This is a genomic window from Granulicatella sp. zg-ZJ, assembly GCF_010892355.1.
Taxonomy (GTDB): domain Bacteria; phylum Bacillota; class Bacilli; order Lactobacillales; family Aerococcaceae; genus WM01.
Window position 1 is genome coordinate 1 of sequence record NZ_WNJY01000005.1, and the last position, 57,671, is coordinate 57,671.

61 protein-coding genes and 1 other annotated feature (1 of these 62 running past the window's edge) are annotated in these 57,671 nt (G+C 34.7%); of the genes, 51 read left to right on the top strand and 10 right to left on the bottom strand.

Features of this window, described 5'->3' with window-relative positions; translation table 11 throughout:
• The 6 genes from GMA11_RS02405 to polA form a co-directional block, all read left to right on the top strand.
• On the top strand, positions 1 to 576 hold a 576-nt coding region (locus tag GMA11_RS02405; RefSeq protein WP_205422862.1), incomplete at its 5' end, for a transposase.
• A gap of 120 nt (positions 577 to 696) precedes the next feature.
• Complete coding sequence (gene pepA, locus GMA11_RS02410) at positions 697 to 1,776, top strand: glutamyl aminopeptidase (RefSeq protein WP_370516569.1); 1,080 nt, start codon at positions 697 to 699, stop codon at positions 1,774 to 1,776.
• A gap of 10 nt (positions 1,777 to 1,786) precedes the next feature.
• The gene (gene ytpR / locus GMA11_RS02415) at positions 1,787 to 2,392 is read left to right on the top strand and encodes a YtpR family tRNA-binding protein (protein ID WP_370516566.1); all 606 of its coding nucleotides are present in this window, start codon (positions 1,787 to 1,789) and stop codon (positions 2,390 to 2,392) included.
• Between the two features lie 9 nt (positions 2,393 to 2,401).
• Positions 2,402 to 2,905, top strand: coding sequence for a hypothetical protein (locus GMA11_RS02420; protein WP_163545624.1), 504 nt, complete (start codon positions 2,402 to 2,404; stop codon positions 2,903 to 2,905).
• The gene (gene murC / locus GMA11_RS02425) at positions 2,898 to 4,229 is read left to right on the top strand and encodes a UDP-N-acetylmuramate--L-alanine ligase (RefSeq protein ID WP_163545625.1); all 1,332 of its coding nucleotides are present in this window, start codon (positions 2,898 to 2,900) and stop codon (positions 4,227 to 4,229) included. Before GMA11_RS02420 ends, murC begins: the two co-directional genes overlap by 8 nt.
• A gap of 65 nt (positions 4,230 to 4,294) precedes the next feature.
• The gene (polA, locus tag GMA11_RS02430) at positions 4,295 to 6,922 is read left to right on the top strand and encodes a DNA polymerase I (RefSeq protein WP_163545626.1); all 2,628 of its coding nucleotides are present in this window, start codon (positions 4,295 to 4,297) and stop codon (positions 6,920 to 6,922) included.
• A gap of 67 nt (positions 6,923 to 6,989) precedes the next feature.
• Positions 6,990 to 7,218: a binding site (T-box leader), on the top strand.
• Positions 7,219 to 7,360: 142 nt separating this feature from the next.
• On the opposite strand, the gene clpP is transcribed toward polA, so the two are convergent.
• Complete coding sequence (gene clpP / locus GMA11_RS02435; RefSeq protein ID WP_163545627.1) at positions 7,361 to 7,954, bottom strand: ATP-dependent Clp endopeptidase proteolytic subunit ClpP; 594 nt, start codon at positions 7,952 to 7,954, stop codon at positions 7,361 to 7,363.
• A gap of 105 nt (positions 7,955 to 8,059) precedes the next feature.
• Between clpP and GMA11_RS02440 the strand changes: the two genes are divergently transcribed.
• Together GMA11_RS02440 and GMA11_RS02445 are read left to right on the top strand one after the other, a co-directional pair.
• On the top strand, positions 8,060 to 8,911 hold the full coding sequence (locus GMA11_RS02440; protein ID WP_163545628.1) for a MetQ/NlpA family ABC transporter substrate-binding protein: 852 nt from the start codon (positions 8,060 to 8,062) through the stop codon (positions 8,909 to 8,911).
• Positions 8,912 to 9,018: 107 nt separating this feature from the next.
• Positions 9,019 to 9,633: an NUDIX hydrolase gene (locus GMA11_RS02445; RefSeq protein WP_163545629.1), complete on the top strand. Its 615-nt coding sequence runs from the start codon at positions 9,019 to 9,021 to the stop codon at positions 9,631 to 9,633.
• A 69-nt stretch (positions 9,634 to 9,702) separates the two neighbouring features.
• Here GMA11_RS02445 and GMA11_RS02450 read toward each other — a convergent pair whose 3' ends face one another.
• Both GMA11_RS02450 and GMA11_RS02455 read right to left on the bottom strand, forming a co-directional pair.
• Positions 9,703 to 11,325, bottom strand: coding sequence for an ABC-F family ATP-binding cassette domain-containing protein (locus GMA11_RS02450; protein ID WP_163545630.1), 1,623 nt, complete (start codon positions 11,323 to 11,325; stop codon positions 9,703 to 9,705).
• Positions 11,326 to 11,384: 59 nt separating this feature from the next.
• Positions 11,385 to 11,861, bottom strand: a complete 477-nt coding sequence (locus tag GMA11_RS02455; protein WP_163545631.1) for a nucleoside 2-deoxyribosyltransferase — start codon at positions 11,859 to 11,861, stop codon at positions 11,385 to 11,387.
• Between the two features lie 322 nt (positions 11,862 to 12,183).
• On the opposite strand from GMA11_RS02455, the gene GMA11_RS02460 reads away from it, so the two are divergent.
• From GMA11_RS02460 to pepT, 6 genes are all read left to right on the top strand, one after another.
• A complete protein-coding gene (locus tag GMA11_RS02460; protein ID WP_163545632.1) occupies positions 12,184 to 13,272 on the top strand; it encodes a 3D domain-containing protein in 1,089 nt (362 codons plus the stop codon).
• Between the two features lie 72 nt (positions 13,273 to 13,344).
• The gene (locus tag GMA11_RS02465; RefSeq protein ID WP_163545633.1) at positions 13,345 to 14,313 is read left to right on the top strand and encodes a competence protein CoiA; all 969 of its coding nucleotides are present in this window, start codon (positions 13,345 to 13,347) and stop codon (positions 14,311 to 14,313) included.
• An 86-nt stretch (positions 14,314 to 14,399) separates the two neighbouring features.
• On the top strand, positions 14,400 to 15,326 hold the full coding sequence (locus GMA11_RS02470; protein ID WP_163545634.1) for a manganese-dependent inorganic pyrophosphatase: 927 nt from the start codon (positions 14,400 to 14,402) through the stop codon (positions 15,324 to 15,326).
• A 117-nt stretch (positions 15,327 to 15,443) separates the two neighbouring features.
• On the top strand, positions 15,444 to 16,160 hold the full coding sequence (locus GMA11_RS02475; RefSeq protein ID WP_163545635.1) for a tRNA (adenine(22)-N(1))-methyltransferase TrmK: 717 nt from the start codon (positions 15,444 to 15,446) through the stop codon (positions 16,158 to 16,160).
• Positions 16,144 to 16,947 carry a Nif3-like dinuclear metal center hexameric protein gene (locus tag GMA11_RS02480; RefSeq protein ID WP_163545636.1) on the top strand — a complete coding sequence of 268 codons (804 nt, stop codon included), beginning with the start codon at positions 16,144 to 16,146 and terminating at the stop codon, positions 16,945 to 16,947. Before GMA11_RS02475 ends, GMA11_RS02480 begins: the two co-directional genes overlap by 17 nt.
• 15 nt (positions 16,948 to 16,962) lie before the next feature.
• Entirely contained in the window at positions 16,963 to 18,195 is a 1,233-nt protein-coding gene (gene pepT, locus GMA11_RS02485; RefSeq protein WP_163545637.1) for a peptidase T, read from the top strand.
• A gap of 248 nt (positions 18,196 to 18,443) precedes the next feature.
• Here pepT and cbpA read toward each other — a convergent pair whose 3' ends face one another.
• Positions 18,444 to 19,085 (bottom strand): cyclic di-AMP binding protein CbpA, encoded by a 642-nt coding sequence (cbpA, locus tag GMA11_RS02490; protein WP_163545638.1) that lies wholly within the window; start codon positions 19,083 to 19,085, stop codon positions 18,444 to 18,446.
• A gap of 139 nt (positions 19,086 to 19,224) precedes the next feature.
• Between cbpA and GMA11_RS02495 the strand changes: the two genes are divergently transcribed.
• The 3 genes from GMA11_RS02495 to GMA11_RS02505 are packed head-to-tail and all read left to right on the top strand — an operon-like array spanning position 19,225 to position 23,202.
• Positions 19,225 to 19,665, top strand: a complete 441-nt coding sequence (locus GMA11_RS02495) for a MarR family winged helix-turn-helix transcriptional regulator (protein ID WP_163545639.1) — start codon at positions 19,225 to 19,227, stop codon at positions 19,663 to 19,665.
• Between the two features lie 29 nt (positions 19,666 to 19,694).
• The gene (locus GMA11_RS02500) at positions 19,695 to 21,461 is read left to right on the top strand and encodes an ABC transporter ATP-binding protein (protein WP_163545640.1); all 1,767 of its coding nucleotides are present in this window, start codon (positions 19,695 to 19,697) and stop codon (positions 21,459 to 21,461) included.
• The gene (locus GMA11_RS02505; RefSeq protein WP_163545641.1) at positions 21,451 to 23,202 is read left to right on the top strand and encodes an ABC transporter ATP-binding protein; all 1,752 of its coding nucleotides are present in this window, start codon (positions 21,451 to 21,453) and stop codon (positions 23,200 to 23,202) included. The genes GMA11_RS02500 and GMA11_RS02505 overlap by 11 nt, the downstream gene beginning before the upstream one ends.
• A 129-nt stretch (positions 23,203 to 23,331) precedes the next feature.
• Here the strand turns inward: GMA11_RS02505 and GMA11_RS02510 are convergent, their stop codons facing one another.
• Positions 23,332 to 24,318, bottom strand: a complete 987-nt coding sequence (locus tag GMA11_RS02510) for an aspartate-semialdehyde dehydrogenase (RefSeq protein WP_163545642.1) — start codon at positions 24,316 to 24,318, stop codon at positions 23,332 to 23,334.
• A gap of 121 nt (positions 24,319 to 24,439) precedes the next feature.
• Here GMA11_RS02510 and GMA11_RS02515 point away from each other — a divergent pair, with 121 nt between their 5' ends.
• The 3 genes from GMA11_RS02515 to GMA11_RS02525 all read left to right on the top strand — a co-directional run bounded on the left by GMA11_RS02515 (position 24,440) and on the right by GMA11_RS02525 (position 28,690).
• Complete coding sequence (locus tag GMA11_RS02515; RefSeq protein WP_163545643.1) at positions 24,440 to 25,432, top strand: serine hydrolase; 993 nt, start codon at positions 24,440 to 24,442, stop codon at positions 25,430 to 25,432.
• Positions 25,425 to 27,170 (top strand): 23S rRNA (uracil(1939)-C(5))-methyltransferase RlmD, encoded by a 1,746-nt coding sequence (rlmD, locus tag GMA11_RS09280; protein ID WP_163545644.1) that lies wholly within the window; start codon positions 25,425 to 25,427, stop codon positions 27,168 to 27,170. Before GMA11_RS02515 ends, rlmD begins: the two co-directional genes overlap by 8 nt.
• A 464-nt stretch (positions 27,171 to 27,634) precedes the next feature.
• Entirely contained in the window at positions 27,635 to 28,690 is a 1,056-nt protein-coding gene (locus GMA11_RS02525) for a Dam family site-specific DNA-(adenine-N6)-methyltransferase (protein WP_240332453.1), read from the top strand.
• A 77-nt stretch (positions 28,691 to 28,767) separates the two neighbouring features.
• Here the strand turns inward: GMA11_RS02525 and GMA11_RS02530 are convergent, their stop codons facing one another.
• Genes GMA11_RS02530 through GMA11_RS02550 form a run of 5 tightly spaced genes read right to left on the bottom strand, consistent with a single transcriptional unit; the run spans position 28,768 to position 33,029 of the window.
• Positions 28,768 to 29,604 (bottom strand): type II restriction endonuclease, encoded by an 837-nt coding sequence (locus tag GMA11_RS02530; RefSeq protein ID WP_163545645.1) that lies wholly within the window; start codon positions 29,602 to 29,604, stop codon positions 28,768 to 28,770.
• Positions 29,601 to 29,810: a helix-turn-helix transcriptional regulator gene (locus tag GMA11_RS02535; protein ID WP_163545646.1), complete on the bottom strand. Its 210-nt coding sequence runs from the start codon at positions 29,808 to 29,810 to the stop codon at positions 29,601 to 29,603. Before GMA11_RS02535 ends, GMA11_RS02530 begins: the two co-directional genes overlap by 4 nt.
• Positions 29,811 to 29,824: 14 nt before the next feature.
• Positions 29,825 to 31,654, bottom strand: coding sequence for an AAA family ATPase (locus GMA11_RS02540; RefSeq protein ID WP_163545647.1), 1,830 nt, complete (start codon positions 31,652 to 31,654; stop codon positions 29,825 to 29,827).
• Between the two features lie 3 nt (positions 31,655 to 31,657).
• A complete protein-coding gene (locus GMA11_RS02545) occupies positions 31,658 to 32,110 on the bottom strand; it encodes an ABC-three component system middle component 2 (RefSeq protein ID WP_163545648.1) in 453 nt (150 codons plus the stop codon).
• A complete protein-coding gene (locus tag GMA11_RS02550) occupies positions 32,103 to 33,029 on the bottom strand; it encodes an ABC-three component system protein (protein ID WP_163545649.1) in 927 nt (308 codons plus the stop codon). The genes GMA11_RS02545 and GMA11_RS02550 overlap by 8 nt, the downstream gene beginning before the upstream one ends.
• Positions 33,030 to 33,485: 456 nt before the next feature.
• On the opposite strand from GMA11_RS02550, the gene GMA11_RS02555 reads away from it, so the two are divergent.
• From GMA11_RS02555 to GMA11_RS02705, 31 genes are all read left to right on the top strand, one after another.
• Positions 33,486 to 34,094 carry a hypothetical protein gene (locus tag GMA11_RS02555; RefSeq protein ID WP_163545650.1) on the top strand — a complete coding sequence of 203 codons (609 nt, stop codon included), beginning with the start codon at positions 33,486 to 33,488 and terminating at the stop codon, positions 34,092 to 34,094.
• Positions 34,095 to 34,106: 12 nt separating this feature from the next.
• Positions 34,107 to 34,775, top strand: a complete 669-nt coding sequence (locus GMA11_RS02560; RefSeq protein WP_163545651.1) for a Rha family transcriptional regulator — start codon at positions 34,107 to 34,109, stop codon at positions 34,773 to 34,775.
• Positions 34,768 to 35,145, top strand: a complete 378-nt coding sequence (locus tag GMA11_RS02565; RefSeq protein ID WP_163545652.1) for a DUF4406 domain-containing protein — start codon at positions 34,768 to 34,770, stop codon at positions 35,143 to 35,145. The genes GMA11_RS02560 and GMA11_RS02565 overlap by 8 nt, the downstream gene beginning before the upstream one ends.
• The gene (locus tag GMA11_RS02570) at positions 35,136 to 37,382 is read left to right on the top strand and encodes a phage/plasmid primase, P4 family (RefSeq protein WP_163545653.1); all 2,247 of its coding nucleotides are present in this window, start codon (positions 35,136 to 35,138) and stop codon (positions 37,380 to 37,382) included. The genes GMA11_RS02565 and GMA11_RS02570 overlap by 10 nt, the downstream gene beginning before the upstream one ends.
• 204 nt (positions 37,383 to 37,586) lie before the next feature.
• Positions 37,587 to 37,886, top strand: coding sequence for a VRR-NUC domain-containing protein (locus GMA11_RS02575; protein WP_163545654.1), 300 nt, complete (start codon positions 37,587 to 37,589; stop codon positions 37,884 to 37,886).
• Positions 37,867 to 39,210 (top strand): DEAD/DEAH box helicase, encoded by a 1,344-nt coding sequence (locus GMA11_RS02580; protein ID WP_163545655.1) that lies wholly within the window; start codon positions 37,867 to 37,869, stop codon positions 39,208 to 39,210. The genes GMA11_RS02575 and GMA11_RS02580 overlap by 20 nt, the downstream gene beginning before the upstream one ends.
• Before the next feature lie 43 nt (positions 39,211 to 39,253).
• Entirely contained in the window at positions 39,254 to 39,685 is a 432-nt protein-coding gene (locus tag GMA11_RS02585) for a sigma-70 family RNA polymerase sigma factor (RefSeq protein ID WP_163545656.1), read from the top strand.
• Positions 39,686 to 40,058: 373 nt separating this feature from the next.
• Complete coding sequence (locus GMA11_RS02595; protein WP_163545657.1) at positions 40,059 to 40,427, top strand: HNH endonuclease; 369 nt, start codon at positions 40,059 to 40,061, stop codon at positions 40,425 to 40,427.
• Between the two features lie 105 nt (positions 40,428 to 40,532).
• Positions 40,533 to 41,111 (top strand): terminase, encoded by a 579-nt coding sequence (locus tag GMA11_RS02600; protein ID WP_205422864.1) that lies wholly within the window; start codon positions 40,533 to 40,535, stop codon positions 41,109 to 41,111.
• Between the two features lie 2 nt (positions 41,112 to 41,113).
• Entirely contained in the window at positions 41,114 to 41,896 is a 783-nt protein-coding gene (locus GMA11_RS02605; protein ID WP_163545658.1) for an S-adenosylmethionine synthetase N-terminal domain-containing protein, read from the top strand.
• 9 nt (positions 41,897 to 41,905) lie between these two features.
• Positions 41,906 to 43,147 (top strand): site-specific DNA-methyltransferase, encoded by a 1,242-nt coding sequence (locus GMA11_RS02610; RefSeq protein WP_163545659.1) that lies wholly within the window; start codon positions 41,906 to 41,908, stop codon positions 43,145 to 43,147.
• Positions 43,140 to 44,579: a DNA (cytosine-5-)-methyltransferase gene (dcm, locus tag GMA11_RS02615; RefSeq protein WP_163545660.1), complete on the top strand. Its 1,440-nt coding sequence runs from the start codon at positions 43,140 to 43,142 to the stop codon at positions 44,577 to 44,579. Before GMA11_RS02610 ends, dcm begins: the two co-directional genes overlap by 8 nt.
• A gap of 62 nt (positions 44,580 to 44,641) precedes the next feature.
• Positions 44,642 to 44,833 carry a hypothetical protein gene (locus tag GMA11_RS02620; RefSeq protein WP_163545661.1) on the top strand — a complete coding sequence of 64 codons (192 nt, stop codon included), beginning with the start codon at positions 44,642 to 44,644 and terminating at the stop codon, positions 44,831 to 44,833.
• Entirely contained in the window at positions 44,814 to 45,035 is a 222-nt protein-coding gene (locus GMA11_RS02625) for a DUF4314 domain-containing protein (protein ID WP_163545662.1), read from the top strand. The genes GMA11_RS02620 and GMA11_RS02625 overlap by 20 nt, the downstream gene beginning before the upstream one ends.
• 97 nt (positions 45,036 to 45,132) lie before the next feature.
• Entirely contained in the window at positions 45,133 to 45,426 is a 294-nt protein-coding gene (locus tag GMA11_RS02630; protein WP_163545663.1) for a transcriptional regulator, read from the top strand.
• A gap of 160 nt (positions 45,427 to 45,586) precedes the next feature.
• Positions 45,587 to 45,787: a hypothetical protein gene (locus GMA11_RS02635; protein WP_163545664.1), complete on the top strand. Its 201-nt coding sequence runs from the start codon at positions 45,587 to 45,589 to the stop codon at positions 45,785 to 45,787.
• Between the two features lie 36 nt (positions 45,788 to 45,823).
• Positions 45,824 to 47,413, top strand: a complete 1,590-nt coding sequence (locus tag GMA11_RS02640) for a terminase large subunit (protein ID WP_163545665.1) — start codon at positions 45,824 to 45,826, stop codon at positions 47,411 to 47,413.
• 59 nt (positions 47,414 to 47,472) lie between these two features.
• Entirely contained in the window at positions 47,473 to 48,072 is a 600-nt protein-coding gene (locus GMA11_RS02645; protein WP_205422865.1) for a type IV toxin-antitoxin system AbiEi family antitoxin domain-containing protein, read from the top strand.
• Positions 48,065 to 48,898 carry a nucleotidyl transferase AbiEii/AbiGii toxin family protein gene (locus GMA11_RS02650; RefSeq protein ID WP_163545704.1) on the top strand — a complete coding sequence of 278 codons (834 nt, stop codon included), beginning with the start codon at positions 48,065 to 48,067 and terminating at the stop codon, positions 48,896 to 48,898. The genes GMA11_RS02645 and GMA11_RS02650 overlap by 8 nt, the downstream gene beginning before the upstream one ends.
• A 105-nt stretch (positions 48,899 to 49,003) precedes the next feature.
• Positions 49,004 to 50,257: a phage portal protein gene (locus GMA11_RS02655; RefSeq protein ID WP_163545666.1), complete on the top strand. Its 1,254-nt coding sequence runs from the start codon at positions 49,004 to 49,006 to the stop codon at positions 50,255 to 50,257.
• On the top strand, positions 50,220 to 50,936 hold the full coding sequence (locus tag GMA11_RS02660; RefSeq protein ID WP_163545667.1) for a head maturation protease, ClpP-related: 717 nt from the start codon (positions 50,220 to 50,222) through the stop codon (positions 50,934 to 50,936). Before GMA11_RS02655 ends, GMA11_RS02660 begins: the two co-directional genes overlap by 38 nt.
• 5 nt (positions 50,937 to 50,941) lie before the next feature.
• Positions 50,942 to 52,108: a phage major capsid protein gene (locus GMA11_RS02665; RefSeq protein ID WP_163545668.1), complete on the top strand. Its 1,167-nt coding sequence runs from the start codon at positions 50,942 to 50,944 to the stop codon at positions 52,106 to 52,108.
• A 15-nt stretch (positions 52,109 to 52,123) separates the two neighbouring features.
• Positions 52,124 to 52,402 (top strand): head-tail connector protein, encoded by a 279-nt coding sequence (locus tag GMA11_RS02670; protein ID WP_163545669.1) that lies wholly within the window; start codon positions 52,124 to 52,126, stop codon positions 52,400 to 52,402.
• Entirely contained in the window at positions 52,402 to 52,734 is a 333-nt protein-coding gene (locus tag GMA11_RS02675) for a phage head closure protein (RefSeq protein WP_163545670.1), read from the top strand. Before GMA11_RS02670 ends, GMA11_RS02675 begins: the two co-directional genes overlap by 1 nt.
• The gene (locus GMA11_RS02680) at positions 52,731 to 53,108 is read left to right on the top strand and encodes an HK97 gp10 family phage protein (protein ID WP_163545671.1); all 378 of its coding nucleotides are present in this window, start codon (positions 52,731 to 52,733) and stop codon (positions 53,106 to 53,108) included. The genes GMA11_RS02675 and GMA11_RS02680 overlap by 4 nt, the downstream gene beginning before the upstream one ends.
• A complete protein-coding gene (locus tag GMA11_RS02685; protein ID WP_163545672.1) occupies positions 53,101 to 53,451 on the top strand; it encodes a hypothetical protein in 351 nt (116 codons plus the stop codon). The genes GMA11_RS02680 and GMA11_RS02685 overlap by 8 nt, the downstream gene beginning before the upstream one ends.
• A complete protein-coding gene (locus tag GMA11_RS02690; protein WP_163545673.1) occupies positions 53,424 to 54,008 on the top strand; it encodes a major tail protein in 585 nt (194 codons plus the stop codon). The genes GMA11_RS02685 and GMA11_RS02690 overlap by 28 nt, the downstream gene beginning before the upstream one ends.
• A 9-nt stretch (positions 54,009 to 54,017) precedes the next feature.
• Positions 54,018 to 54,386 (top strand): hypothetical protein, encoded by a 369-nt coding sequence (locus GMA11_RS02695; protein ID WP_163545674.1) that lies wholly within the window; start codon positions 54,018 to 54,020, stop codon positions 54,384 to 54,386.
• On the top strand, positions 54,383 to 54,547 hold the full coding sequence (locus tag GMA11_RS09180) for a hypothetical protein (protein WP_205422866.1): 165 nt from the start codon (positions 54,383 to 54,385) through the stop codon (positions 54,545 to 54,547). Before GMA11_RS02695 ends, GMA11_RS09180 begins: the two co-directional genes overlap by 4 nt.
• Positions 54,548 to 54,610: 63 nt before the next feature.
• Positions 54,611 to 55,165: a hypothetical protein gene (locus GMA11_RS02700; RefSeq protein ID WP_163545675.1), complete on the top strand. Its 555-nt coding sequence runs from the start codon at positions 54,611 to 54,613 to the stop codon at positions 55,163 to 55,165.
• Between the two features lie 63 nt (positions 55,166 to 55,228).
• Positions 55,229 to 57,671 carry the 5' portion of a phage tail tape measure protein gene (locus GMA11_RS02705; protein ID WP_163545676.1) on the top strand. 365 nt of this gene lie beyond the right edge of the window, so 2,443 of the gene's 2,808 nt are visible here — the first part of the coding sequence; it begins with the start codon at positions 55,229 to 55,231; its stop codon lies off the right edge, out of view.

A 57,671-nucleotide genomic window follows, 5' to 3' on the forward strand; every position in this document is an offset into this window, starting at 1 on the left:
TATTATAAAAAAGACATTTTAAAATTTTTAGAAGAGAAAAAGATATTTTCTGTGATTGGGTATAGACGTTTTCATCGCAATCCTGACCATAAGTTTTTTCGCTATGATTCATCTAGAGATTGTTTTACGGATACACGTACGGGAGAAATTTACACCTACAGAAACATTGATAGACAAGGATATAAGCAGTATCGTATAAGCGATAACAGTAATAAACGGATACTACGTCGAGCGATAGATGCTGATGTATACGATAGATGTCGTGAACGTCGATTATCTACGTTTGGGAAAGCACTATATAAACGACGGAAAGAAACGATTGAGCGTAGCTTTGCAGACTCTAAACAAAATCATGGGTATCGGTTTGCACAATATAGAGGAGTAGCCAAGATGCAGCAGTACACTTGGTTATCTTGTGCTGCCCAAAACATGAAAAAAATGGCAATCCTACTCACGAGAGATAGCCATTTTTTACAATATAGTTCTTTATTTATCATTTTTAAATGTAAAATCCAACGTATTTTTCAAAACTGGAAAAATACGTTGGATTTTTTATCGCTATTGTCAACAGTCTGACCATAGAGATTATTCTATGGTTTTTTCATATTCAATAGGATATCGTCTAGGATACTTTTTTTCATACATAAAATATGGTATGATTATAGATACAAAAAAAGAAAGTGATAATAGTTTATGATAAATGAAGAAACGTTTAAACGCATTAAACAATTAACCGAATTACAAGCAACAAGTGGATTTGAACACAATGTTAGAGAATATATGAAAACACAACTTGCACCATTAGTAGATAAAATCGAACAAGATGGCCTAGGTGGTGTTTTTGGTGTGAGAGAACATCAAGATAAACAGGCTCCTAGAGTGATGTTTGCTGCGCACATGGATGAAGTAGGCTTTATGGTGACACATATTACAGATAGAGGTTTGTTTAAAGTGACATCTTTGGGAGGTTGGAATCCTTATGTTGTTTCTGCACAGCGCTTTACACTGCAAACAAAACAAGGTGATTATACCTGTGTTTCTTCATCAGTTCCTCCGCATTTATTAAGAGGTACAAACCAATCTGGAGATATCTCTATTGACAATATTTTATTTGATGCCGGATTTGAGTCTAAAGATGAAGCAATTGCTTATGGTGTCAGACCGGGAGATACGATTGTGCCAAAAGTTGAAACAGAATTATTGGCGAATAAAAAACGGATTGTATCAAAAGCATGGGATAATCGTTATGGATGTGCTGTATTATTAGATGCTCTTCAAACAGTAAAAGATGATACATTAAAAAGTACCATTATTGCTGGAGCAAATGTGCAAGAAGAAGTTGGCTTAAGAGGTGCAAAAGGGTCTACTGTTTTATGCCAACCGGATGTTTTTTTTGCGGTAGATTGTTCACCAGCAGATGATTTACAAACAACAAATGGTACATTTGGGCATCTTGGAAAAGGAACGTTATTACGTATTTTAGATCCCGGTTTTATTTTGTTAAAAGGAATGAAAGAGTATTTATTGGATACGGCTGAAACACATGGTATTCCATATCAATACTTTGTTTCTAAAGGTGGAACAGATGCTGGTGCAGCTCATCAAATGAATACAGGGATACCAAGTGCTGTGATTGGTGTTTGTGCAAGATATATTCATACACATCAAACAATTTTCGCTATTGAAGATTATGAGGCTGCTAAAGAAATGATCGTACATATTATGAGAACATTTGATAGCAGTACACTTGAGACAATTAAACGAATGAATGGGTAAGGAGAATATGATGTTTTTAGCATTTTATAATAAAGAACATGTTGGAGATACGCTTTTATTAGTTCGTAAGGAAACAGATGAACCAGTAGACTTTGAACGTGTAGACGATGTGACACGTGTGTTTATCAAAGAAACAAATGAAACAGTAGCTTATAATATTTTCAATATATCTGAGAAAATGACACTTGAAGGGCATGGACAAGTCTTACTAAGAGATGATCAAGTTGTGATGTTGAATGAGCTATTATCTAAATATCAATGGGAAACTATTACCGTAGATAATACACCTAAATTTGTGATAGGGCATGTGGATACATGTGTTGATCATCCTGATTCAGATCATCTACATGTAACAACTGTGTCTGTTGGGCAAGATAAACCATTACAAATTGTATGTGGAGCACCTAATGTAGAAGTAGGACAACGTGTAGTTGTCGCAAAAGTTGGAGCAGTGATGCCAAGTGGCATGATTATTTGGGACGGAGAACTACGTGGTATTGCCAGTCAAGGTATGTTATGTTCTGCTAGGGAATTACAGTTACCAAATGCACCTGATAAAAGAGGTATTTTAGTGTTAGACGAGGGAATAGTTGGACAGCCTTTTCCTTTGGTGTAGGAGGAGAAAATGATTGATTTTCCAAATTATTTAATCCATAATGGGTATCCTAGATTAGAAAAGCGTCAAATGAAATCTGAAATCGTTCTATCAAAACCATTTCAACATGAGCGAGATGAACAAGCAAAACAACGATATGAAAAGAAGCGTGACGACGAATTAAAGCAATTAGAAAAACGTCAATCACGTCCATTTGTGAGAAGTGAAGTGCCGTCTTTGTTAAAAGGTATGGAGAAAAAAACGCCAGTTGATTATAGAAGTCTTTATGAGCGTTTATCTGTTTCAGAGGAAGATTTGTTGCTCTTTGCAGAAAATAGTCGACAGTTATATCATGATTTGTCGAAGTTATCACAATTATTAGAAGAAACACAGAGTCATCCAGACGTGAATAAAAAAGCAAAAAAAGTACAAAAACGTGGTTTAAATCGTTCTATAAATGGTATTTTAGAACAAGAAAATCGTGATATAGCGTATTTATCGAACCGTGTAGAAAGAGAGAATATATATGACTGAAGAGAAAATTTATCATTTCACGGGGATAAAAGGATCTGGAATGAGTGCTCTTGCACTCGTTTTAAATGGAAAAGGGAAAAAAGTTCAAGGTAGTGATAAAACAGAATATTTCTTCACACAAAAAGGATTGGAAGACCAACGTATTCCGTTATATGATTTTTTACAGGCAACCTTAGACAATCAACATATAGTTATTGCTGGAAATGCGTATACGGATGATCATGAAGAATTGGTGCAAGCACGAGAAAATGGAGCGGAAGTTATTCGTTATCATACATTTTTGGGAGATTTGATTAACCAATATACGAGTGTTGCGATAACTGGTTCTCATGGAAAAACAACTACAACAGGATTATTATCTCATGTTTTAAAAACATTGAAACCAACAAGTTATTTAATTGGAGATGGTACAGGTTTTGGAGCAAATGATGCAGAATATTTTGTGTTAGAAGCATGTGAATATCGTCGTCATTTTTTGGCATATCATCCAGATTATGCCATTATGACAAATGTGGATTTCGATCATCCTGATTATTATAAAAATATTGATGATGTATTTTCTGCATTTGAAGCATTTGCCAAGCAAGTAAAAAAAATAGTCGTTGCATGTGGCGATGATGCTTATTTACCACGTTTAAAATCATTAGGTAATGTCATGTACTATGGATTTAAAGAAACTAATGATTTTATAGCGAGAAATATTGAACGTGCACAAGACGGGTCAAAGTTTGATGTGTATGTCAAAGAGCAATTTTATGGAACGTTCCACATTCCAACGTATGGATTGCACAATGTTTTAAATGCATTAGGTGTGATTTCATTATGTTATTTAGAAGGTTTTAAAGCAGAAGATGTGGCAAAAGCTTTATTAACATTTTCTGGTGTAAAACGTCGTTTTTCAGAAAAAATTGTGGGTAGTATGACTATTATTGACGACTATGCACATCATCCATCTGAAATTGCCGCGACACTAGATGCTGTGCATCAAAAATATCCAGATAAAGAAGTGATTGCAGTATTTCAGCCACATACGTTTACACGTACCGTTGCACTTTTAGAACAATTCGCTCATGTTTTATCAACAGCAGATAAAGTTTATTTATGTGATATTTTTGCCTCTGCACGAGAAACAGTTGGCGATGTTACTGTTCAAGATTTAGCAGATAAAATTACAAAAGATGTCCAAATTTTGCATAAAAACAATTTATCTTTGTTATTAGATTATAAAGATGCAGTTATTGTTTTTATGGGAGCAGGCGATATTAACAAAATTGCGAATGATTATACGAATTTATTAGGTCAATTACAATTAAATAAAAATTAAACATTTAAAATATACGGTACCGTTATATGTATACGGTACTGTTTCTTTATAGAAGGGAGACAACAATGTCAAAGAATAAATTACTGTTAATTGATGGAAGTAGTTTAGCTTTTCGTGCATTTTATGGACTATCTTATTTAGATAAATTTAAAACAAAAACAGGACTACATACAAATGCTCTATATGCTTTTCATACGATGCTCGATAGTATGATGAAAAGAGAAGAAGCCACACATATATTGGTTGCATTTGATGCAGGTAAAACAACATTTAGAACAGAGATGTTCACAGAATATAAAGGTGGGCGTGATAAAATGCCTGAAGAAATGGCTGAACAATGGCCATATTTTCGTGTGATGCTCGATGCCTTAGGTATTAAACATTATGAGTTATTGAACTATGAAGCAGACGATATTATTGGAACACTTGCGTCAATGGGTGAACAGGAAAATTTTGAAGTTGTTGTCGTTTCTGGAGATAGAGATTTAATTCAACTAACAAGTGAGCATATTCGTGTGGATATTACTAAAAAAGGTTCGGAAGTATATGCCTATACGCCTCAAGTTGTGATGAATGATATGGGAATTACACCGAAACAGTTGATTGATGTAAAGGGCTTAATGGGTGATTCTTCGGATAATTATCCAGGCGTTACAAAAGTTGGTGAAAAAACAGCATTAAAACTCATTCAAGAATATGGTAGTGTTGAAGGTGTATATGATCATGTACAGGACATGAAGACCAGTAAGTTAAAAGAAAACTTAATTGCAGATAAAGAAAATGCTTTTTTAAGTAAAAATTTAGCACGTATTTTAACTGATGCACCGATTGATGTTACGTTAGGCGACACTTTATATCGTGGAAAAAATATTCCTGCTTTAGAAAAGTTTTATAAAGAAATGGAATTTAAACAATTTTTAAGTCAATTAGATGTGCAAGAAGAAAAAATTGATATTGTTGATAGTGCTTATGAATTTGTAGAAGAAGTTACATCGGATATGGTTTCACAAGACGGTGTTTTTTATATTGAGCTACTGGAGGAAAATTATCATACCGGTACACCAGTAGGAATTGCTTGGTCAAATCAAGGTCGTATTTATGTGTCGCAATGGGAAACATTATTAGCGTCCTCTTTACTACAAAACTGGTTAATGAGTTCACATCCAAAAATCGTATTTGATCGTAAAAAAACAGAAGTACTGTTAAGAAGATACGGATTAAACATTGATTGTATGGCTTTTGATATTTTATTAGCAGCTTATTTATTAAATACAAATTTAACAAATTCGGATATTTCTCAAGTTGCATCGGAATATTACCATACAAGTGTTAAAAGTGATGAAGTTGTTTATGGAAAAGGTGTTAAATTAGCTATTCCAGAACCAATAATTTGGCAACAGCATTTGGCTCAAAAAGTAGATGCACTACAAGCATTGTATCCAATTTTTGATACATTATTAAAAGAACAATCATTGGATGCGTTATATTATGATATGGAAATGCCTTTAGCACATGTACTGGCTCAGATGGAATGTTTAGGGATTAAAGTGAATGATACGACTTTGTTGGATATGAAAGATATATTAGAAGAACGTATCGTTACTTTAGAACAAGAAATTTATGACTTGGTGGGAGAAGTATTTAATATTAACTCACCTAAAAAACTTGGTGAAATCCTTTTTGAAAAACTTGGTCTACCAGCTAGCAAAAAAACAAAAACTGGCTATTCAACAGCCGTTGATGTATTAGAAAAATTATTGTACGTACCAATTGTTGAGAAAATTTTGGATTATCGTCAAATTACAAAATTAAAATCAACGTATGTGGAAGGCTTATTGAAATATATTTCGGATGTGGATCAAAAAGTTCATACACGTTTTGTTCAAACCTTAACACAAACAGGACGCTTAAGTTCAACCGACCCTAATTTACAAAATATTCCCGTCCGTATGGAAGAGGGACGACGTATTCGTAAAGCTTTTGTACCTAGCCATCCAAACTGGAAATTATTATCGGCAGATTATTCACAAATTGAATTGCGTGTGCTCGCACATATTGCTGATGATGAACATATGAAAGAGGCTTTTGTATCTGATGAGGATATTCATACAAGTACGGCGATGAGAGTGTTTGGGGTTGCAAGAGAAGAGGTTGACGATGCCATGAGACGTCAAGCAAAAGCAGTTAATTTTGGTATTGTTTATGGGATAAGCGATTATGGATTATCTCAAAATTTAAATATTACAAGAAAAGCAGCTAAAGAATTTATAGATCGTTATTTTGAAAAATATCCAAATATACAAAAATATATGCATGATATTGTTGCTTTGGCAAAAAAACAAGGGTATGTAGAAACATTAAATCATAGACGTCGTTATTTACCGGATTTATCGTCTAGTAATTTTAATATTCGTTCATTTGCTGAACGTACAGCAATGAATACGCCTATTCAAGGAAGTGCTGCCGATATTATTAAAATAGCGATGATACGAATGGCACGTGAAATGGAGAAACGACATGTTCAGTCAAGAATGCTGTTACAAGTACATGATGAGTTGATTTTTGAAGTGCCTGAAGAGGAAATTGAAATCATGCAAAAACTTGTGAAAGAGGTCATGGAGAACGCTGTGTCATTATCTGTTCCGTTGAAAGTGGATTGTGAAATAGGGGACACATGGTATGATGCGAAATAAATGAGAAAAAAATGATAAAACATATTGACATTTCTCATTGTATACGTTATAGTGATGTTAATTTCATAGATAAACGTTGAAAAGATAAGTAAAAGCGTGATGCATATTAAAGAGAGCTTTTGGTTGGTGAAAAAAAGCAATGATAGTGCTTCGAAAATGGTCTTGGAGTAAGATATATCTAATAGGTATATCCGTCATGTGTACGATATAACACAACAGTATGATTGTACTGGTAAAGGTGTGTGTTGTAAAGCATACATGAACGTAGAGTGGTAACGCGATAATCCGCCTCTAGTATTTTTAATACTAGAGGCTTTTTGTTTATCTTACATGAAATAAGTGTATGTAAGAGGTGATGATAGTCTGATACATTAGAAGAGATTGAAACATGGGAAAAAGACTTGTTATAAAAAAGAGGCCAAAGCTGACCTCTTGTGTTTATTTCATATCTTTTGAGCTAACCATGATGTCGTCGATTAAACCGTACTCTTTAGCTTCTTGTGCGGTTAACCAATTATCACGATCAGTGTCTTTTGCGATTTTTGTTATTTTTTGACCTGTATTTTTTGCTAAAATTTTATTTAAACGTTCACGTGTAAATAAAATATGTTTTGCAGCAATTTCGATTTCTGTTGCTTGACCTTGAGCACCACCTAATGGCTGGTGAATCATAATTTCTGCATTTGGTAATGCATAACGTTTACCTTTTGCACCAGATGAAGATAAAAAACTTCCCATAGAAGCTGCTAAACCAATGACAATGGTTTGTACATCTGCTTTAATAAAGTTCATGGTATCATAAATGGCTAAACCGGCTGATACGCTTCCTCCTGGTGAGTTGATATATAAATAAATATCTTTTTCAGGGTCTTGTGCTTCTAAAAATAGTAATTGTGCAATAACAGAGTTTGCTACATCATCATCAATAGGACCACTCAACATAATAATACGGTCTTTCAAAAGTCTTGAATAAATATCGTAAGCACGCTCGCCACGTGATGATTGTTCAATAACAGTAGGCACTAAATTCATTTCTTTCCTCCAAAGATTGTTTTTACTTAGTATAAAAGTATCTTGCGGGTTAGTAAAGTAAAATGCCTTTTATAAATCATTAGAATAGAAAAAGGAGAATATATTATGATAAAACAAATTAAAAAAAGTTTCACAGTTGCTTTAGCAGCATGTTTATTAGGAGCTTGTGGACAAGCTCCACAAACACAAAGTAATCAAGAAACAACAAAAGAACCGACAAAAGTAAAAATTGCAGTTGTCGGTAGTCCATCTCACGATATTTGGAATTTTGTCGCTGAAAAAGCTAAAAAAGAAAATATTGATTTAGAAGTTATTGAAATGAATGATTATGTTCAACCAAATGTGGCACTATCAGAAGGGTCTATTGATTTGAATGCATATCAACATCGTGCATATTTAAAACAATGGAATACAGAGCATAAAGATGATTTAAAAGAAATAGGTTTAACCATTATTACACCACTATATTTCTTCTCTAATAAAGTAAAATCATTAAGTGATTTACCTGAGGGTGCTAAAGTTGCTATTCCAAAAGAAGTAGCTATTCAAGGTCGTGCGTTAGTTGCTTTACAAACAGCAGGTGTTATTAAATTAAAAGATGGTGGTAGTACAAAATCTTCTTTAACAGATATTGAAAGTAATCCAAAAAATATTGAGTTTTTAGAAGTTGAATCTGCCCAAGCAGTTCGTACATTAGATGATGTACATGCCGCAACAATTGGTGGTTCTTTTGCAACAGATGCAGGTCTATCTATTAAAGACAATATTTTCACAGATGCAGATTATTTAGATACAATTCCAGCAGACCGTTACAATATTATTGCAGCAAAAGAAAAAAATGCAGATAATCCTGTTTATAAAAAAATTGTAGAATTATTCCAATCTGATGATGTTGTTGAGAAAATGAATGAAGTAGCACCAGGTCAATATTATCCAGTTTGGAAAACAAATAAATAGTTTTAAAGTATAAAAAATATGTGAAACACCACTTGAGTGTCTTGAATACTCAAGTGGTGCTTATTTTTAAAATGTGCTATGCTTAGTGTAAGAAAGGTGGCTTATTTATGACAGAAAAATTATTTTCATTAGCACTTGAATTACAAAGTTTAGCACAAGCAGGCTTATTTTATGGAAAAGATATTTTTGATTTAGAAAGATATGAGCGTATTAAAGATATTTCTCTAGAAATTTTATCAAATAAAACGTCTTATTCTTTAGAAAGAGTAAGTGATTTATTTTTAACAGAAAAAGGTTATCAAACACCTAAAGTAGATGTGCGTTCAGCTGTTTTTCAAGAGGATACTATTTTATTAGTTCAAGAGAAAACAGGTCTGTGGTCTTTACCGGGCGGGTGGTGCGATATTTTATTAACGCCTACTGAGAATGCCATAAAAGAAGTAAAAGAAGAGGCAGGATTGGATGTGAAGATAGATAAGTTGGTTGCCGTTTTAGACATGGCAAAACATCATCAAAAGAAGAATATTTTTAGTGTTTATAAACTCTTTTTTACGTGTGAGGTATTAGGAGGGGAGTTTATAAGTAACAGTGAAACATTGGCTAGTCGCTATTTTAAGTTAACAGAATTACCAGAACTGGCTGAGTCAAAGACGACAGTTGAAGAAATTGAAATGTGTTTTGATGCTTATCAAAATAGTGATTGGAAAGTAGTTGTTGATTGATTATCACATATTGATTTAAAGAGTATAATATAAAGGACCTCGAAGCATTTACTTCGAGGTCCTTTTGTTTTATTCGTATAGTGCATTGACACGTGCTTGTACAGCATCATCACTTAAATATTCTTCATAAGTGGTAGATAATCTATCGACAACACCATTTGGAGAAACTTCAATAATACGATTTGCAATTGTATTGATAAATTCGTAGTCATGTGATGTAAATAGAAGAGAACCTTTAAAGGCAATCATACCATCATTTAAAGCAGTAATAGATTCTAAGTCTAAGTGATTTGTTGGGTCATCTAAAATCAAGACATTTGATTTTGATAGCATCATTTTTGATAACATACAACGTACTTTTTCTCCCCCGGATAAGACGTTTACTTCCTTCATTACGTCCTCACCAGAGAAGAGCATGCGACCTAAGAAACTACGTAGGAATGTATTATCGCTTTCTTCTTGTGGAGCGTATTGACGTAGCCACTCTAAAATAGATAAGTTTGAGCTAAATTCTTCCGTTGTATCTTTTGGTAAGTAAGCGCGGCTTGTTGTGACACCCCATTTGAATGTACCACTATCTGCTTCCATTTCACCCGTTAAAATTTTAAATAATGTTGTTGTCGTAATATCTTTTCTACTTAAAAAGGCAACTTTATCGTCTTTTGATAAGGTGAATGAAATATTATCCAATACTTTTTCGCCATCAATCGTTTTTGATAAGTTTTCAACAATCAATAAGTCATTTCCAATTTCACGATCAATCGTAAAGCCAACAAAAGGATACTTACGAGAAGACGGTTGAATATCGTCCAGCGTAATTTTTTCCAACATTTTTTTACGAGAAGTTGCTTGCTTGGATTTAGAGGCATTTGCACTAAAGCGTGCAATAAAGTCTTGTAATTCTTTAATTTTTTCTTCTTTTTTCGCATTCGCATCAGCAGCTAATTTTGCGGCTAATTGACTTGATTTTAACCAGAAATCATAGTTTCCGACATATAGTTGGATTTTGCCGAAATCAACGTCAGCCATATGTGTGCATACGACATTTAAAAAGTGACGGTCATGAGAAACGACAATAACAGTATTGGGAAAGTCTAATAAAAAGTCGGACAACCAATCAATAGATGCTTTATCCAAACCATTGGTTGGCTCGTCTAGTAATAAGACATCAGGTTGACCAAATAATGCTTGTGCTAATAAGACTTTTACTTTCTGAGGTTCAATTAACTCAGCCATTTTTTTATTGTGTAAATCTTCTGTAATACCTAATCCTTGTAGGAGAATAGACGCATCACTTTCAGCTTCCCATCCATTTAATTCAGCAAATTCGCCTTCTAATTCACCAGCACGAACACCGTCTTCTTCTGAAAAATCTTCCTTTGCATATAAGGCATCTTTTTCTTTCATAATATCGTATAGACGTTTATTTCCCATAATGACAGTTTCTAAAACATCATATTCTTCAAAGCCGTAGTGATTTTGGCTTAAAACTGATAGTCGCTCATGTGGGTCTAAAAAGACATCACCTGTTGTTGCTTGAATTTCTCCTGATAAAATTTTTAAGAATGTTGATTTTCCTGCACCATTCGCACCAATAACCCCATAACAGTTACCAGGTGTAAAAGTGATATTTACGTTATCAAATAATTTGCGATCTGAAAATAGTAAACTAACGTTTGATACTGTAAGCAAATTTTTTACCTCATTTCATTATAAATTCTTGCCTATTTTATCATATATAGACTCAAAAGTTAAATATAGTCCTTTAAAGTATTCAATAATTTTTCTGTTGTATCAACGACTTTTCCATTTAATTTCACAAGGCCTACTGTATATAGATTGATGTATGAAAATTGCGATTCAGCAATATCTTGTAATGCATCTAATTTTTGTTGATTTGTTGCCCCTTGCTGACGGCTATCTGTGTATAAGGCAATAATTGGAATGCCTGCTTGATAAGCAACACCGATTTCACTTGCCACACCAACATCAATGCTTGCACCGTCTAAAACGGCAACCATAATATTGCTGCTTAATAATTGTTCTGTATCAACTTTAGCAATTAGCTTAGAATCGGCGTACGCACTTTTATCGTTAATGTCTGCTTGTTCTTGTGGTAAATAAATATCTAGTGTTGGGAATTGTTGGCGAATTAAACTTACCACATAGCGATTGTATTGTTGTTCCATTTCTGAAAATAAAGGACTAGCAAAATAAATTTTTGTCATATTTGTTTCCTCCAGTGTTATCATTTATAGATATTTTAAAGTCATCAAAAAATCTATTTCCATCTCTCATTGATGATGTATTACGTATAGCATAATGTAAAAAGCCTTTATTATCAACTAATTAGAGTAGATAATAACTGGATTTTTGTTAATCAATGTATAAGAACAAAAAACAGCTCTTTATATTACAATTTTGTTACAAAAATAACAGAAAGATATAAAAATAATACATTTTAAAGACAGGATGAGTTTAAATGTAATTTTTTAGTAACATAAATGTATTCTTGCTTTGATAGAATGAGATTAAGTAAAGGAGTGACCTATGTTAAAAAGAAAATCAAGACGATTTTTCTTGTTCATTGGATTTTCTTTTTTTGTAAGCAGTCTTTATATAGCTTATGCTCAAGAAGATGCTTCAAAAGAGCAGATTGAAAAGCAATCAAAAGATATAGAAATACAAATTGAATCGCTTGTGACTTCACTACAAGAAAAGCAAAATAAAGTTTCTCAGTTAACTGAAGACATTGAAACAAGTAAAAAACTATATCGAGAAACGGAAGGAAAAATTATTGATCAGGAAAAAATCGTTGAATCAAGAAGGTTACAAGCGAAAGATAGACTAAGAGAAATACAAATTCGAGATGAAGTCAATGATATTTTGTATATTTTGTTATCTTCTGAGAGTATTACTGATTTTTTTGAACGGTATCATTTAATGGCACAGTTACAAGATGCGGCGAATAGTCGTTTGACGTCTGCACAACAATCTTTTAAAGACTTACAACGTTTAAAAGCAGAGCATAAAGATCAAATTATTCAATTAAATGCTCAAAAGAAAGAGTTGGAAGAAGAAACGGTACGCTTAAGCGAACAAAAAGAAGTTCTGTCAGAAAAAATTGCTAGTAATGGTGATTATTTAGATAAATTGGCAGAAGAAAAATATCGTAAACAACTTGAATTAACTGAAATGTTTGAAAAAATGATGCAAGAACAAAAACAAGTGACTGTTGCACAAGTGACAACACAATCTGTACAGGAGAATAAAGAAAAACCAGCAGAAACAACGACACAAACGCAACAAACAACACAAGTATCGACAGCAGAAAATACCTTTGTTGGTCGAACGTTGACAGTACATGCAACGGCTTATTCTTATAATGAACCAGGATTAACACATCATACGAAAATGGGAATTGATTTACGTATCAATCCTAAAGTAATTGCTGTTGATCCAAGTGTTATTCCATTAGGATCTTATGTTTATATTCCAAACTTTGGTGTTTATTTAGCAGCCGACGTTGGAAGTGCAATTAAAGGAAATAAAATCGATATTCATATGGTCAGTGTTGAGGATGCTATAAAATTTGGCAGACAAAATATAACCGTGACTATTTTAAAAGATAAACCTTAAGAAACTGATGATTGAAAACCACATTTGTCAAAAATGTGGTTTTTTTGCATATATAATCAGTAGGAGGGGAAAATGCTTATTGCGAAAAATCATCGACATCACTATTGCCAAGCAAAACTGGCAACTAAAGAAGAGAACTATTATTGTCCAAGTTGTTTACAAGAAGTATTATTAAAAATTGGTAAAGTAAAAACACCCTATTTTGCACATAAAAAAGTATGCTCACAGAACTTGTTTAGTGAAGGGGAAACGATAGAGCATGTACAAGGTAAGCAGTATTTATACGATTTGTTGTCTAAGCATAGTTGTTGTCCAGTACTAGAACCGTATATCAAAACTTTAAAACAAAGACCAGATATTTTATTTTTTTATGAGCATCAACAATATGTGATTGAATTTCAATGTAGTTTTATCTCAAGTGAAAAAATACGTCAACGAACAGAAGGATATGTTAAAGAGGGATATCATGTTATTTGGATTGTAGGGAGAAAATTGTTTTTATCTCATAATCTTTTTTTCGCTCAAACCACACCTGTATTAAGTTTATTTCATTTAAATACTCAAACAAAAAAATTATATCAAAAAACAGTAGGCTATACACATGCTATTACTCTTGTTGATTTATTAAGTAATCAGTCAAAACGGTATCAATTAAATGTTCGACAAACACCAAATCAGTATAGTAAAAGATGTCTGTCAAAAGCATGTTTACGTTATTTATATGAGAGGCGTATTGCAGTATGTTATTTACCGTCGGTATTATTCATACAAAAAAAGCATTATTTAGGATTGGCTACTTCTTTTGTCGAGGTTCTTATTTATGTTTTTTGTAAAATTCAAAAAGATAAAAAAGTAACATTTTATATTCTTTTTCAATATTTAGTATGGCTTGTTAAGCATGATATTATTCGTTTAAAAGAAATGCCTTTAATTGATAAACATACATTTATTTATCAGTTTATGTATGATGCATTATTTGTATTGGAAAAAATAAATTGTATCACTTGTATGCAAGATAGTGTCTTTATCAAAAAACAGTGAAAAATTTTCTTTGTTTAAATTTAATAATTGCCATTATGATGAAAATCTACTATGATAGAGTTATCATATATTTTGGAGGTCATTTTATGACAAAATTACTTATTTTTGGGCACCAAAATCCAGATACAGATACAATTTCATCTGCGATTGCCTATGCATATTTATTAACACAAAAAAATCATGAAGCAGAACCAGTTGCTTTAGGAAACCCAAATGAAGAAACACAATTTGCTTTAGAATATTTTGGTGTGAAAGCGCCACGTGTGGTAGAAACAGTATCTAATGAAGTGGATACGGTTGCCTTGGTTGACCACAATGAAGCACAACAAAGTGTCAAAGACTTAAAAGATGTAACAGTATTTTCTGTTGTGGATCATCATCGTATTGCCAATTTTGAAACAGCAAATCCATTGTATTACCGTGCTGAACCAGTAGGCTGTACAGCTACTATTTTGTATAAATTATTTAAAGAAGATGGTATTGAGATTCCATCTCACATTGCTGGATTGATGTTGTCGGCAATTATTTCAGATACATTATTATTTAAATCACCAACATGCACACAAGAAGATATTGATGTTGCACATGAATTAGCGGCATTATCAAAAGTAGATGTTAATGTATATGGTTTAAATTTATTAAAAGCAGGAACAAATTTATCAAGCAAAACCATTGAAGAATTATTAAACTTAGATGCAAAGTCATTCCCTATGGGAAGTACAACAGTACGTATTGCACAAGTGAATACAGTTGATGAAAATGAATTATTAGTGAAACAAGATGTATTAGAAGTAGCAATGGATAAAGAAAATAAAGAAAATGGCTATGATTTATTTGTTTTAGTAATCACAAATATTTTAACAAGTAATTCAGTTGTTGTTGTTTCAGGAGAACCACAGGAAGCTGTTGAAAAAGCGTTCAATGTAACATTAGCAAACCATACTGCTGTATTAGAAGGTGTCGTATCACGTAAAAAACAAGTTGTCCCAGCTTTAACAGAAGTTTTAGGATAATAGGTTTGATGTTTTATTGATACTCGTTATCGATAGAGATAATATCGTGTGTTGGGGAGTGAGCAAAAAATGCTCACTCCCCATATTATAAAAATGGTATAACAAAGGAGAACGGGTTTGAACGTTGAAAAATTATCAAAGAGATTAGAGTTAGTTGCCAACGCTGTGCCAAAAGATGCAAGAGTAGCAGATATAGGTTCCGATCATGCTTATTTACCTTGTTATTTAGCGTTAAATGAGCAGATTACGTATGCTGTGGCTGGAGAAGTTGTTGACGGACCTTTTCAATCAGCGTGTCTACATGTGAAAGAACAAGGTTTAGCAGAGAAAGTATTTGTTCGCTTAGCAGACGGTTTAGATGCTATTGAAGAACTCGACAAGATTGATACAGTAACTATTTGTGGTATGGGTGGCGATTTGATTTCTAAAATTTTAGAACGTGGTTATATAAAAGGGCAATTAAAAACAGTAAATACTCTTATTTTACAGCCAAATATAGGGGAACAACATGTCAGAAAATGGTTAATGGCACATCAATACAAAATTATTGAAGAATATATTATAGAAGAAAACAAAAAAATTTATGAAGTTATTGTGGCGACGGTATCAAAAGATGTTATAAAGTACTCGTTAGAGCAATTACAATTTGGGGTATTTTTACCAGATCGTAAAGAAACAGCTTTTGTACAAAAGTGGATGTTAGAATTGGATAAATATGAATCAGTTATAAAACAATTAAAGCAAGCAAAAACAGATGAGTCAGAGAAAATTTTATTGTTTAGAGAAAAGCAACGTGTCATTAAGGAGATGTTAAGCAATGCCCACAGTAAGTGAAGTGATAGAGGTTATTGAAACATTAGCACCACGTTATTTAGCTGAGAGTTGGGATAATGTGGGGCTACAAATCGGAAGAAGAGATGTAAAGGTAAAAGGGATTTTATTTACTTTAGATGTCACAATTGAAGTTGTGGAGGAAGCTATAGGTAAAGGTGCCAATTTAATAATTGCACATCATCCGATTATTTTTAAAGGTGTCAAATCTATTTGTTCGGATAACGATAAAGGGGTGCTCTATTTAAAATTGATAGAGCAGGGTATCAATGTTTATGTTGCACATACCAATTTAGATAATGCCAATGGAGGTATGAATGATTGGTTAGCACAGTCGTTAGGATTGCAGAATATTTGTGTGATGGATGTCATTGGCACATTGGAAAATGGACAAGAGTATGGTACTGGTCGTGTCGGAATGTTCGAAAATCCAATGACATTGGAAGAATTAGGCAATCTTGTAAATGATGTGTATATCACACATGGTGTACGTTTTGTCGGTGACAAAAAAACACGTATTCAAAAAGTTGCATTATGTGGAGGCTCAGCCATGGATTATTATGAGAGTGCCCTTAAACATAAAGCAGATGTATATATTACAGGTGATATTAAATATCATCAAGCCCAAGATTTATTAGCAGAGGGACTTGTAGCGATTGATGCTGGGCATTATATTGAAAGTATTTGTAAAGATAAATTATTTGCTATCTATAAAGAATGGGTTAAAATGAATGAGTATAATATACCATTATATATTTCACAAGTGAATACAGACCCATTTGTATTTTAGAAAGAAGGAAAAAAGATGACAGAAAAATTAGTTGAACGTTTTGTAACATATATTAAGTTTGATACGCAATCAGATGCATATAGTCAAACAGTTCCGTCTACACAAAATCAAGTAGAGTTTTCAAAAACAGTGTTAATACCAGAACTAGAAGCATTAGGCTTGTCAGATGTTAAATATCATGAAAGTAATGGATTTGTGACGGCTTTATTACCAAGCAATACAACTAAAAAAGTGTCAACAATCGGCTTTTTAGCCCATGTTGATACAGCAGACTTTAATGGAAAAAATATCAATCCACAATTTCATCCAAACTATCATGGAGAAGATATTGTATTAAATGCAGAAGAAAATATTGTTTTGCGTGTATCAGAGTTTCCAAACTTGGCAAACTATAAAGGGCAAACATTGATTACAACAGACGGCACAACATTATTAGGTGCTGATGATAAAGCAGGTATTGCTGAAATTGTCACAGCGGTTGATTATTTATTACAACATCCTGAAATTGAGCATGGAGATATTAAAATTGCATTTGGTCCAGATGAAGAAATTGGTCGTGGTGCTGATTTGTTTGATGTAGCTGACTTTGCAGCCGATTTTGCCTATACAATGGACGGTAGTCGTGTTGGTGAATTGGAATGGGAAAGTTTTAACGCTGCACAAGCAACAGTAAAATTTAAAGGAAAAAATGTGCATCCTGGTACAGCAAAAGGTGTTATGATTAACGCAATGACATTGGCAACAGAATTTGATAGACGTTTGCCGAATAAAGAAGTACCTGAATTAACAGAAAAACGTGAAGGATTTCATCATTTAATGGGTATGTCTGGTACTATTGAAGATGCCACATTACTTTATATCATTCGTGACCACGATAGAGAAAAATTTGAAGCAAAAAAACAATTATTTGATACATTGGCAAAAGAAATGAATGCCGAATTAGGATTAGATAATGTATCTGTTTTACTAGAAGACCAATATTATAATATGGGTGAAATTTTACAAAAAGATATGACACCAGTTCATTTAGCTCAAAAGGCAATGGAAAACTTAGATATTCCAGTTATCATGAATGCTATTCGTGGTGGAACAGACGGTTCAAAATTGTCCTTTATGGGATTACCAACACCAAATATTTTTGCCGGTGGAGAAAACTTCCACGGTCGCTACGAATTTGTTGCGGTGGAATCTATGCAAAAAGCGGTCGATGTCATTGTTGAAATCGTACGCTTAAGTGTTGATTTATAATATAGTAAATTTAATAGTATTCACAAAAGCTCGGCATCAACGTTTTTTATACGTTGATGTCGAGCTTTTTGGGTTATACGTCAAATAGTGTTGGTAACCCAAAATGATTCTATAATATTCTGGAAAGTTCCTCTATGCTGTAGCATAAAATATATTTTAGTTGAAAAAGGTATTTAAATATAAGGTATTCGATTATTAAAAATGGTGAATTGACAGTTTAAAATGTCAATTCACCACTTTGATTTTAATTAAATACCATGTGTTAAGTCTTCGACTTCAAGTACATCAAATGATTTTGCTGTGAGTTTGTCTGTTAATTTTTGAAGTTGTTGCTTTGTAAAATTTGGTGGGAACATTACCATAATACGTTTTCTAAGTGTAAATTCTTCACGGTCGAGTGTAATTAGTCCGGTAATAGTTGTAAATTTATAAATGATTTTTAAAATTTTATCTAGTCCAGTTACATTATCTGGTACGCTAATTGTTAAAGCGTAGCTAGATTCCGTCATTTTCCAAGATTGTGACAATAGTTCGTACATATCTGTATGTCGAATAATGCCTAAGAAATGATGTTTATCATTTAAGACGCTAATATAGGGTAAATCACCCAATGTGAAAAAAAGTTTAAAAAAGGCATCTGTATTTTTAACGAATTTTGTAGCATTTTTCAAGAGTGTTGTAACAGGTTCGTCAAGGGAACCGCCTTGGACAAGATGTCTATAAATATGGTACTTATAAATGTTGCCACGATATAAGGTACTCGATGGATCAAGAATAGGTATACACCGTTGATTATGATCTTCCATAATATCTAAGGCAATGGCAATGGTATCTTTTGTAGTCACTGTATGTACAGCTTCTTTTGGTATCATAATAGATTGAATAATCATAAATATCTCCTTAAATGTCGTATCTTCATCATAACAGATTTTTTCTATTGAAACCACAAAAAATAATTGACTTCTTTCACAAACACGTGTATTATTTGTTCTCATGAGAACTAAAAAATATTAGTTAGGAGGAGGTATTATGAAAGAGAAGATTGATTTAAAAAAATTAGGGCAACAAATAGATGTTTTTTGTCAGTCTGTTGCGAAAAAACACAATATTGAACATTTAGGTGGCCCGCAAGGACATGTTGTTTTCTTTTTAAAAGAAAGAAAAGATGAAAAAACCAATATCAAAGATATTCAAGAACTTTTACATATACAAAAATCAGTTGCGAGCAATTTGATTAAGCGTATGGAAAAAAATGGTTTTATTCGTGTGGAGCAAGATGAAACAGATAAACGCTATAAATATATTGTGTTAACAGAAATTGGCGAGGAAAAAGCAGATTATGTGAAACAATTCTTTGATGAATTTCACAGTACCTTACTCCAAGGAATTTCTAAAGAAAATATTCATATCGTTTTAGAAACATTAAAACAAATTGAATATAATTTAGAATGTGCCAAAGATAAATTTTAAACATGATGTTCTAATATGAGGAGGTTACAATGATTAAACTATTTAAACGTTTAACAAAAAAAGAAATACTTATGATATTACTAAGTACCTGTTTAGTGGCTTTTCAAGTATTTCTTGAATTAAAAATACCAGAATATATGTCTGATATTACAAAATTACTACAAACAAAAGGGACAACAACTGCCGATATTTTCAATCCCGGTAGTAAAATGATAGGTTTATCGCTTGTTAGTTTACTTGCATCTGTTACTGTGGGATTTTTAGCTGCTAGAGTTGCCGCTAGTTTTACCGCATCATTAAGACGTGATATTTTTAATCGTGTTATGGACTATTCACAAGCCGAAATTCAGCAGTTTTCTATTCCAAGTCTATTAACACGTACGACGAATGATGTGACACAAATGCAAATCATCATTGCATTAGGTTTACAAGTGACGACAAAGGGACCTATCATGGCCATTTGGGCAGTTACAAAAATTATTGGTAAAAGTACAGAGTGGATGCTTGCTACAGTTGTAGCTGTCTTTGTATTAATTTTAATGTTGCTAGCGTTGATTACACTGGCATTTCCAAAACAATCGCTTATCCAACAGTTAACCGATAAATTAAATGGATTGACACGTGAAAAATTGATGGGACTAAGAGTTGTACGAGCGTACAATGCACAAACATACGAAAATAAAAAATTTGAAAAAGCAAATGATAATGTGACACGTACAAATATTTTTGTTAGCTCTATTATGTCATTGATGCAGCCTGTGATGACATTGATTTCTAGTGGATTGACATTAGCGGTTTATTTTATTGGTGCACGTTTAATCAATGACGCAGCTATGCCAGATAAAGTAACTATTTTTAGTGATATGGTTGTATTTTCTTCATACGCTATGCAAGTTGTTATTGGGTTTATGTTAATGACAATCGTATTTATGATTTTACCGCGTGTCTTAGTTTCTGCTAAACGTATCAATGCTGTGTTAGAGTTATCCTCTAGTATTCAGTATCCTACACACTCTAAAGAAACAAATGGACAAGTAGGAGATATTGTATTTCGTGATGTTAGTTTTAAATATTCTCCAGAGGCTGAACCGGTTATTGAGCATATTTCGTTTTCAGCTAAAGCGGGAGAAACTGTAGCATTTATTGGTTCTACGGGTAGTGGAAAAAGTACACTAGTCAATTTAATTCCTCGCTTTTACGATGTGACAAGTGGTGCTATTGAAATTGACGGTGTGGATATTCGTGAGTATTCTCGTAATGATTTGTATCAAAAAGTAGGATACATTCCACAAAAAGCTGTTTTATTTAGCGGTACAATTAACCAAAATTTAGATTTTGGGTCTAGTCAAGAAACGCCATTAAGTCAAGAAGCAATGTGGGAAGCTTTGGAATTAACACAATCAAAACATTTTGTAGAAGAGAAAGAAAATGCTTTGTTTGCTTCTGTTTCGCAGGGAGGAACGAATTTTTCTGGTGGGCAACGTCAGCGTTTAGCAATTGCCAGAGCATTGGCTAGAAAGCCTGAAATTTTAATTTTTGATGATTCATTTTCTGCTTTAGATTACAAAACAGATCGTATGTTAAGAGAAACATTGGCAAAACAAACAGCTTCAATGACCAAATTGATTGTCGCACAACGTATTTCAACCATTATGGATGCCGACCAAATTATTGTATTGGATAAAGGACAAGTCGTTGGAAAAGGAACGCATGAACAATTATTGCAATCAAACGAAGTGTATCAAGAAATTGCTTACTCACAATTATCGAAGGAGGAATTAGCACATGGAAAATAAAGAAAAAGAACGTTTATTTGTACAAATGGCACCTTATGTTAAAGGTTTTAAAATTCCTTTTATTGTGGCAGTAATTGGTGCAGTCATTGCGAGTACGATTACTGTTATTGGACCAGATAGAGTAAGTGAGATTACGAATGAAATTGCTAAAGGGATTGTCACAGGGATTGATATGGATAAAGTTAGTTCTATTGCCATGTCATTAGGTATTTTATATGTGATTAGTGCGGTATTGTCTTATATGCAAGGGGTTATTGTGGCGACAATGACACAAAAATTAACCAATCGTTTAAGACGTGCTATTAGTGTGAAATTGGATAAAGTACCACTAAAATATTTTGATAGCCATGTACAAGGAGATACTTTATCTCGTGTGACAAATGATGTGGATACTTTGGGACAATCACTAAGTCAAAGTTTAGGTGGATTATTATCATCTGTTGTCTTACTATTTGGTAGTATTTTTATGATGATGAAAACAAATGTATTGATGGCGTTGACTGCTATTTTTACTGTTGTATTAGGACTTGTCGGTGTTATCTTTTTAATGAGTAAATCAAGAGGGCTCTTTTATCAACAACAAAAGAACTTAGCTGCCGTCAGTGGTTATGCTGAAGAAATGTACTCTGGACACCATGTCGTGACAAGTTATAATGGATTATCCCAAACAAAAGAAACATTCGAGTCATTGAATGATGATTTATATCAATCTATTTGGAAGTCACAATTTCTATCTGGAATTATGATGCCATTGATGATTTTCTTAGGGAATTTTGGATATGTTATGGTTTGTGTGGTTGGTGCAATTTTAACATTAAATGGTGACATCACCTTTGGTGTAGTAGTCGCATTTATGTTGTACGTTCGTATTTTTTCACAGCCTTTGTCACAAATTGCACAATCTTTGAATGTTCTACAATCTGGTCGAGCAGCCATGTCACGTGTCTTTGAATTTTTATCAGAACCAGAAATGGCGGACGAAACAGATAAAATCAATCAATTAGACAATGTGAAAGGGCATGTTGTGTTTGATCACGTATCATTTGGATACGATAAAGAAAAAACGATAATCCATGACTTTTCAGCTATTGCTACAGTGGGGCAAAAAGTCGCAATTGTTGGGCCAACAGGTGCCGGAAAAACAACTATTGTCAATTTATTAATGAAGTTTTATGAAATTGACAGTGGTTCTATTCAGATTGACGGTGTCGATATAAAAGATATGACAAGAGAAGCTGTTCATGACTTATTTAGTATGGTTTTACAAGATACGTGGTTGTTTGAAGGAACCATTAAAGAAAATTTAATCTACAATCAAGAAAACATTACAGATGAACAAGTGAAACAAGCCTGTCAAGCAGTTGGTGTACATCATTTTATTAAAACATTGCCGAAAGGTTATGATACATATTTAGATGATTCCATTTCCTTGTCAGTCGGTCAAAAACAATTATTAACGATTGCTAGAGCATTACTAAAAAATGCTCCATTGTTAATCTTGGACGAAGCAACAAGTTCTGTAGATACACGTACCGAAGAACTTATCCAAAAAGCAATGGATAAACTAATGGAAGGACGTACATCCTTTGTTATTGCTCATCGATTATCAACCATTAAAAATGCAGATTTAATTTTAGTTATGAAAGATGGCAATATTATTGAACAAGGCAATCATGATGTTCTAATGGCTCAAGGTGGGTTCTATGCTGACCTATACAATAGCCAGTTTGAAAATGAGTAAGAAAGTATGGAAAGGGGAGTGAACGTTTCATCGTTCACTCCCCTATTTGCATTCTTTAAAATTCAATAAATGGTATTAAAACAGCTTGGTATCAATAAGGATACTAAGCTGTTTCTTGATATATTTTATTTAGGCTTTTTTGCTTTCTAATAATTCTGCGATTTGTACAGCATTACTTGCGGCACCTTTTCGGATATTATCTGCTACACACCAAATGTGGAAACTGTTCGGTTGAGAAATATCACGGCGAATACGTCCAACAAGTACGTCATCTTTTCCAGTAGCTTGTAGAGGTGTTGGGTATTCATTTTGTGTGGTGTTATCTATGACGATAACGCCAGGTGCTGTTTCTAAGATACGACGAATATCCTCTGGAGTTGTGTCTTTTTCAAATGTCACATTGATGTCAACAGAATGTGAGTTTAATACAGGAACACGTACGCAAGTTGCCGTGATGGCTACATCGTCTGATAATCCTAGAATTTTTTTCGTTTCATTCATCATTTTAATTTCTTCTTTTGTATAGCCGTTTTCTGTGAATACATCAATATGAGGTAGTACATTATTATAAATAGGATGTGGATAGTTTGTTGGTGCAATGCCTTTTTCTCCATTTACTAAATCATTAATACCAGCTTGTCCAGAACCAGATACAGCTTGATAAGTTGTGTAAGCAACACGTTTTATACCAAAAGCGTCGTGTAATGGTTTTAATGGGACAACAGATTGGATTGTTGAGCAGTTTGGGTTTGCAATGATTTTGCGGTTTAATGTTGGGGTATTGCATTCAGGAACAACTAAATCAATGCTTGGATCCATGCGCCATGCACTTGAGTTATCAATGACAATAACACCGTCTGCTTCAGCAATAGGAGCATATTTTAGAGAAGTTCCTCCACCTGCTGAAAATAAGGCATAGTCAATATCTTTTTTAAAAGATTGTTCTGTTAATTCTTCGACCACAATATCTTTCCCACGGAATTGTAATGTTTTTCCAGCAGATCGTTTTGATGCCATTAAATATAAATGATCCACTTGTAAGTTGCTTTGTGCAAGACGTTCAATCATTTTTGTTCCCACAACGCCAGTTGCACCTACAATTGCAAAATTTGCCATATATTCTCTCCTTAAATTTTCATTTACTTTAGCATTATAACATTAAAAAAAAGCCTGTCAAATAGGTATACAAGTTGTTTAAGACGAATGTTTATGATAAGGTAAGTAAGTGAGGTCATTTATGTATTCAAGAACAATCAAATTATTAGAAAATTATAGAAAAAATGATATTTTTCCTGGATATAGTGTCGCTTTTTTGGATAAAGAAAAGGTACAAACGTTTGTCCAGGGATATACACATGATAAAGAGCCCCTAAAAGACAGTTTGATGTATGATTTAGCCTCTTTAACGAAAGTGTTTGTCACTAGTTTTTTATTACTTCAATTATTAGAAAAAAATCAAATAGATATTGATGATAAAGTATCCATGTATTTACCGAATATGGTTGAAAAAGAATTGACCATTCGTCATTTAGTGACGCATACATCAGGATTAACAGGTTATATTAAAAATCGACATTTATTAACAGGTGATTCACTTGTTGAAGCGCTATGTCGGTATCAAAAAAGTGATACATTTGGAAAAGTATTTTATACGGATACCAATTTTGTCTTAGCCGGAAAACTGGTGGAGGCTGTCTATAAAAAGCCCATTGCTGATGTGTTTGATGAGCAATGTATTCAAAAACTAGCATTAAAAAATATAGGATACGGTCCTTTTGAAGCGTGCCGATGTGTGCCAACTGAAGTATTGTCTGAGCGAGGGATTGTGCATGATCCCAAAGCGCGCCAGTTGAAAAGACAATGTGGTAGTGCTGGATTATTTGCAAGTTTAGAAACGGTAATTGCTTTAGTAAGGTTATATTTGAATAAAGGAGCATACAATGGTGTTCGAGTATTATCAGAGCATTCAGTAGAGCATTTAGCAAAAGATTGGACAGAAACAAAATGTCATACCCGCTCTTTAGGGTGGCAGTTACAAGTGTATCAGGGAAAAACATGGATAAAACATACGGGTTTCACAGGAACATTAGTCATGTTTGAATTGGAAACACAAAAAGCTATGATTTTTTTATCCAATCGGATTTTAACATTGCAAGATACACCCCTATATAATGAGTTAAGAGATTTACTGATAGAGTGTTATTTAGAGGAAGTAGGAAATCATGAATAAAATAGAAAAAAATCAAGTTTACACGGTAATATGTCAAGATTTGACACATGAAGGAATGGGAGTATGCAAAATAGATGGATACCCAATCTTCGTTGATAATTTATTGCCAGAAGAAGAAGCGATTATTAAAGTTATTAAAGTAAACAAAGCCTATGGTATTGGTAAATTAGTCGAATTGAAAAAAGAGGCGATATACCGTGTACCTATTTTAGACAAAAAAGGAACATGGACGGGAACAATGCCCTTACAACATATGGCTTATGAACACCAATTATTATTTAAACAAAAACAAGTGAAAAATGTTATGTACAAAATTGCTAAGATGTCAGATATAGATGTTCGTCAAACGATTGGTGCAATACATACGACAAAATATCGCAACAAAGCACAAATTCCAGTTAGAAACATCAATGGTGTATTAACAACAGGTTTTTTCAGAAAAAATAGTCATGAATTTGTACCCATGGAAGATTTTGTTATTCAAGACCAACGCATTGACGATATTATTTTAATTGTACGTAACTGTTTGAGAGAGCACAGCATCAGAGCTTATGATGAACAAGCACACAAAGGTATTGTACGCCATATTATGATTAGACGTGGAATACATACAGGAGAGGTACAAGTTGTTTTGATAACAAATGGGAAAAATGGTGTGACAAATGAATTAGTTGCAGATATTGTAGATAGAGCACCAGACGTCAAGAGCATTGTTCAAAATATCAATACAAAACGTACCAATGTTATTATGGGTAACGAACAGAAAATATGGTATGGAAAAGACTTTATTTTAGATACTTTACTGGATAAAACATTTGCGATTAGTTCAAAATCCTTTTATCAAGTAAATCCGGAACAAACAGAAAAACTATACCAAGAAGCTATAAAAGCAGCTCATTTAACACAAGAAGATTGTGTGATTGATGCGTATTGCGGTATCGGAACGATTGGCATTTGCTTATCCGATAAAGTTAAACACGTTTATGCCATGGAAATTGTTGAGGATGCTATTGTTATGGCAAAACAAAATGCTCTAGCTAATCATGTGCACAATATGACGTTTGAAGTCGGTTCTGCCGAAACAGTGCTATCTAAATGGGTGAAAATGTGGGAGAGAATAGATAGTGGAGATAATATGATAGGTGGGAGAGAAACGAATAATGGAGGAACTGTAGTTCATAGGGAAAGTTTAGACGATAAAAGTAGGTTAAATGGAGGGGGAGGTTTAGAAAATAGGGGTAGATTAATCGGTCGGGAAGAGATGGAGAATGAAGGTAAGTTGAATAGTGGGGGAGGTTCAGAAATTAAAAGTGAATTAAACGGTGGGGGAGGGATAGACAACGAGAGTAGGGTAAATGATGGAGAAGGGATAGATAATGAGAGTAGGGTAAATGATGGAGAAGGGATAGACAATGAGAGTAGAGTAAACGACGGGGGAGAGATAGAAAATACAGGTATGACAATCTTAGGAGAAATTACTCGAATAAAACAAAGTGCGTTAAGACCAACAGTTCTTATTGTTGACCCCCCTCGTAAAGGATTAGATAGTAGTTTCATTCATACCTCTGCTAAGTTAAATCTTAGCCGTATTGTTTATGTGAGCTGTAATCCAGCCACAATGGCACGAGATGTTGCTTTGTATGGTGAGTACGGGTATGTTGTGCAATCTGTTCAGCCGGTGGACATGTTCCCTGGGACGAGTCATGTGGAGTGTGTGGTTCTGTTGGTGAAAAAATAGGGTGGATATAGTAAATATGCTGATAAATAAAGGATTTCTGAGTGTTGTGTTTGATTTAGAATGTTGCTTGGAAGTCTTTTTATGTTGGTTGAAGATTGCTGGAGTAGAAGGTGTGGAGTGGATAGGAATGTTGAATGGGGGTTGAGTTGATAGGTATGTTTGAAGTGATTAACTTTATTGCACGGAAGAGAAATGTAGAAAGTTTATTTAATACACAATAGCACAGTATAGATAGAAGAATATAGACTTTTGCAGTTGGTTCTTTAGTTGATTGGCAACTAAGTTTTTTTATTTTAGGTGGTAATATAAGGGTGTGCAGGGTTAAACAGGATGTTTGTTTTTTATAAGGTGTTTGAGTTGACTTTTTCCTTGATTTGAGTGATGTATAGTACTGGAAAAAAGACTATAAACTTGGCATTGTTCGTAACATCGAATATAATTAAGAGGTAGAATAGGAGAATTGTATGGGTTATATTTCAGTGAAAGAAGCATCTTATAAGTGGGGCATCAGTACTAGGAGAATACAGACTCTTTGTAATCAAGAAAGAATTTCTGGTGCGATTAAGATTGGAACTTATTGGGCAATTCCTTCAGTGGCTCAAAGGCCACGTGATAATAGATATAAGACTGAAGGAAAATTATTGCTACCTCAAAAAATAAAAAATGTTAAAATTCCTCCAATAAAAATACAAGGTATAAAAAGCAAGTTAGTTCCTTTTATTGCGAATTCTATTTCTTGGGATGGAAAAGGAACATACTTTGAACCATTTATGGGTTCTGGCGTATTTGGATTTAACATAGCTCCGCAAAAAGCGATATTTAGTGATACAAACCCTTATTTGATAAGGTTTTATCAAGATATACAGTCGAAACGAATTACTTCAAGTGTAGTTCGGGAATTTTTGGAAAGAGAAGGAGAGAAACTGGCGAACACACCAGAAGATAAGAACTCGTATTACTATATCGTGAGAGATAGATTCAACAAAGCTCATTCCTCGTTAGATTTTTTATTTTTACAAAGATCAAATTTTAATGGGGTTATTCGCTTTAATTCAAAAGGAGAATATAATGTTCCATTTGGACGAAAACCTCAAAGATTCCAAAAAGCACTAATAACTAAAATAGTTAATCAAGTTAAATGGTTGGAAGAATTAATGGAAGGAAAAGAGTGGAAATTTATTTGTATGCCATTTACAGATGCGTTCAAATTGATGAAAAAAGGAGATTTTGTATATTTAGATCCTCCTTATATTGGTAGATACGATGGGTATTATGATACTTGGAATGAGGATTTAGCAAATCATCTTTCTATTCTTGCTCAAACAGGAGATGCCGGATATGCATTTAGTATGTGGTCGGAGAATGAATATCGAGCAAACCCTCATTTAAACAAATGGACAGAAGGTATTACTCTAACAACGGAGCATTTTTATCACGTGGGAGCGAAAGAATCGAATAGAAATAAAATGACAGAAGCATTAGTTGTTAGCTCGAAAAACGTAAACCCAGAAGTACTTTAAATATCAAAAAAAGCATAAAGTCAAGGTTAATTATTCCTTGTATTTTATGCTTTTTACAATTTTAGTCAGCTTATTTTTTATTTCCAATTATTATTTTCCATAGATTCGTAGAATGATAGATACTCATTATATTTTAAACGTATCTCTTTTGCTTTTTTATCATCTTTTTTAGCGACCCAATTTATATAGCTATCAATGCTATTGAATAATGAATCTTTTATTTCTTTACTGTCTTTATATTTCGGGAAGTGAGTCCAGTAATCATGAAATACTTCTTCTCCAAGGAAGTTAAAAGGGCCAGCCCCAAAAATAAAAGGAGATAAAGTAGTGGACAAGATTGTACCTATGTTATCGGTATTACCACTACCTTTAGTTTCACCACAAATTCTAAATTTTTCTTGAATAAAAAATTCTATATTTTTATAAGCAGGTCTAATTGAATTTAAGTCTTCTAGAGAAAGTATACCAGTTGTAGGCGATTCTTCTCGTTCATACACTATACCTAATATATAATGTGCATCATAATCGTTATAGTGTCCATATATATTTTTAGTTCCATTTCTCATAAAACTTGTAAAACTTCCGCCGGTAAATCCGAATTTAGATTGTGCAGATTTTTTATATGTCGTTTTTATATCTATAGCTATTTTTCTGCCGTTTGGTTTTTTGAAATAGAAATCTGGATAAACAGTTTGTTTTTCTGATTCTCCCAGTTCATACCCGAGTTCTCTAGCAGCGTTCAATAGTGGCTTTGTAACAAGAACTTCAAATAAACGTCCAATTATTTTAGAATCGCTACCAAAAGTATATATGTTTTTATCTGGATCAATAAATCCAGAAAGTATCCAATCTTGTTGTTCAGTTGATAAGTATTTATAAATAGTTTCGATGATGTTATCTGTATGTGGTTTCATATTTTCTCCTTTACTTTTTCCATAATATCTTCAATACCACAATCTAATACAGTACAAATTTTTAAAAGTACATCAGTTGTAACATTTTGTCCTTTTCCTAGTTTTGCAATGGTATTAGAGCTGATACCTGCTTGTTTTCTAAGTTGTTCTCTTGTCATATTTTTATCTAGTAATAGATGCCAAAGTTTGTTATAGCTAAAATACATTTTAATCTCCTATTCTATTTGTGTTCTGCGTTTACTACATCATTTAAAAAACCATATCTTCCTATATTAGGGGTACGAGTGAATTCTATCACTTTAGTATTACAGTCTCTTTCAAATTCTGATATTTCATCTTTTTGCTCAATCATGATTATTTGACGGCTATTTGATTGAGATACCATATACTCCATAAAATTATGTTTAATAGAATCTTTGTTTTTAATATATTCAGCTTCAGATAGTTGTGTAAGAGCAGAGTCTATTGCAAAGAATCCAGGTGCGTATCCATCTTTATCAAAAATATATGTTTGCATGGCAAATGTAGTTAGTGTATTTAAGATAGCACAATATCCACCGCCCATACACGAGGGTTTGCTTTTATTATCAATCTCTATATCAAATGAAGTTAAATTAATCCTTACAGATGAAGCACCACCGAATTTTACTGATTCAAAAGTAGAGATAAGTTTTTTTTCATACTCTGAAATTAATTGTTGTTCAAATATATTAATAATATTATATTTTTCAGGTTTTGAATCATCTTCTATTTCTTTTTCATGTAAATCAGAACTTAGAATGAGTAAGTTATCGTCAATAGTTTTTAGTTCCTGTTTCCATTTAACAACGTCCATATATTTATTCAATTCAGATTGAAAATCATTTAGTTTTGTTTTTAGGTTAGAGCTGATATATTTATCAAGACTAGATTTTTCTTGTTCTAAATTGGAAATAATTATTTCTATTTGATTTTTTCTTTTTTCAGTGGTTTTTGTGACTTCAGATAATTTTTGTATATGTTTCGATAATTTTTCAAGTTCAATAGAAGAACTATGGATAATATTCTCATCATAATTTACTTTTACAGCAGAATTGCAAATAGGGCAGTTTCCTGAAGTTTTAATTGATTCTGAGGTAATACTTCCATCTAAGATGAATTCTAATCGTCTGATATCAGAAGCATATTGTGTGTTTAATGAATCAAAACTTTGTAGTAGTGTTTTACACTCAATAAGCTTTTCATTTTGATTGTATAGTTTAGAAATGATAGTATTGCTTTTTTCATGTGCCTCATTAAGTTCATTTTGTAAAATGTCTATTTCTTTCAATAGGTTATCTATTACTTCATCTATTTCATCATTGTATTTTTCTGAAATTTTAGCTTCTAATTGTTTTCTTTTATCTGATAATCCATCTCTTTTTTGACGAATGTACATCATTACAGCTTCCCGTTTTGCTTTGGTAAATCTAGGATCAATTACTTGGTTTAATTCATTAGCATCTTGACTAGTTAATAAATAAAATAACGCAGCAATAGATGGTGTTTTTGCCATAGGGATAGGGTGCAATAAGGCAGAATTTTCTCTATCGATATCGTTTTGCTTCATAAAGAAAAGATGTAATATTGTTCTAAATGTCAATGCTTGAGTTTTGCCAGATTCGTTAGCGAGAATTCTATGTTCATCGGATATTCCAATTAATTCTAACAATATACTGTTAATATTCTTTTTTGCATTGTTATTTACACTGTATATTCCATCTTCTATTTTATAATCTGTACTTGTTACTTTTATTTTTGATGTACCAAATTCTCTTGTCAAAGTAACGTATCCATTTGGTGTTTTTAACTTTAAAGTGACATGGGTATATCCATGATTATTATCAACTATTTTAGATGGTTTTCCAGGTTTTGGTGTAAATCCAAAAGCATAGTCAATCGCATCCATAATGTAACTTTTTCCTGTATTTGATGGACCTATGATTAAATTGAAACCATTTGAAAATTCTATAGTACTATCTGTATGTCCTCCACCAAATACAGTCAATTTTTGTATTGTAAACCTTTTCATTTTTTAGTCCTCCAACGACTGAATTGTCGTACTATATATAAAATTTTTCATTTGATAACTATTAAGCGTTGGGAAAGTAGATAAAACTTCTCTTAGAGCAATTCTGTAAAGATTACTATAATCATTTGAAAATTTAGAAGTAATTTGTTTGCCATTTTCGCTTAATTTATATACATATCCTTTATCATCTATAATAAGTTCTACATACTTCTTTATAACAAGTAATTTAATAGAGTTAGATACTAGCTGTGATTTAGCAGAAAACTCACTATAACTTAAATGGCTATTTCCATGTAAATTATTGTCTAAAATATGAAAATTAGCACCATAAATAGCGATAAAGTCAATACAGGAAAGTTGCTGTTCATCTAAAATAAAATTTGATAACTCGTCAAGTATCAACATTACTCTTAGAGATGTTTCAAAGGATGACCCAATTAGAGATTTATTAATCATTACTTTTCACCCATTTGAGTTTTCCATCATTAACTAGATGATGACAAACACCTTTCTTAATTTTTCCATTAATCCAGTAAGGGGAACTACTAAGAATATAATTTTCTACTGGACTAGAAGTTGCTTTTTCCATTACATTTAGCATTTTTTCATATCCGTTTGAATATTTTTTTCTTGAAGTATCGACAATGTTGTCAAAAGTTGCAGTCTTTAAAATATCAAATTGATTTGATAAGTTTTGTGAATTTAGCTCTGCAACACTTCGTTCTATTGACGCTGCAGAGAAATATTCTATACGCCTATCATCAAAATCATGCTTATACTCAGGAAATTTATTAAATGTGTCTTCACAAAAATTAGGACAGGTCTCGGCATCTCCGTAGGCTGCAAACAGTTGACTTATATAAGGCATTTCAGTATCAGTAATGGTATCAGGCACTGAAAGTGGTAGTGGTTTAGGTAAAGAAGCAATCTTTTTTTCTATTTCTTGTACTAAAATTAGACTTTCTTCAAATTCAGAAGAAGTCTTTTTTTGTTTTTGAACATTTTGACAAAGAGATAAGATGATTTCTTCTAATAATTCTTGGCATTCATTTTCTATATATTCTCCAGGTTTTCCATTTTTTGTTAGCCAAATAGTAACCTGTTCACGTGAATCTGAATTGTAAATTTTTTTGTTTAACCACTCAGTGTATTTTATCAAATCTCTATGATCATAAACGTATTGTGCATCTCTTCGACTTATTTTGTTTCCGGTCATATAGCGATACTGTGTATCTTTTTTATAGTTAAGTAAATGACAGTTATCTAGTGCATTATTTTCTAGAAAGTTACTAATGATAGCCACAAAATAATCAGCTTCAGTTTTTCCTTCTGAAATATATGGTTGTAAACCTTTAGCGTAATCAACAAATTCCATATTTTACCTCCTCTCATTAATTCTTCCGAACACTTCCGAATCCATCCGAAAAATCCGAATTTTAAATATGCCAAATTGATATAATAAGTATGTAAGAGAAACAATTATAGATTTCTTACTAAAAGTATATCAAAAGTCTTTCTGTTCAACAAGAAATTCTACATTAATAAGGTTATTAAGTAACTAAAAACAAAGATAAGAAGTTTTTAATAGAAAGTAATTTGATATAGAAAAATTATTTAAAATCTCATAAACAGTTCAAGTAGGCCTACAAGAACGGACGAGATGCATCGAGAATTTAGAAATTACATAGACGAAAGTCATAGGGTAATTTTAAAATTCAATGCACCGACCGTGTTTTTGTCGTGCCTACGTAACGACTATTTGAACCGTGGTGTATTGATACCACGGTTCTTTTTGTATCTCGTCCTTTGAGTAGAAAGACGAGGACAAAAAATGAGAATTAAAATGAAATATGATACAGCAGAAGTTGAGATGGATGTAGATGTAAATGAATTAACAGGATGGTTAAGTATCGAAATTATGGAAGAAGAAAGCGAAGATGAATTACAAAAAAGAGTTCAAGAGGAGATTGATAAACAATACAACAGACCCGATTACAACAACTGGCATACGCACAATCGCCATATCGGATATTCCAAATCAGTCTTTGAAGATGTAAAAGATAGTGTTGACCACTTCAAAGAACCTTTGATTGACGAAGTACGAGATTCACGAATTTTTTACAAATCCCAAATGGAACATGAAGAACATCAAGAATATACAGAATGCTGCGCATTACTAGCCAAGCATATTCAGAAACCTGAATTGTTAGATTTATTCATAAAGGTTGCACTTGAAGATTACACACTTAGAGAAATGGCTATGTTACAACATCCAAAAGAAAAATGGATGAGTGATAACGACTATAAAAAGCTAATTGCCAAAGAAGAAAATAACCTATCTCATAAATGGAGACGTCTACGAAAAAAATTAGAAGAAACGTCCGACTTTAGTTTCCTTCGTGGCTACTTAGTAGAGGATACATCCTCTAGAAAACGATAGGAGGTAGTTCATATGAAGGAACTCATACCAAAAAACGAATTTGGCATTTTTGCTGATAAGCAGGATATTGCACGAGTAGATAGCTTGTTTGTTGCGGAGGCATTTAGAAAACAACATAAACATGTTCTGCGTGATATTGAAAGAATTACTGAGCCCAAATCTGGGCTGAGTGAAGGGTTTGTAGATAAGAACTTTTATAGAGGTAAGTATAAAGATAAAACAGGACGTGCTCTCCCTTGTTATTTCTTAACCAAAGATGGATTCACAATGCTTGTGATGGGTTATACCGGAACAAAGGCAATGCAATTTAAAGAACTTTACATTAAGCGATTCAACGAAATGGAACGCTTTATTGAAACTTTGGTCAGTGCGCGAGTGGAGTTTCCCTTGTTAACAGAGAATATAAAACTATTACACTCACAACCAAAACCCTATCACTTTTCAAATGAATGTGACTTGATAAATAGAGTTGCCATCGGGCAATCTGCTAAACAGTTTAGGTTAACGAATGGTATCGAAAAAGGGAAAAGTATTCGCCCTTATTTAACAAAACGACAACTGGAATTGATTGAAGTACTACAAAAAGTCGATGTTGGTTTACTCGTTGCATTTCCAAATTATGAAGACCGTAAAAAACATCTAGAGTGGTACAAATCAAAATGGGAGGAAGAACATGAGTAAATCCACACAACGAATTATAAAAGAAAAACAAGGGCAGTTTAAGCCAATCGTATATATTTGCGCGCCATTTAGTGGTGATACAACATTCAATACCAATCAAGCAATCCAATATGCGAAGTTTGCTTATGAGAAAGGAGCAATTCCACTCACCCCGCATCTACTATTTCCATTTTTAGATGATGCAAGTTTAGCCGATAGGCAGTCTGCGTTATTTATGGATAAGATTTTACTTGGTAAGTGTCAAGAAGTATGGGTGTTTGGCGAAACCATTACAAATGGGATGAATGGAGAACTGGAGATATCCAAAAAACGAAGACAACTTATCCGTTATTTTTCAACGGAATGTGTGGAGGTAGAAAAATGCAACTAACAATTTATAACTCAACTCATCAAGGTAATGCGAAAAATTGTATATATACAAATAAGCACATTGTCACTAGTGCAGAAGAGCTCATGGACGTGGTCAGTTTTGACCACGTCTGTGCAAGTTTTGAAAATCATTATCGCAGTAAGGATAATTTTTTAGAATGTGACTGTGATGTATTTGATTGCGATAATGACCACAGTGATGAACCGTCAGATTGGATTTATCCCGAAGATTATGAATTTTTATTGGGCGGTGCAAGTTACGCAATTGTTACAAGTAGAAATGATGGTAAAGTTAAAAACGGAAAATCAGCTCGACCTAGACATCATCTATATATTCCACATCGTGTATTTCAATTCGCTCGTGAGTGTGAAGTATTTAAGCAACGATTCTATGAACGTTTTTCATTTTTGGATGGTAATGCAAAGGACGCTGCACGCTTTATTTTTGGTCATCCCGTGAGTGAAGTGATGTGGTTTGAAGGAACGGTGGATATCGAAGATGTGATTGGTTTTGAACAAACGAATTTATTTGAACAATTTGATGAAGCAAGCTTTACCATACAGTCTGGTTCAAGGAATGCTACGATGAGTCATATTGCAGGTAAACTGATTAAGCGGTATGGAAATACAGATGAGTGTTATGCATTGTTTTTAAAGGAAGCAGAAAAATGTAGTCCACTACTTGAAGAATCAGAGTTAATGACGATTTGGAAAAGTGCTACAAAATTTGGTACGAAAGTATCTAATCAACAAGGCTATATTCCACCAGAATACTATAATCAAGAATTAACACTTTTACCATCAGACTTTTCAGATGTAGGGCAAGCGACCGTTCTCGCAAGAGAATATGCAGACAAAATAAAATACTCACCGGCAACCGACTACTTAGTTTATAACGGTAGTTATTGGGAAGAGTCACTTCCAAATGCACAAGCCTTATCACAAGAATTAACAGAAAGACAGTTAGAAGAAGCAGAATTAGAAATTCAAAAATGCATTAAAGAATTGAATCAACTAGGTGCGATGGCAATTATTTTATCGTTAGGTGAGAAAAAAGCTGTGGGTCAATTCAATGACAATCAAAAGCGAGTTTTTGAAAAGTATAAGAACGCACTTGTTTATCAAAAATATGCCATTAAACGAAGAGACAGTAAGTATATCTGGTCTGCGTTAAAAGAAGTTCGACCGTTGGTTCAAATTGAACCCGTAATGCTCGATAAGGATGAGTTTTTATTGAATACACCAACTAGCACAATTGATTTAAGAACAGGTAGTTCAAAGTCGCATGAGCATCAAGATTTTATTACAAAACAAACCAGTGTAGCACCGAGCGATACCGGTATGGTCATTTGGAAAGAGGCGTTAAATACCTTTTTTACAAATAACCAAGAACTGATTGACTATGTACAACAAATTGTCGGTCTAGCGAGTGTCGGTAAAGTTTATGTTGAGGCGCTAATTATTGCTTATGGGGAAGGCAGGAACGGCAAGTCCACGTTTTGGAATGTGATTGCTAGAGTGCTTGGAACGTATAGTGGCAATATCTCTGCCGACATGTTAACCGTAGGCTGTAGACGAAATGTAAAGCCAGAACTTGCAGAAGCGAAAGGGAAGAGATTACTTATTGCGGCAGAGCTTGAGGAAGGCATGCGTATGAATACATCCAACGTAAAACAACTGTGTTCAACAGACGAGATTTTTGCAGAAAAGAAATTCAAATCGCCATTTAGTTATGTGCCTACACATACGCTTGTTTTGTACACGAATCATCTTCCTAAAGTAGGCGCATTGGATAAAGGGACGTGGCGTAGGTTAATTGTTATACCATTTAATGCCAAGATTGAAGGATCAAATGATATTAAAAACTATGCCGATTACTTATATGAAGAGTGTGGTGAGGCAATATTGAGTTGGATCATTGAAGGTGCAAAGTCAGTGATTGCTTCTCATTTTAAAATCACAAAACCACAAGTTGTTGAAGAGGCGATTAAAGTCTATAAGGAAAATAATGACTGGTTGAATCACTTTATTGAAGAATGTTGTGAGGTAGATGTTTCAGTAGTTGAGAAAAGTGGCGAACTGTATAGCGAGTATCGCGCATTTTGTTTACGAAATGGTGAGTTTACTCGAGGAACTGCAGACTTCTATGCTGCACTTGAAAATGCAGACTTTAAGCGTAAGAAAAATATGAAAGGTTCTTTAGTGTATGGAATTAAACTGAAATCGGAATTTGAATGATAGTGTATGACGCTCATTTCAGTAGGTTTTGAATGTGGGTATTTTAATTTGAAATCAAAAGACTACTGTAATTGACTGTCATAAACAGAAATATGACGGTATATGATAGTCTATTATATAACCTTATATAGAATAGAAAAAAATAAGTATATATATTATATAGGTAAATAGGCATCATAGCCTGTCATAGGTTAGGAGATTACGATGTTAGAAAAAGAAATAGAAAGGCAGTTAGTAAAAAGCGTTAAAGCCAAAAATGGATTATGTTTAAAGTTTAATTGTCTTAGTATGAATGGTGTTCCAGATAGAGTGATACTGATGCCTGATGGGAAGATTGCTTTTGTAGAAGTTAAGGCACCTGGTAAAAAGTTAAGACGGCTGCAGATAAAACGTAAAAAGCAGTTTGAGTGTTTAGGCTTTGATGTGTTCGTTCTTGATCACATCACACACATTGATGAGATGATTGCCAGATTGGAGAAAAAAGATGGAATTTGTACCACATAAGTATCAACAGTATGCGAGTGAGTTTATTTTAAAGCACGATGTGTCAGCGTTACTACTGGATTGCGGACTTGGGAAAAGTATTATCACTTTATCTGCCATTGATGAGTTGATGTTAGATTATTTTGATGTAGCCAAAGTATTGGTTATTGCACCACTTCGTGTGGCGAGTGCGACATGGCCAAATGAAATCAACAAATGGTCACACTTAAAACATTTAACGTACTCGGTTGTTGTGGGAAGTGAGAAAGAACGTCAAAAAGCACTTCGTCAAAAAGCACACATTTATATCATCAATCGTGAGAATATGGATTGGTTGGTTAATAAGAGTCATCACCGTTTTGACTTTGATATGGTTGTCATTGATGAATTGAGTTCATTCAAATCATACAGTTCTAAACGTGTAAAGTCGATCTTAAAGGTTAGGCCGTACATCAAACGTATAGTCGGTTTAACTGGTACACCAAGTAGTAACGGCTTGATGGATTTATGGGCACAGTTTCGTATTTTAGATTTTGGAGAAAGACTAGGTCGATACATCAGTCATTATCGCAATATTTACTTCGTACCAGATAAACGAAATGGTGCAATTGTCTATTCTTACAAACCACAAGCCAATGCTGAAGATAGAATTTATCAAGCAATTAGTGATATGACGATTTCGATGAAAGCTAAAGATTATCTTGAAATGCCAGAATGTGTGATGAATGAAGTGGTGGTAAGTCTTGGCGATAGAGAACAAAAGATATACGACACCTTAAAACAAGAAATGATTACGACAGTAAAAGATGTTGAAATCGATGCCATCAATGCAGCCAGTTTATCCAACAAATTGTTACAAATGGCGAATGGTACGGTGTATGACGAGAATAAAGTCACACATACCATTCACGATAAGAAGTTGGATGCATTAGAAGATTTAATTGAATCGGCCAATGGTAAACCTGTGTTAGTGTCTTATTGGTTTCAAAGTGATCGTGATAGAATCATGAAACGCTTGGATGTGCGAGAAATTAAAACTAGCCAAGACATTACGGATTGGAATGACGGTAAAATAGCTGTTGCTTTAATTCATCCAGCAAGTGCAGGACATGGACTTAATTTACAACAAGGTGGGTCGACATTGATTTGGTATTCACTCACTTGGTCATTGGAGTTGTACCAACAAACGAATGCACGGCTTTATCGCCAAGGGCAACAAGATACAGTCATTATTCATCACATATTGACAAAAGGGACAATTGACTTTGATGTGATGAAAGCATTAAAGCAAAAAGATAAAATACAGACTGCACTGATGGATGCAGTTAAAGCAAATCTTGAGTAGGAGTTCTAAAGAGAACTTACCTCAGTAACATGGGAGGTAAGACATGAAAGCGAAAGATTTTTTTAAAACAATCAAACAACTTGAAAACCAAATTGAATCAAAACGGTATATGGTACAAACCTATCGTACGTTAGCTGAAGGTGTAAGGTCTCCTGTTTACTCTGACATGCCAAAGAGTCCGAATCGTCAACTAGAACCAATGGCTGAAGCGTTAATAAAGGCAGTAGAGATTGAAGAAGAAATAAAAGCGCTAGAATATGAATTGACTCAAAAGAGAGCAGATGTGATTGATTTGATTTCTAAACTGGAAAAGGACCATCAAATCGTATTGATTAAAAGGTACTTTGAAAAGAAATCATGGGGAGAAATTGCAGCGAGTATGTATTACACAGAGCGATGGATTTATAAGATGCATGGCACTGCATTGAAACAACTTGATGAATTGTTCAGTCGAGTTCAGTTGAGTTCATGTTAGTTCAGTAGTATTCAGTTCTTATGTTGTGGTATTATATAATCAGCAAAAAATATAGAGATTGTCATACAAGCAATAATTTTATATATCGTAAAGCAGTTACATGGAGGAAAGCTTAATGATAATCATTAGTTTGAAAGCAGCCAGAGTGAATGCTAATCTAACGTTGATTGAGGTATCTAATCAATTAAATATCAATAAAGATACTTTATGTCGACTTGAACGAGATTCGACTGATATTCCAATCTCTCTCGTTCATAAAATGGTTGCACTTTATAAAATTCCAATGGAAAATTTATATTTTGGTAAGATATCAGAATTCAATAAGACTCGGTAGTTTTATACTACTGGGTCTTTTCTTATGGGAGGAAATAAGATGCCAACAAAACCAAAGCGACCGTGTTCGCATCCAATGTGTCCAAACTTAACGCACGGACGCTTTTGCGAAGAACACCAAAGACAAGAAAACAAGCGCTACGAGAAGTACGACCGCAATCCAATTGTACGCAAAAGATATAACGGACAGTGGCGAAAGATACGTGCAAGGTATGTCAAAGCTCATCCGTACTGTGAATTATGTTTTAAAGAAGGTTATATGAAACAGGTAGAAGAAGTTCATCACATTACCCCTTTATCTGAAGGAGGAACGCATAACAAGGAAAATTTAATTTCTTTATGTCAGTCTTGTCATGCACGCATTCATGCCAAAAATGGTAGTCGTTGGAATAAAAAGAAAGAGGGGTAGGGGGGGTAAAAATCTCTACGATTGATCCCGAAGAATAACGGGTGCCTCCCGTCACGCACAAAAACGCCTATTCAAACAGGGTATATAAAACTGAAGGAGGAACATATGGCAAGAGATGGGACAAATCGTGGTGGTAGACGTAGAAATACTGGTCCAAAACCACAAGCAGCCATAGATAAAATTCAAAAAGGACAAATGGTCAAAGTGATGCCAAACGATATTCTAGAACTTGATGTCCATGAATTAGATGCAGTTGATTTACCAGAAGGAGTCTTACTTGAAGGCAACACAATGCCCAAGCCGAGTGAGTATTTATCAGCGAATCAGAAGAACGGTTTGCCACTTGGAGCTGATGTGATTTATGCTGAAATTTGGTTATGGCTTAAAGAACGCAACTGTGACAAGTTAGTGAATAAACGGTTGATTGAATCCTATGCACAAGCATTGGCAAGACATATCCAATGTGAAGAAGCTATGAGTAGTTATGGGTTGCTTGGTAAACATCCAACTACTGGTGCAGTGGTGACATCTCCCTTTGTGCAGATGTCGATTCAATTTCAAAAACAAGCCAACTTATTATGGTATGAAATTTATGATATCGTCAAACAAAATTGTACAGAAGTATTTGAAGATACGGGAAATGATATGATGGAGCGTTTACTACGTTCTAGGAAAGGATTATAAATATGATTGAAAAAGTAAATCCACAACACCCAGACAAGATTGCTGATCGCATTGCAGGGGCAATTGTGGACTTAGCCTATACAAAGGAAGATGAACCAAAGATTGCAATTGAGGTATTGATTGGACATGGTAAGTGTCATGTCATTATCGAAACCACAGTCACTTTAAAGAAAAAAGAGATTGTTCCAATTATTGAACGCATCGCTGGAAAGATGGCATCTGATATCACTATTGAAAAACAAGATGAACATTTGGCAAATAATCAAAAAGAGAAAATGCGATGTGGTGATAATGGTATCTTTAAAGGTGTTCCACTCACAGATGAACAGAAACGACTATCAGATATTGCACGAAACATTTATAGACAATACCCATTTGACGGCAAGTATATTTTAGACAAAGAGAAACTAATCATCTGTCAAAGTAATGCCTATACGCAGTTTTTACAAAGTCAATTTCCAAATGCCATCATTAATCCTTTAGGCGATTGGACAGGTGGGACGGATGTAGATACTGGTGCTACTAATCGTAAGCTAGGCAGTGATATGGCAGATTCAGTAACAGGTGGTGGTTTACATGGTAAAGATTTATCGAAAGCAGATGTATCGGTCAACATTTATGCGTTTTTAAGAGCACAACAGGTAAATGAACCTGTGATGTTTTCGTGTGCTATTGGCGATGAAACGATTGACGGTATACCATATGAGGATATTGTCAACATCGCAAAAGAATATGTAGACGCCATTGGTGGTTTTGAAAAACTAGCCGAATGGGGTCTTTTTTAGAGGTGTGATATGAACAAAGAAGCGACCTATTATTTAGCCAATATTCATGATCTTATCCCTTATGCGAACAATGCAAGGACGCATTCAGATACTCAAATTGCACAAATTGCTTCCAGCATAAAAGAGTTTGGGTTTCTTAATCCAATTATTGTATCACGTGATCACACAATTCTCTGTGGACACGGTCGTTATTATGCTGCACAAAAGTTAGGTCTTGAAAAGATACCCTGTATCAAAGAGGAACATCTAACGGAAGCACAAAAGAAAGCCTATATTATCGCAGATAATAAACTAGCACTTAACGCTGGGTGGGATAATGACCTATTAACCATTGAGTTGTCTGAATTACAAGGGTTAGACTTTAATTTAGACTTACTTGGATTTGATGATAAAGAATTATCCAAACTGTTTGATGATGACAAAGAGATTCAAGAAGATGACTTTGATATCAATGACGAGTTAACGAAACCCGCAATGACACAATTCGGTGACATTTGGCATTTAGGCAAACATATGTTAATTTGTGGTGATTCTACGAAAGAAGAAACCTACAAAGCGTTACTGGGTGATACAAAAGTGAATCTAGTTGTGACCGATCCTCCATATAACGTTAATTACGAAGGAAATGCTGGAAAAATTAAAAACGATGATATGGAAGATGGAGCGTTTTATCAGTTCTTGTGTGATGCTTTTACGCAAGCTGAAAAGGTCATGGCGCAAGATGCAAGTATTTATGTGTTCCATGCGGATACGGAAGGCTACAATTTCAGAAAAGCATTTAAAGATGCAGGATTTTATTTATCAGGGACGTGTATTTGGAAAAAACAGGCACTTGTTTTGGGGAGAAGCCCTTATCAGTGGCAACATGAACCCATTTTGTTTGGTTGGAAACAAAAAGGTAAACATCAATGGTATACCGGTAGAAAAGAATCGACGATTTGGGAGTTTGATAAACCAAAGAAAAATGCAGATCATCCAACGATGAAACCCATCGAGTTGATGGCTTATCCGATTAAAAATTCAAGTATGACCGATAGTCTTGTATTCGATATGTTTGGTGGTAGTGGGTCTACTTTACTGGCGAGTGATCAACTGGGTAGAATCTGTTATTCCATTGAACTTGATGAAAAATTTTGTGATGTGATTGTAAAACGATATATCGAACAAGTCGGAAAGTCGGATGATGTGTATGTCGTCCGTGATAATAAGAAAGTATCATACGATGATTTAGTAGGTGATGAAAATGCGTAAGCTAACAATGGGAAGTTTGTTTTCAGGGTCAGGAGGTTTTGAACTCGCTTCAAAATTGTCTGGTATTACACCGATTTGGAATTCAGAAGTCGAACCGTTTCCTGTGCTTGTCACTAGGAAGAATTTCCCAGAAGTCAAACAATTAGGCAATATTCAACATATCAACGGCAAAAGAATACCACCAGTAGATATCATTACTTTTGGTAGTCCTTGTCAAGATTTATCTATAGCAGGCAAAAGACAAGGGTTGGACGGTAAAAAGTCTAACCTTTTTTATGAAGCCATTCGAGTAATTAAAGAAATGAGGGAGGCAACAAATGGTAACTATCCACGATTTATCATCTGGGAAAATGTCCCAGGTGCCTTCTCAAGCAACAAAGGAGAAGATTTCAGATGTGTCCTTGAAGCCATCTGCCAAATCAAAGACATACAGACATCTATCCCTAGACCTTCAAAATGGGCAAACAGTGGCGACATCATGGGTGGAGCATTCTCTCTTGCATGGCGAGTGTTGGACGCTCGGTATTTTGGAGTCCCCCAAAGACGCAAAAGAATCTTTCTTGTCGCAGATTTTAATGGCAGATGTGCCAGTGAAATATTATTTGACGAAAAAAGCGTGCCAAGGGATATTGAAACGAGCAGCACTACGAAACAAGACACTACCAACAATACTAGAACAAGCCCTACGTTATGCCTAAATGACCAAGGTGGAGAGCGTATGGACGTGACAGAAGATTTCACAGCCACACTTCGTGCCAAAGGGAATCGAGCCCCGTATGTGTTTGACAATCACGGACAAGACAGTCGATTTAATGGACCACTTGACGTATCCCCAACATTGGGGGCAAACCTTGGTTTAGGGGGCAATAATCAACCATTGGTAGTGGATGCCAAAATTTACGACATTCGTTTGACAAGCGAAAACACACGCAATGTTAGGGCGAATGTTTACGAAACAGATACCTCAAGAACGATTGATACTGGAGGAAACAATCCAGACAGAAATCAAGGTGGATTAGCTGTGGTGTATTCCACAAGCAAAAACGCACACCATACAATCGCTAATGTGAATGAAGTTGGGACGCTTGTGGCAAGTGATTATAAAGATCCACCAACTGTTATGGAAAGAAACTTAAAGGTGCGTAGATTAATACCATTAGAGTGTGGTCGATTACAAGGCTTTCCAGATGACTGGTGTCGTGATTTAGCGGTTCTAGAACCTAGTGAAGAAAATATGGTGTTTTGGAGAGCTGTCTTTGAAGAACATCGACTCATCAATGGCAAAAGCAAATCGAAGTCTGATAAACAAATTAAAAAATGGCTATCCGATCCATATTCGGATATGGCTCAGTATAAAATGTGGGGAAACGGTGTCGCCCTTCCATGTGTCGTTTATATTATGAAAAAAATCTTCGAAATAGCGAACAAATGACTTGATAAATAATCGGTTTAGAGTGATATATAGTGTAACGAAAATACAGGAGGTTAATTCTGATGACACAAGCATTAAACGAAAAATTATACGAGGTTGCAGAAAAGCATATTTTTTCTTTAGAAGGTAGAGGCGATTTAGTACCTAGAATGCGAGATAACGATGACTTTTTGGATGTTTATGTGATGAGTTTAGAGAAACTTTTAAAAGAAGTCTATGAGTTGGGAAAAGCAGATGGAAAAAATGAAAAATAACATTGAGAAATTAAGATTGGAGTACCAAAACGGTACTCGAGTGAAACTTGTTAAAATGGATGACAAACAAGCGCCACCCATTGGTACAAAAGGGACTGTTTTAGGAGTGGATGACATTGGCTCTATTATGGTTTCTTGGGATAATGGTAGTCGATTGAGTGTCGTATTGGGTGAAGATTGTTGTATGAAACTTGATGATTAAAAAAATTGAATCATCATGAGAAATAATCAACATAAGACTTGATATTTATAGCGTTTAGAGTGATATATAGTGTAACAAAACAAAAGGAGAAAACACCATGTACAGACATACACAAGAAGCACTCAACGGATTAAAAACAGAAATAAAAGCCTGCAAAAAATATGCAGATTTAGCTACTCAACAAGCACAAAAAGGAAACGTAGGCAGTGCGATTCAATTTTTAGAGATTGCCCAAACGGCAAAGACGTGTGCCAACCAAGCACATGAAGCCTTATGGGATTTATCAAAAGGGCAACTAAGTGATGAAGCATTTGATCGTTTTTGCGAAGCAGAAACCCTAAGTCAAGTGATAAACAAGGCGCATAAAGCCATTCAACAAGCAAGAACTTAAGAAAAATGGATCGGATAGGGGTTTATACAAGTTTGTCACTTTTATTGAAGAAGATGAAAAAGAATGTCGTAAAATCATTCTAAATAGTGAAAAAATCACTTGATAAATAGTCGTTTTAGAGTGATATATCGTGTAAAGACATGAAAGCGAGGAAAGTAACATGACCAGATTTGAAAAACATTTTAACATGATACAAGTTGATCCATTTTCAGCAAGAGAGATTTTAGAAGAAAGACAACAGGAACTAAATCGTTTAAAAAACAAACGAGACTATTATAAAAATGGATTTAGATGGCAATGTATCACACAAGAATTAGAACAGCTAGAAAAAGAATATCACCTTTTAGACGAATTGATTTAGGAGCATTGGCTCCTTTTTTTATTGGGAGGACAGAACATGACCTATAAACCAAGTCCGTTTAAATTAAAGACATCAACCTATAATAAAGAGTTTGCTGACTATGCCGTCAATTTTATTGAATGCCTATCGCATACTAAAGGCACATGGGCAGGGAAACCATTCAAACTTCTTCAATGGCAAGAACAAATCATCAGAGATTTATTTGGGATAGTCAAGCCAGATGGGTATCGACAGTTTAATACAGCATACATTGAAATCCCAAAAAAGATGGGAAAGAGTGAGTTAGCGGCTGCCGTTGCATTATTACTTTGTTGCGGAGATTTTGAAGAACGTGCTGAAGTCTATGGTTGTGCAGCAGACCGACAACAAGCGAGTATTGTCTTTGAAGTAGCAGCAGATATGGTAAGAATGTGTCCTGCATTAAATAAACGTGTGAAGATTCTAGCTTCTCAAAAACGGCTTGTGTATTTACCAACCAACAGTTTTTATCAAGTCTTATCAGCTGAGGCTTACTCCAAGCATGGTTTTAATATTCACGGTGTGGTGTTTGATGAATTGCATACACAGCCCAACAGAAAGCTCTTTGACGTTATGACCAAAGGGAGTGGAGATGCACGCACACAGCCCCTTTATTTTTTAATCACAACGGCTGGTACAGATACCCATTCGATTTGTTTTGAAACGCATCAAAAAGCAAAGGACATCTTAGACGGACGGAAAGTCGACCCTACTTTTTATCCCGTCATATACGGTGCGGATGAAAATGATGATTGGACCGATCCAAAGGTGTGGCATAAAGCCAATCCGTCACTTGGTGTGACCGTACCGATTGAAAAGGTGGAAATGGCATGTGAATCGGCTAAACAAAATCCAGGAGAAGAAAATGCCTTTAGGCAACTGCGACTCAATCAATGGGTTAAACAAGCCATTCGTTGGATGCCAATGGAGAAATGGGATGCGTGTGCGTTTAGTGTGAATGAAGAAGACCTAGAAGGTCGTGTGTGTTATGGAGGCTTAGACTTATCTTCTACAACTGACTTGACTGCGTTTGTATTAGTCTTTCCACCAGAAGATGAAGACGATAAATATGTGATACTACCATACTTTTGGTTGCCAGAAGATACCATTCCATTAAGAGTTAGACGTGACCATGTGCCGTATGATTTATGGGAGAAGCAAGGGCATGTTGAAACGACAGAAGGAAATGTTGTGCATTACGGTCATATTGAAAAATTTATTGAACGATTAGGTCAAATATTTAACATTAAAGAAATTGCCTTTGACCGTTGGGGAGCCGTTCAAATGGTTCAAAATTTAGAAGGCATGGGCTTTACAGTGGTGCCATTTGGTCAAGGATTTAAAGATATGAGCCCACCAACTAAGGAACTTATGAAATTAACCCTAGAGAAGAAAATCGCACATGGGGGGCATCCTGTTTTACGCTGGAACATGGATAACATTTTTATTCGAACAGACCCAGCAGGAAATATCAAAGCGGATAAGGAAAAATCAACAGAAAAGATTGACGGTGCCATTGCGACTATTATGGCATTAGATAGAGCTATTCGTTGTGGGAATGTGAATGTTGAAAGTGTGTATGATGGGCGCGGAATTTTGTTTATGTAACCTTAAGCTTGCATTTGTGCGTTATTTATTTTATAATAAAGCACAAAAGGAAGTGCGAAATGATGAATGAAGATAAGATAAGAAAAATGATAGAAAAAAATAATGGTATCATAACAGCTAAAGAAGTATCAGAGAGTGAAGTAGAATCATGGTACCTTACGAATATGGTAAAAAAAGGAAAGCTCGAAAGAGTTGCAAGAGGTATTTATTTTGATTCTAATTATGATAATTACGATGAACTTTATATTTTTCAACTTAAAAACAAAGCATGCATTTATTCCTACCAAACGGCACTATATCTTTATGGTTTGACCGATAGAATCCCCTTTATTAATGAAGTCACTGTGAAACAAGGATATAATGCATGGCGTATCAAAGAAACAGTCTTTGTTCATCAAATAAAAAAAGAATGGTATGAGATAGGATTGACTAAAGTTATGACAGAGATGGGAAATCTTGTATATGCTTATGATATGGAAAGAACTCTTTGTGATTTGGTAAGAGATAGAAAAAACCAAGATGTAGAAATATTTTCAAAAGCTTGGAATTTTTATCTAAAGAAAGGTTCCAGAGACATATGGAAACTTAGAGAGTATGCTAAGGCATTTAATATATCACAGCAGATAGAGGAAATACTGGAGGTAATTGTTCATGAATAAAGATAGTATTACGCAAAAATTAAGAAAAAAGGCTAAAGAACTAGAATTAAATTACAATACAGTATTAAGTAAATTTTTCTTTGATGAATTTTTGAAATTACTAGCAAACAGCAATCATAAAGAAAATTTTATGCTCAAGGGAGGAATGCTTTTAACGTATGCATTAGGCATTCAAAATAGATCTACTCAAGACATTGATTTTTTAGTAAAAGGAATAAAATTGAATGCTGCAGAAATAAAAAAAGTTTTAGAAGATATTTTAGGAAAAACGAATCAATCGGATATATGGTTTGAATTGATTAGTGATGTGCAAGAAATTCGAGTAGAAGATAAATATGGTGGATTGAAGTTTCATGTAATTGGGCATTTATCAAATATTAGAATTCCTTTTTCTATTGATGTTGCAACAGGTGACCCAATCTTTCCGTATCCAAAAATAGAGAACTATACTACAATTTTAGGCGATAATATTGAATTAAAAATATATCCATTGGAATCTGTGTTATCAGAGAAACTACAGACAGTATTGGCAAGAGCAGAAAATAATAGTAGAAGTAAAGATTTCTATGATATTTATGCTATTTTGAATAATAAATTAGAAATGGTAGATACAGAACAGCTTAAAATAGCCGTTCTCATGACATTTAAATATAGAAAGACAGAAATTACAAAAGATGAAGCGAAACAAATTATTGACAATATTAATAATGATTCTTTAGTTAAAGAAAGATGGATAAGATATCAAAAGAAAAATCCATATGCTAAAGATATTGAATTTAATGAAATCGTTAAGTGTTTAAATGATTTAGTTGAATTGTCCATGTAAGACAAAAACTTAAAATGGTCTTTTTTTAAGGGGAATATCATAATTAAGGGAAAGTATCTACTGAAAAGTAGGTGCTTTTATTATACTTAAAATTGGGAGGCAACAATGAAATTATTTAGTGGGCTATTTCGTTCAAGAGATAAACCAGAAAACAAACTCAGTAATAACAGCTATTCATTTTTAATTGGTCAGTCATCTAGTGGGAAACGTGTGAATGAACGGACTGCTATGACGATGAGTGCGGTATATTCGTGTGTCCGTATTTTATCGGAGACATTGGCAAGTCTCCCCCTTCATGTGTATGAGATAACCGATGTGGGGAGTCAAAAAGCAACGGATCATAGTTTATATAACCTCCTGCACAATGAACCAAATAGTGAAATGACGAGTTTTATCTTTCGAGAAACCTTGATGACACACTTACTCTTGTGGGGGAATGCATATGCGCAAATCATCCGTAATGGCAAAGGGGATGTGGTGGGGTTATACCCACTCATGCCAGATAAAATAACGGTGGATCGAGATGACAACCATACGATTTATTATGACTATTTAAGTACTAATGGGGAACGAGTGAGATTATCCTATCAAGATGTTTTACACATACCAGGTTTAGGTTTTGATGGTTTGGTTGGTTACTCACCGATTGCGATGGCAAAAAATGCGATTGGCATGTCGATTGCCGCAGAAGAATATGGGGCGAAGTTTTTCTCTAATGGGGCAACACCATCGGGTATTTTAGAACATCCAGGGACGGTTAAAAATGCAGAAAGTTTAAGGGAAAGTTGGACAAGGGGCTTTTCAGGCAGTAATTCACACAAGGTCGCCATATTGGAAGAAGGCATGAAGTACACGCCCATTTCTATATCGCCTAATGAAGCACAGTTTTTAGAAACACGTAAATTTCAAATTAATGAAATTGCTCGAATTTTTAGGATTCCACCACATATGGTAGGGGATCTTGAAAAGTCGAGCTTTTCTAATATTGAACAACAATCGTTAGAGTTCGTGAAATACACCTTAGATCCATGGGTGATTCGGTTTGAACAAGCCTTTAATCGCAGATTACTAAAAGATAAAGAAAAAGCACAGTTTTATGTGAAGTTTAATGTGGATGGTCTGCTTCGCGGGGATTATCAGTCACGTATGAATGGCTATGCGGTAGGTCGTCAAAATGGGTGGATGAGTGCCAATGATATTCGAGCACTTGAAAACTTAGATCGCATCCCAGCTGAAGAAGGTGGCGATTTGTATTTAGTCAATGGCAATATGCTCCCACTGAAACACGCAGGAGCATTCGCAAATTTGAATAAGGAGGATGATGCCAGTGAGGAAATTTTGGAACTGGAAAACAAATAATAAGGATGAACACATATTGTTTTTAAATGGCACGATTGCAGAGGAGTCTTGGTTTGATGATGACGTCACACCAAGGCTTTTTAAATCGGAATTAGACAAGCATCAGGGAGATATTGCCGTGTGGATTAATTCGCCGGGTGGAGATTGTATCGCTGCTGCTCAAATTTACAACATGTTAATGGACCACAAAGGTGAAGTAGTTATCAAAATTGATGGGATTGCCGCAAGTGCTGCATCGGTGATTGCCATGGCAGGGACAAAGGTGTTGATGAGTCCTGTCTCCATGATGATGATTCATAATCCCATGACGATTGCTTTTGGAGATAAAGAGCATATGAAACAAGCCATTTCTATGTTGGATGAGGTGAAAGAATCCATTATGAATGCCTATGAAATCAAAACAGGTCTAAATCGTCAAAAACTATCCAATATGATGGATGGTGAAACATGGATGAATGTCCATAAAGCCATTGAATTGGGCTTTTGTGATGGGTTACTCGAGCGAGAGGGCAATGAAACAACCGAGGTAGCTGTCGTATCAAACGCATATTCAAAAATGGTGGTTGAAAATTCACTCAAAGAGAAATTGGTTGAAAAATGTCACATTCAGCCAAAAATCAACACAACACAGTCGCAAGATTTACTAGACAGACTTAACTTAATCAAAAATTGGAGGTAATACATATGAGCAAGTTATTAGACATGATTGAAAAAAGAAATATTGCATGGGAAGGTGCGAAAGCCTTTGTGGAAGCAAACAAAGATAAAGACGGGTTACTTACCGAAGAACAGACCAAACAGTACCAAGAAATGGAACGAAAGGTGATGAACTTCAGTAAAGAAATTGACCGTCTGCAACGTGAAGAACAATTGGATAAATTGATGGAAAAACCCATCAACACACCGATTAAAGAAAAACCAAGACAAGAAGCTATCGAAGAAAAAACAGGACGTGCTAGTCAAGAATACAAAACGAGTATGCTTCAAGCCTTACGTTCCAACTTTAAACAAGTGTCCAATGTTTTACAAGAAGGTGTGGATGCTGATGGTGGGTATTTAGTACCAGAAGAGTATGATAGTCGCTTAATTCAAGTGTTAGAGGATGAAAATATTGTTCGTTCTTTAGCCACAGTCATTACAACAGCAGGCAATCATAAAATAAACATCGCTGGTTCAAGTCCAGCAGCGGCATGGATTGACGAAGGAGCAGCATTATCCTTTGGAGAGGCGAAATTTAGTCAGATGTTATTAGATGCCCACAAACTGCATGTGGCTATTAAAGTGACAGAAGAGCTACTTTATGATAGTGCCTTTAACTTAGAAAATTATATCACTGAGCAGTTTGGTAAGGCTTTGGCTAATGCAGAAGAAGATGCATTCTTAAATGGTGATGGGAACAACAAGCCAACAGGTATTTTCCATGAAAGCAATGGTGGGACGTTCCTAGATAAAGTGACGGCTATTAAAGCAGATGATGTGATTAATTTGGTTCATGCTTTGAAACGTCCATATCGTAAAAATGCGGTGTTCATCACAAATGATAAGACCATCGCTCAAATTCGTAAGTTCAAGGATAGTAACGGCGCCTACATTTGGCAACCAAGCTATCAACAAGGAGAACCGGACAGATTGTTAGGCTATCCGACTTACACCTCTGCTTTTGCACCAGAAAATACAATCGCCTTCGGGGACTTTAGTTATTACAACATTGGAGATCGTGGCGCTCGTTCCTTTAAAGCCTTAACGGAGTTATTCGCAGGGAATGGGATGATTGGTTATGTGGCAAAAGAACGTGTAGATGGTAAGTTGATTGTCAAAGAAGCTGTGCAGATTTTAAGTGCACAAGGGTAACAGGAGGTTTAAGCAGTGGGTTTAACATTAGATGACGTCAAACAGTACTTAAGAATTGATTCGAGCGATGATGACGCACTGCTTGAATCTTTGATGGCAACTGCTAAACATTTATGTATGCACATTTTGAGAGTGGATGATTTGTCGTCTGCTCTTTTATTGTCAGAAGAAGTTCATACAGCCATGCTTTATGCCATTGCCTATTTATATGAACACCGAGAAGAAGCCAATCATAAGGACTTAACCTTGACGTTAAGAAGTTTATTGTTTGGGCTTAGAAAGGTGGACTTTTAATGAAGGTGAGTTTATTGAATACTAGAATCACTATACAAGTAACAACTATTGAAACAGATGATATTGGCAATCAAACAGAGGTATGGAAAGAGCTGTATTCGTGTTATGCGACCGTCAGTAGTGAAAGTCCACTGGAACAAACGGCAACAGGTGCTGTATGGGATCATACTAAACTTGATTTTACGATTCGGTATGCGTCTGAAATTTCACATCTAGACAGTACCCATTACCGAGTTGTTTTTGATCATCACCTTTATAACATTAAAGGGATAGACCACATGAATCACAAGAAAAAAGCCATCAAACTGCATTGTCAAAGGGTGGAGAGATGAAAGTAAAGTTAGATGATTTAGCTCAAGCGATTCAAAAAGAACTCGAGCAGTATCAAAAGCTAACCAATGAGCAGATTAAAGCAACGGTTAAAGAAGTTGGTCAAGAAACAAAAGCACGTATCCAAGCCACTGCCCCTAAAAAAAGTGGCCGGTATCGTAACAGTTGGATAGTAACCACCACAAAAGAAAATCGTAACAGCATGCATGTTGTGGTGCATTCAAGAAATCAGTATCAACTCACACACTTATTAGAATTTGGTCATGCCAAACGAAATGGTGGTCGAACGAAAGCGATACCCCATATTGCACAAGCAGAACAAGAAGCAGTCACGACTTTTGAAAATAAAGTAAAGGAGATTTTAGAAAATGGTTAGTGTCATAGCACTCATGAAGCAAATCGACTTACCGTTTGCTTACCATCATTTCGCAGAAAGTAACGTACCAAACCCACCGTTTATGCTTTATGTGTTACCTAGCACCAATCATTTTAAAGCAGATGGGAGAATTCATCATAAAATTGTGGTGGTTCATTTGGAGTTGTACACAGATAAAAAAGATGTGGTATCCGAGCAAAAGATTGAATCAGTCTTGGATCAAGCAGAGGTTGTTTACAGTAAGAGTGAAGTTTGGATAGAGAGTGAAAAACTCTATGAAGTTTTATATACATTTGAAATGGAGGAAGAAAAATTATGGGAAACAAAGTCAAATACAATTTAAAGAATGTCCATGCTGCAAAACTCACGAAAAGCCCTGAAGGGACATTTACTTATGGCACACCTAAACCCATTTTAGGGGCTGTTAGTATTAGTTTAGAAGCAGAAGGCGAATCCAGTCCATTTTATGCCGATGGGATTGTGTACTTTAGGTCGACATCCAATAATGGATATAGTGGTGATTTGGAAATTTCCTTAATACCAGAGTGGTTTAGAACAGAAATCTTGAATGAAGAATTGGATAAAAATGGTGTTTTGGTTGAAAAAGCAACGGTAAAAGAGACCGAGAAATTTGCCTTGTTATTTGAATTTGATGGGGATGAAAAAGCGATTCGTCACGTTTTATATAATTGTTCAACGTCTCGCCCATCGATTGAATCGGAAACAAAAGAAGAGTCGATTAGTCCAGGGACGGAAAAGTTAACCTTAACAGCAGATCCACGAGAAGATGGGTTAGTGAAATCACGTACTGGAGATACCACACAGGATACAGCCTATCAAAATTGGTACAAGGCAGTCTATGTACCAACCGCTCAAACAGTAAGTAGTCCATCACGATAGGAGGTTCATATGATACAAAAGACAATAACCATTCAAAATCAATCCGTGACGTTTAAGTCATCCGCTACAATTCCACGATTATATCGGCTAATCTTTAAACGTGATATTTTTAAAGATTTATCGAAATTAGAAAAAGCATACAACGGAAAAGATAACAGTCCGTTTGAGATTGACGATCTAGAGATTTTTGAGAACGTGGCATATATTATGGCTTATCATGCTGATAATAGTATTCCATCAACCATTGAAGAATGGTTAGACCAATTTGAGATGTTTTCTATTTATGAAATTTTACCAGAGATTTTAGAACTATGGGGGAGTAATCTTCAAACGGATGTGGAAAACAGAAAAAAGTTACAGCAAGTAGTCGGGAAATGACGACAGCCTTATTTTTACTTCGATGTGTGGAGGTTGGGATTGCGATAAGAGATCTCGACCTTTTAACTATCGGATTAGTATTAGATATGTGGACGGAGAAAGCAAATGACGGTGTGAAGTATAACAGAGTTGCAGGACAAAAAGAGTTTGATAGGTTTTAATTTGTATACATTTTATATTGGTGTTAAAATTAAATATGATTATATTTTGAGGTGACGTATAAAATGGAGTATAAATCAAAAAGAGGTCCTTTTACAGTTATTAATGAGTATTTTGTTGAATTTAAAAATGGTCCAATAGAACCAAATGTTAAGGCTAAGGAAAAACCACAGAACACAGTAGATTCAATAATGTGGCAGGTGGTACTTAAAAAAAATCCAGATCCTAATTATTTTGATGAAGTGTATGAAAGAGTAAATATTCCCAAGCAAGATGGAATTGATAAAGGACATTTTATACCAAAACAATTTATGAAATATTTAATACCCAATTATCGTAAAGACGAAGATAATACAGGATTCACTCATAAAGATAATGGTTTTAATATCAGCAACCAATCAGTAGTTTCTAATCGTGGTTATAAGAAAATAAAAGGGCAGTTACAATATGAACAGGAGATTGTAGACCATATTGAAAAACAAAAAACTGATGTTTATTATGAAATCGAGGAAATTAAGAATGAAGATGATAATGTATTAGGTAGAAGAATTTTTATTCACTTCTATGATTCCAATGAGAAGAATATTCATATTTTTATTCCAGAAAAAATAGAAAGATAATGTGACACTTACAGCAATATGTAGGTGTCTTTTTTATACCCATTTTTAGAAAGGAGGTAACACATGGCAAATCGTATCAAAGGAATAACTGTTGAAATCGGTGGTGATACGACTGGATTAGATAAATCACTAAAGTCCGTCAATGGTACTATCAAAAATACACAGTCTTCATTAAAGGACGTTAACCGTCTGTTAAAAATTGATCCAAAGAACACGGAGTTACTGGCGCAAAAACAAAAACTCCTTCAACAAGCTATTCATGAAACGAGCACCAAATTAGATGCATTAAAAGAAGCAGACAAACAAGCCAAAACGCAACTGGCAAATGGGGAACTGGGTCAAGATAAGTACGATGCTCTGCAACGAGAAATCATTGAAACCGAACAGTCTTTATCTAAGTTACAAGAAGAGTTTAAGAAAGTGCCGAATGCAGCGGCATTATCGGTAAAAGAAGTAGGCGATAAACTGAAAAATATTGGTGATAAAACACAAGAAATTGGCACAAAGTTATCTACTCACTTAACTTTACCACTTGTTGGCATTGGTGCGGCGTCTATTAGTGCGTTTAACGAAGTAGATGCTGGACTCGATACGATTGTCACCAAAACAGGCGCAAGTGGTGAAGCACTTGAAGACATGCAAGGGATTATGGAACGTATCGCCACCAGTATTCCGACAGATTTTGAAACAGCTGGTGCTGCCATTGGTGAAGTCAATACGCGTTTTGGTGTGACAGGTCAACAACTAGAAGAACTATCTACTCAGTTTATCAAGTTTGCACAACTGAATAATGTAGACGTATCTACCGCAATCGACAACACACAAAAAGTGATTGCAGCCTTTGGTTTAACGACTGAAGATACAGGGGCATTATTGGATACGATGAATGCAGTCGGTCAACGAACAGGCATCAGTATGGACACTTTATCCAGTGCCATGGTTACCAATGCTGCCTCGCTCCAACAACTCGGCTTTTCAGCCAGTGACGCTGCCAACTTTCTAGGGAATGTGGAAATGTCCGGAGCTGATACGTCACAAGTGATGACCGGATTAACCAAGGCTTTAACAAACGCTACTGCAGAAGGCAAGCCACTAAACGATGCCTTATCGGATATTCAAAATAGGATGGTCAATGCCAAAAGTGATACGGAAGGGCTACAAGTGGCGTATGAATTGTTTGGTAAACGAGCAGGAGGGGCGATTTATCAAGCTTGTAAAAATGGATCACTGAACTTTAGTGAGTTAGGCACGTCTTTACAAGATAACATGGGGTCAGTAGAAACGACCTTTGAAAACACCATTGATCCAATTGATAGTTTTCAAACAACGATGAATCAATTAAAAATTGTCGGTGCCGATGTCGGTAATACGTTAATGACCATTCTAAAACCCATGCTTGAAAAATTAGCGACAGTGTTTAAAAATATCAAATCTGGATGGGATAGTTTATCGCCTGGTATGAAAGAAGCTATCACGACATTTGGGGTCATTGTCGCAACAGTAGGACCAATCCTTGTCGTAGCGGGTAAAATGATCACAGCCATCGGAACGATTACAGGTGTCCTTAGTCCATTGATTGGTTTATTAACTGGGACCAGTGCCGCCACTGCAGCTGTTGGGGTTGCAGGAGGAGCCAGTGCGGCAGGAACAACGGCAGCTGGGGTTGCAGCTGGTGGAGCAGCAACTGGATTTGGTGCATTACATCTTTCTTTATTACCCATTATTGGTATTATTGCAGGTATTGTCGCAGCCATCGCAGGTATTATTTTAGTGATTAAAAACTGGGGAGCGATTACGGAATGGTTTAAGGGTGTATGGGGAACTATTACACAAACGGTTACAACAGTTGTTCAGACGATGTTCACCTACTTTATGACGGCTTGGAACGGTATTGTCTCTTTCTTTACGACCACTTGGGAAACGATTAAGGCTATTTTAGATGTTGGCTTACAATTTTTAGCGTCTTTAATACAAGGAGCCTTTGCCCTTATCACGTTACCTTTTCAGTTTATTTGGGAAAACTGTAAAGAGGTGATTCTATCGGTATGGGAGCGCATTAAATCAATTGTTGATAGTGGTATTCAAGCCGTATCTAGTGTAATCAGTAGTGTTATGAGTGTTATCCAAGGTGTTCTTTCATCAGTATGGGAGACAATTAGCCAGACGATTAGCACCGTACTAGCTACCATCACGAATACTGTATCTACTGCCTTTAACATCATTAAAGATGTTTCGAGTACAGTATGGCATACTATAAAATCAGTGATTAGTGGTGTTGTTGAGGGAATAAAAATAACCATTTCAACAGTGTTTAATGTTGTTTCTTCCACTATTAGTACCGTCTTTAATACGATAAAGTCAACGGCAACTTCGGTATGGAATGGCATCAAATCAGCCATTACCACACCGATTGAAGCTGCCAAGAATACTGTCAAAAAAGCTATTGATGCAGTGGTGGGATTCTTTGCTGGGATGAAGATTAGTTTTCCAAAGATAAAACTGCCAC

Bases quoted from the DNA above. Each gene is read 5' to 3' on its own strand.
- ytpR (WP_370516566.1), top strand. From the start codon at position 1,787: ATGTTTTTAGCATTTTATAATAAAGAACATGTTGGAGATACGCTTTTA.
- GMA11_RS02420 (WP_163545624.1), top strand. From the start codon at position 2,402: ATGATTGATTTTCCAAATTATTTAATCCATAATGGGTATCCTAGATTA.
- murC (WP_163545625.1), top strand. From the start codon at position 2,898: ATGACTGAAGAGAAAATTTATCATTTCACGGGGATAAAAGGATCTGGA.
- polA (WP_163545626.1), top strand. From the start codon at position 4,295: ATGTCAAAGAATAAATTACTGTTAATTGATGGAAGTAGTTTAGCTTTT.
- clpP (WP_163545627.1), bottom strand. From the start codon at position 7,954: ATGAATTTAGTGCCTACTGTTATTGAACAATCATCACGTGGCGAGCGT.
- GMA11_RS02440 (WP_163545628.1), top strand. From the start codon at position 8,060: ATGATAAAACAAATTAAAAAAAGTTTCACAGTTGCTTTAGCAGCATGT.
- GMA11_RS02445 (WP_163545629.1), top strand. From the start codon at position 9,019: ATGACAGAAAAATTATTTTCATTAGCACTTGAATTACAAAGTTTAGCA.
- GMA11_RS02455 (WP_163545631.1), bottom strand. From the start codon at position 11,861: ATGACAAAAATTTATTTTGCTAGTCCTTTATTTTCAGAAATGGAACAA.
- GMA11_RS02460 (WP_163545632.1), top strand. From the start codon at position 12,184: ATGTTAAAAAGAAAATCAAGACGATTTTTCTTGTTCATTGGATTTTCT.
- GMA11_RS02465 (WP_163545633.1), top strand. From the start codon at position 13,345: ATGCTTATTGCGAAAAATCATCGACATCACTATTGCCAAGCAAAACTG.
- GMA11_RS02470 (WP_163545634.1), top strand. From the start codon at position 14,400: ATGACAAAATTACTTATTTTTGGGCACCAAAATCCAGATACAGATACA.
- GMA11_RS02480 (WP_163545636.1), top strand. From the start codon at position 16,144: ATGCCCACAGTAAGTGAAGTGATAGAGGTTATTGAAACATTAGCACCA.
- pepT (WP_163545637.1), top strand. From the start codon at position 16,963: ATGACAGAAAAATTAGTTGAACGTTTTGTAACATATATTAAGTTTGAT.
- cbpA (WP_163545638.1), bottom strand. From the start codon at position 19,085: ATGATTATTCAATCTATTATGATACCAAAAGAAGCTGTACATACAGTG.
- GMA11_RS02495 (WP_163545639.1), top strand. From the start codon at position 19,225: ATGAAAGAGAAGATTGATTTAAAAAAATTAGGGCAACAAATAGATGTT.
- GMA11_RS02500 (WP_163545640.1), top strand. From the start codon at position 19,695: ATGATTAAACTATTTAAACGTTTAACAAAAAAAGAAATACTTATGATA.
- GMA11_RS02505 (WP_163545641.1), top strand. From the start codon at position 21,451: ATGGAAAATAAAGAAAAAGAACGTTTATTTGTACAAATGGCACCTTAT.
- GMA11_RS02510 (WP_163545642.1), bottom strand. From the start codon at position 24,318: ATGGCAAATTTTGCAATTGTAGGTGCAACTGGCGTTGTGGGAACAAAA.
- GMA11_RS02515 (WP_163545643.1), top strand. From the start codon at position 24,440: ATGTATTCAAGAACAATCAAATTATTAGAAAATTATAGAAAAAATGAT.
- rlmD (WP_163545644.1), top strand. From the start codon at position 25,425: ATGAATAAAATAGAAAAAAATCAAGTTTACACGGTAATATGTCAAGAT.
- GMA11_RS02525 (WP_240332453.1), top strand. From the start codon at position 27,635: ATGGGTTATATTTCAGTGAAAGAAGCATCTTATAAGTGGGGCATCAGT.
- GMA11_RS02530 (WP_163545645.1), bottom strand. From the start codon at position 29,604: ATGAAACCACATACAGATAACATCATCGAAACTATTTATAAATACTTA.
- GMA11_RS02535 (WP_163545646.1), bottom strand. From the start codon at position 29,810: ATGTATTTTAGCTATAACAAACTTTGGCATCTATTACTAGATAAAAAT.
- GMA11_RS02540 (WP_163545647.1), bottom strand. From the start codon at position 31,654: ATGAAAAGGTTTACAATACAAAAATTGACTGTATTTGGTGGAGGACAT.
- GMA11_RS02545 (WP_163545648.1), bottom strand. From the start codon at position 32,110: ATGATTAATAAATCTCTAATTGGGTCATCCTTTGAAACATCTCTAAGA.
- GMA11_RS02550 (WP_163545649.1), bottom strand. From the start codon at position 33,029: ATGGAATTTGTTGATTACGCTAAAGGTTTACAACCATATATTTCAGAA.
- GMA11_RS02555 (WP_163545650.1), top strand. From the start codon at position 33,486: ATGAGAATTAAAATGAAATATGATACAGCAGAAGTTGAGATGGATGTA.
- GMA11_RS02560 (WP_163545651.1), top strand. From the start codon at position 34,107: ATGAAGGAACTCATACCAAAAAACGAATTTGGCATTTTTGCTGATAAG.
- GMA11_RS02565 (WP_163545652.1), top strand. From the start codon at position 34,768: ATGAGTAAATCCACACAACGAATTATAAAAGAAAAACAAGGGCAGTTT.
- GMA11_RS02570 (WP_163545653.1), top strand. From the start codon at position 35,136: ATGCAACTAACAATTTATAACTCAACTCATCAAGGTAATGCGAAAAAT.
- GMA11_RS02575 (WP_163545654.1), top strand. From the start codon at position 37,587: ATGTTAGAAAAAGAAATAGAAAGGCAGTTAGTAAAAAGCGTTAAAGCC.
- GMA11_RS02580 (WP_163545655.1), top strand. From the start codon at position 37,867: ATGGAATTTGTACCACATAAGTATCAACAGTATGCGAGTGAGTTTATT.
- GMA11_RS02585 (WP_163545656.1), top strand. From the start codon at position 39,254: ATGAAAGCGAAAGATTTTTTTAAAACAATCAAACAACTTGAAAACCAA.
- GMA11_RS02595 (WP_163545657.1), top strand. From the start codon at position 40,059: ATGCCAACAAAACCAAAGCGACCGTGTTCGCATCCAATGTGTCCAAAC.
- GMA11_RS02600 (WP_205422864.1), top strand. From the start codon at position 40,533: ATGGCAAGAGATGGGACAAATCGTGGTGGTAGACGTAGAAATACTGGT.
- GMA11_RS02605 (WP_163545658.1), top strand. From the start codon at position 41,114: ATGATTGAAAAAGTAAATCCACAACACCCAGACAAGATTGCTGATCGC.
- GMA11_RS02610 (WP_163545659.1), top strand. From the start codon at position 41,906: ATGAACAAAGAAGCGACCTATTATTTAGCCAATATTCATGATCTTATC.
- dcm (WP_163545660.1), top strand. From the start codon at position 43,140: ATGCGTAAGCTAACAATGGGAAGTTTGTTTTCAGGGTCAGGAGGTTTT.
- GMA11_RS02620 (WP_163545661.1), top strand. From the start codon at position 44,642: ATGACACAAGCATTAAACGAAAAATTATACGAGGTTGCAGAAAAGCAT.
- GMA11_RS02625 (WP_163545662.1), top strand. From the start codon at position 44,814: ATGGAAAAAATGAAAAATAACATTGAGAAATTAAGATTGGAGTACCAA.
- GMA11_RS02630 (WP_163545663.1), top strand. From the start codon at position 45,133: ATGTACAGACATACACAAGAAGCACTCAACGGATTAAAAACAGAAATA.
- GMA11_RS02635 (WP_163545664.1), top strand. From the start codon at position 45,587: ATGACCAGATTTGAAAAACATTTTAACATGATACAAGTTGATCCATTT.
- GMA11_RS02640 (WP_163545665.1), top strand. From the start codon at position 45,824: ATGACCTATAAACCAAGTCCGTTTAAATTAAAGACATCAACCTATAAT.
- GMA11_RS02645 (WP_205422865.1), top strand. From the start codon at position 47,473: ATGATGAATGAAGATAAGATAAGAAAAATGATAGAAAAAAATAATGGT.
- GMA11_RS02650 (WP_163545704.1), top strand. From the start codon at position 48,065: ATGAATAAAGATAGTATTACGCAAAAATTAAGAAAAAAGGCTAAAGAA.
- GMA11_RS02655 (WP_163545666.1), top strand. From the start codon at position 49,004: ATGAAATTATTTAGTGGGCTATTTCGTTCAAGAGATAAACCAGAAAAC.
- GMA11_RS02660 (WP_163545667.1), top strand. From the start codon at position 50,220: ATGCCAGTGAGGAAATTTTGGAACTGGAAAACAAATAATAAGGATGAA.
- GMA11_RS02665 (WP_163545668.1), top strand. From the start codon at position 50,942: ATGAGCAAGTTATTAGACATGATTGAAAAAAGAAATATTGCATGGGAA.
- GMA11_RS02675 (WP_163545670.1), top strand. From the start codon at position 52,402: ATGAAGGTGAGTTTATTGAATACTAGAATCACTATACAAGTAACAACT.
- GMA11_RS02680 (WP_163545671.1), top strand. From the start codon at position 52,731: ATGAAAGTAAAGTTAGATGATTTAGCTCAAGCGATTCAAAAAGAACTC.
- GMA11_RS02685 (WP_163545672.1), top strand. From the start codon at position 53,101: ATGGTTAGTGTCATAGCACTCATGAAGCAAATCGACTTACCGTTTGCT.
- GMA11_RS02690 (WP_163545673.1), top strand. From the start codon at position 53,424: ATGGGAAACAAAGTCAAATACAATTTAAAGAATGTCCATGCTGCAAAA.
- GMA11_RS02695 (WP_163545674.1), top strand. From the start codon at position 54,018: ATGATACAAAAGACAATAACCATTCAAAATCAATCCGTGACGTTTAAG.
- GMA11_RS09180 (WP_205422866.1), top strand. From the start codon at position 54,383: ATGACGACAGCCTTATTTTTACTTCGATGTGTGGAGGTTGGGATTGCG.
- GMA11_RS02700 (WP_163545675.1), top strand. From the start codon at position 54,611: ATGGAGTATAAATCAAAAAGAGGTCCTTTTACAGTTATTAATGAGTAT.